The organism is Sporosarcina sp. NCCP-2331 (assembly GCF_023707945.1).
Taxonomy (GTDB): Bacteria; Bacillota; Bacilli; order Bacillales_A; family Planococcaceae; genus Sporosarcina; species Sporosarcina cascadiensis.
Genome location: NZ_BRCD01000006.1, coordinates 1 through 57,343, shown reverse-complemented (window position 1 = coordinate 57,343; position 57,343 = coordinate 1). Strand labels below are relative to the sequence as shown.

Genomic DNA, 57,343 nt, shown 5'->3' with positions numbered 1-57,343 from the left:
AATGAGCGTTTGATGGAGGGGGATGATCACTTGGCCCGGTGTTATGATCACGCGCAGGGGGGCTATGAGCGGACATCAGGTGAGTATGATCACACGTGCAGATGTAATGATAACGCCGGGGAGTTCAATGATCATCCGGCAAAAAAGTACAGAGTCAGCCCGGGAATCATGGCTTCCCGGGCTTTTGCGCACGCTCTTAATTGCCAAACACCGCGTAAACTTGTTATGGTTTAGAAGCGTATACTGTAGATAAAACCTCATATAAATGCAGGAGTGATGGAATGGAAAAACGGTCCGTAATACTGGAGGATTTATTCGAAACGAAATCGGTGACGAGTCCTGTGCTCGCCCCGAACAATAAGGAAGCCGTGTTCATCGTGACGGAAGTGAATAAGGAATATAATGACTATCGTTCCGCAATCCACCATATCGATTTGCAGACGAATGACGTGACGCAGTGGACATTCGGCAAGCAGCAAGTGAGTGCGCCGAAATGGTCTGCGGACGGCAAGATGCTCGCGTTTCTTTCCGATCGTACGGAGAAAAATCAGCTGTACGTCATGCAGGCCGCGGGCGGGGAAGCGAGGCAGCTGACTGATTGCAAAAATGGCGTCGATTCATTCGAATGGTCGCCTTGCGGACAGAAAATCTGGTTCAGCGGCCGCGTGAAGACGGGCGAGACATTTGCTTCAACAGGAGAAGAAAAAGGCGAACTGCCGCAGCCTGTCCGTGTGACGAAAATGAACTATAAAACAGACGGCACGGGTCTTTTGCCGCAAGAAGAGTTTTCGCAGATTGGCTTCATTGATATCGCAACGAACAGTGTGTCGAATTTCACCACGGCGCCATTTGACCATTCATTAGAAGCGGTGTCACATGACGGCAGACAGCTAGTGATCAGCGTCAACCGGAATGAAAATGCTGATTATGATTTCAGTTTGCCGCTGCTGATCGTGGATATGGAAAGCAGGGAAGAGACGCTGCTAGTCGACGAGCAAGGTTTTTTCGGCGATGTCCATTTCTCAAAAGATGACCGGTATATTGCGTACGTCGGCAGCGATCTGACATATAAAAACTTTACACAGCCGGATGTCTTCATTTATGACCAATCAAACGGCAGCACGATGAACTTGACGGCGGGAATCGATGCACCGGTCGGGGATCATGCGGCAGCCGACCATTTGCAGCTGGCATCTGCGCCGGGTGTGGTCTGGACCGATGACGAGCAGCTTTATTTCCAGTTATCTGTCATGGGGGATGTGCGGTTATACGCGGCAACTCTGGACGGGGCCATGTACCCGGCGACGGGCGAAGACGAGCATGTGCATGGTTATGACGTGGCGGCGAACGGTGAATTCGCGCTGATTACGGTCAGCACGGCGATGAATCCGGGTGAATTGTATAAACAGACCATTGCGACGGGTGAACGGCAAGTGCTGACTTCATTCAATGAAAATTGGCTGAAAAAAGTACAGCCTGTTGAGCCGCAAGCGATGCAGTTTACGAATAAGGGCGAGGACGTGCATGGATGGCTGCTGAAACCGGCAGACTATGAGGAAGGCAAACAATATCCGCTGATCCTCGAAATCCACGGCGGTCCGCATGTGATGTTCGGCCATACGTATTATCATGAACTGCAGGTGCTCGCCGGCAGCGGTTACGGCGTACTGTACATGAATCCCCGCGGCAGCCACGGCTACAGCCAGGCTCATGTCGACGGCGTGCGCGGCGACTATGGCGGCGGTGATTATGAGGATTTGATGGCTGGCGTGGACGCAGTCCTTGCGAATGAAACGTGGATCGATGGAACTCGGCTCGGCGTGGCGGGCGGCAGTTACGGCGGCTTCATGACGAACTGGATTGTCGGTCGCACAAATCGCTTTAAAGCAGCGGTCACTCAGCGGTCCATCAGCAACTGGATCAGCTTTTTCGGCGTGTCGGACATCGGTTATTTTTTCACGGACTGGCAGCTCGATGCAGATATGAACGATCCCGAAAAGTTATGGAAACATTCGCCGCTGAAATATGCGGGGAATATCGAAACGCCTTTATTGATTCTTCATTCGGAAAAGGATTTCCGCTGTCCGATCGAGCAGGCGGAGCAGTTGTATATCACACTGAAAAGTTTAGGCAAAGAGACGGAATTCGTCCGTTTTCCTGAATCCGACCATAATTTGTCAAGGACCGGCAAACCGAATTTACGTGTTGCCAGACTAGAAGAAATTATTGGGTGGTTCGAACGTTATCTTTGAGGTAAGATGAAAGAGTAAAAAAACCTGTCGAAACGCATGGACGTTCTGCAGGTCAAAATATAAGAAAAATACTTGAGAAGAGGTTCTGCATGATGGAAGAGGAATTGTTGTACCGTATTGAAAAGGATTTTATTGGAGAAAAGAAAGTGCCGCAAAACGCTTATTATGGAATTCAGACACTGCGCGCTGCTGAAAACTTTCCGATTACCGGCTACCGCATCAACAGCGATTTGATCCGTGCGATTTCAATCGTGAAAAAATCAGCCGCACAGGCCAACCGCGATATCGGCCAGCTGGATGGAAATCTCGCCGAAGCGATTATCCAGGCGTCCGAAGAAGTGATGAACGGCGGGCTGCGTGATCAGTTTCTAGTCGATCCGATTCAAGGCGGTGCAGGTACATCCGTCAATATGAATGCAAATGAAGTCATCGCAAACCGGGCGCTTGAAATTCTCGGCCACGCGAAAGGTTCTTACGACATTATCAGTCCCAACTCGCACGTCAATATGGCGCAGTCGACAAACGATGCGTTCCCGACAGCAATCCACATCGCGACACTCGTCAAAGTGGATAAACTGATCGGTGTGATGGAATCACTCCATAAGACGTTCCTGAAAAAATCAATCGAATTCCAGTCCGTTTTGAAAATGGGGCGCACACATTTGCAGGACGCGGTTCCGATCCGTCTCGGTCAGGAATTCGAAGCCTATGCAATGGTGCTTCGCCGCGATATCGAACGCATCCGTGTGTCGCGCGTCTACTTATACGAAATCAATATGGGTGCAACAGCCGTCGGTACTGGTTTGAACGCGGACCCGCTGTACATTGAAAAAGTGGCGGAATACTTATCCGAAAACAGCGGATTCGAATTAAAATCGTCCACTCACTTAGTCGATGCAACGCAAAATACCGACTCTTACGTACAAGTATCGGCTGCACTCCGCGGCACGATGCTGAACCAGTCCAAAATCTGTAATGACCTGCGTCTGATGGCGTCAGGCCCGCGCACCGGTTTATCAGAGATTTCATTGCCGGCAAGACAGCCCGGATCTTCCATTATGCCGGGTAAAGTGAATCCGGTTATGGCCGAAGTCATGAACCAGGTCGCGTTCCAAGTAGTCGGAAACGATACGACGATCGCGCTTGCTTCAGAAGCCGGCCAGTTCGAATTAAACGTCATGGAACCGGTGCTGGTGTTTAATTTGCTGCAGTCATTGAAGATCATGACGAATGTATTTGAAGTGTTCCGCGATTATTGCCTGGACGGAATTAAGGCGAATGTGGAGCATTTGGAAGAGTATGTGGAGAAGAGCATCGGGGTCATCACGGCGATCAATCCGCACGTCGGCTATGAAGTGGCGTCGCAGATTGCGAAAGAAGCGCTGCTGACAAATAAGTCGATCCGCGAGCTGTGTATTGAGAGAAAAGTACTGACGGAAGAAGAGCTGGATCTGATCCTGCATCCGTTCGAAATGACGAAGCCTGGAATTTCAGGTAAAGATTTACTAAAGAAAAAGATTATTTTGTCGAAATAATAAGTAGTGCAAAGAATGTTGCTTCGGCGCCGGGGGATTGCCTTACGCCGCCGTTGCGCCTGCACTGTTCGATTGGCTTAGGCCAGACCCGCAAGAATAGCGTCACATTAACTTCCCATGCAGGTAACGGGGGAAGTCTGCTAAGGGGTAGAGAATATGAAAGTGCAAAACGTGATGGAGATTGTGGTTCAGGAAGTGCTGAAGGAGTATAAATCTCAGCTGAATATGTCGTGCACATGCGATCACTGCATGAGCGACGTGCTGGCGATGACGCTCAATAAACTGCCTGCCCAATACATCGTCGACGAAGCAAACAGTGCCTACATACGAGCCGTTCACCAAGCCGACCGCCAAGGTGCCACGGCGATTATGACAAAAGTGGCATGGGCTGCCGGTGTCGTGGGCGCAAACCCGCGGTGTGATAACATGAAAAAACCTTCCAATCAGTAATTGGAAGGTTTTTTCTATGCTTACTTTAAAAGAGAGAGTACATCCTGCAAATTGCTGTTCACTGTCTTAATCAGCAGCTGATCGCCTTTCTGCCGGATATCCTGCTGAACGAAATTCATCATTTCTTCCGCCATATCGGTATCCGCCAGCAATGAAAGCGACTTCGTTAAGTTGCCTTCAAACACTAACGCATTTGTCAGATGGTGTTCAATCGCTTCCATCTCGGACCCAACTTTCGTCAAATGACCAGTAATCGTACCGATCGCTTTGTCGATAGTCGAAATCAGTTTTTCAGCATCTTCGCGTGTCGAAATTGAAGTACCGTCAAGGCCGAGCTTTTTCGTGCTGATATCAATATTGCCGATTGTCATCTGCTGCCCCGGATTCGCACCGACCTGCAGAATCAACGCTTTGTCTTCGCCAAGAATCTTCTTCGTATTGAACTCGAGTTTGCCGGCTGTGTCGTTGATGGCTTCCTTGATCTGCTCCAATTCGAGACTGCTCGCTTCGCGGTCTGAATCAGTCAGTGTGCCGTTTGCTGCCGACACGGCCATTTCACGCGCACGCTGCAGCAGGTTCGTGACATTATTCAATCCTTCATTCGAAGCTTCGAGCACGGATAGTCCGTCCTGCATATTGCGCTGCGCCTGGGAAAGTCCCCGGATCTGAGCACGCATCGTCTCGGAAATAGCGAGACCGGAAGCATTTTGACTTCCCTTTGCCACTTTCGATCCACTGCCGAGTTTCAGCAGCGTCTTTTCAATGTCCGTCGCATTCCTTTGCGCACGATTCGTCGAAAACGCAATATTTTCAGAGCTGTGTATTCGCATCCCTTCACCCACTTTAGCTTTTTCTTTTAGTGCATCACGCTTTATATCGGTCTGATTTCTTCAAAATCAATTGAAACGTCCGATAATAAAAGAAAAACATTTGGAGTGAGCCGCATGTACGTAAAACGTGCGATCGAAGTCTATCAGAATACCGCAAGCACGACGACGCCGACCATCGACTTGATCGTCCAGCTGCTCAATGAAATGGGCAGTCTGCTGGCAGACATCCAGACGGCGACAGAACAGGTCGCAAATCCCGACGTCGCAGAGCCGCTGAAAAAGCTGCAGTACGTGCTGTTCGAACTGATGGGAGTAGTGGATCACCGCAGCGAAGAAGGCAAGCGGCTGCTGCTGAATTACGTCGTGATCAATCAAAGCCTGGTCGCTGTGCAATTACATAAGCAGTTTGAGCTGCTGCCGGACATCCGCCGGCAGATCGATCAGCTGGAAGACGCCTGGAGCGAAGCCAGCCACAATCAGCGCAATAAACGATATTCAAATTCATTTTAAGCTGTCCGGCGCGGGTGCCGGGCGGTTTTTTTTGCGTGCAGGATTCTGCAGGCGCGCATAACCGGTTTGCAGCCGAGCCAAACGTTGCCGTCCCCGAGCGAAAGTGATGTGTAACCGCACCAAACGCTTGAGTGCGCGCGCCAAAAACCAGTTACAACGCACCAATCTCGCGGCTTGGCGCACCAAACCCACTCGCTGCCGCACCAAACGCTTAAGTCAACGAACCAAACCGCCTCCGTACCGCACGAAAAACGGCGTCAGCCGCACCATTCAGTCTCTCCGGAAGCATGGCAGAAGGTGCAATCCAGATAGCTTGTCAAGAGCAGGCGGAGAGTGCAGGTTGTGATGTAAAGGGGTATGGTTCGCCGAATAGGGTGCTGGTTTTTCAGCATGCATGCGTGAGGTGCGTGGCGCGCGCCAAAAACCAGTTACAACGCACCAATCTCGCGGCTTGGCGCACCAAACCCACTCGCTGCCGCACCAAACGCTTAAGTCAACGAACCAAACCGCCTCCGTACCGCACGAAAAACGGCGTCAGCCGCACCATTCAGTCTTTTAGTAGCCGTGCCAAAACTACTGTCCACGCGCAAAAACGATTCGCTGCCGCACCAATCCCGCATTAGATGATCCTTCAATCCCAGCCAACGCTGATTGACCCGATCGGCGTGATCATACCGTAGCGCCGGATGATCATTCAGCCCCCCGCGCATGATCATACACTCACGCCGACCGCTCATACCGCCGCCTTCAGCACCCATAGAGTTGTCACCAAACCTAACGCCCCTTAAACACCGGCTTGCGCTTCTCCGCAAACGCATTCAGCGCCTCCATCCGGTCCTCCGTCGGCAAGGTCATTTCATATGCTTTGCGCTCGATCGCGAGCCCCGTCTGCAGATCCACATTCATTCCCTGTTTAATCGCGAATTTCGCCTGCTGCAGCGCAATCGGTCCGTTCGCGAGCAGTGAAGCGACAAATGCATCTGCGACTTCTTCCAATAAATCAGCCGGCGCGCGCTGTGTCAGCAGGCCATATGCAAATGCTTCTTCCGCATCCAGACGCCGGGCTGTCATAATCAGCTCGAGCGCCTTCGCTTCGCCGATTAATCGCGGCAACCGCTGCGTGCCGCCTGCTCCCGGAATGATCGCAAGCCCCGTCTCCGTCAAGCCCATCACTGCTTCATTGGCAGCGATCCGGAAATCACAGGCCAGCGCCAGTTCCATTCCGCCGCCGAATGCAAAGCCGTTGATCAACGAAATGGTCGGCTGAGGCAGCTGGTCGATCATCGTAAAGACATCGCCGATTTTATTCAGATTCCGGCGTACTTGCGTTTCTGTCAGCAGTTTGCGTTCCTTCAAATCGGCCCCGACGCTGAACGCCCGGTCTCCACTGCCTGTTATCACAACTGCACGGATATCCGGATCAATCCGAATCCCCTCCACCACCTGCCCGAGCTCCATCAGCAAATTAAAGTTGAAAGCATTCATCGCTTCCGGCCGGTTGAGTGTTATATACGCGACCGAATTTCTTTGTTCGTACTGGATGTCCTGCATAATCAAAACCCCTTTCAAAAATAATTCGTCTATTTACACGATAGCATGACAGGGAGCGGCCTGTATATTTAATATTCACAGATGCCAATTGTGGCGATTTCAGGTAGAATAGGGGACAGGAGTTGATCATGTTGAAAACAGTGATTGTGACAGACAGCACGGCCTATGTGCCGGATGATATAAAAGAAGAGCTTGGCATCCACACCATCCCCCTATTGGTGACGATTGACGGCAAGGCATTCAAAGAAGACGTGGATCTGACGACGGGTGCGTTCTACGATCTTGTGCGCGGCAAAGGTCCGCTTCCGAAAACTTCCCAGCCGGCGATCGGCGACTTTGAAGCACTGTACGAAAAACTGTCGAAAGACTACGACGCAGTCATTTCCATTCATCTATCGAGCGGCATCAGCGGCACGTATATGGGCGCGGTGCAGGCCGGGGAAATGGTCGGCGATATCGAAGTGCTGCCGTTTGATTCGGAAATTTCGGCGTATCCGCAGGGGTTTTACGTCGTCCGTGCAGCCCAGCTGGCAAATGAAGGCAGACACCCCCATGAAATTATCGAAGAGCTTCATCAAATGAAGAAGACATTGAAAGCGTATTTCATGGTGGACGACCTGTCTCACCTGCAGCGCGGCGGACGGCTTTCAGGCGCGCAGGCACTTGTCGGCGGGCTATTGCAAGTAAAGCCGATCCTGCATTTTGAAGATAAAGTCATCGTGCCGTTCGAGAAAATCCGCACATCAAAGAAAGCTATGAAACGCATTGCCGATCTGCTGGCGGAAGACGCGAAAGACCAGCTGCTAGACGCGGCGGTCATCCATGCGAACCGTTATGAAGAAGCAGTCGAATGGAAAGAAATCTTGGAGAAAAAACATCCGAACGTCGATTTCACCGTGAGCCATTTCGGTCCGGTCATCGGCACCCATCTCGGCGAAGGGGCGATGGGACTCGGCTGGGTGAAACGGCGCGGAACCTGAGGAGGAACCGTATGGCCGCTAACGAAGAAATTCGGCAATTTCTGGCGGGCCGCATCTGGCTGCGCCAGTTACTGCCGTTTCCGCAAGAGGCAATTGACGAAGCAATACAGCAACAATCCATACAGCAAATAAAAGGGATCAAAGTGAAAACGACATGGCACGGCAAGCACTATACATGCAACCGCTGTCTCAATGAAAATCAGGCGAGATTCACCGTATTCCAGTGCGCGCAGTGTGAAGCGCCATGTGCCTATTGCCGACATTGCCTGAACATGGGGCGTGTGTCCTGCTGTTCGGAATTGGTGATCTGGACAGGAGACGCACCGCTGTTTCCGGCAGAACACCGGATGAACTGGCAGGGCAATCTGACGCCTGCGCAGCAGAAAGCGACAGGTGAACTGCTGGAAAGTACGAAGCAGGGAGTGTCGCATCTGCTGTATGCCGTGTGCGGCTCGGGCAAGACGGAAATGCTGTTCCAGCCGATTCACTATTTATTGAAGGAAGGCAGGCGCGTCTGTCTGGCGGCGCCGAGAGTGGATGTCATCTTGGAACTGCTGCCGAGATTGCAGGCGGCTTTTCCGGATACCGTGGTCGAAGCGCTGTATGGCGGTGCGGAAGTGGAGCGGTTTGACGCACAGCTCATTCTCGCGACGACGCATCAGCTGTACCGCTTTCACGAAGCATTTGACGCCGTGTTTGTAGACGAAGCGGACGCGTTTCCCTATACCGCAGAAGAAACCTTGCAGCAGGCAGTGAGGAAAGCGGCGAAACCAAATGCGCCGATTCATTTCGTCACGGCGACGCCATCTGCTCAGCTGCTTGCGATGAATAAAAAGCAAGGTAATATTTCGCTGCTGGCCCGGCGCTATCATGGACAGCCGCTGCCCGTGCCCCGCCATGAAGCGCTATGGAATTACGACAAGCAGCTAAAAAAGAAGCGTATTCCGAAGAAACTGCTCGACTGGACGCAAAACTGTCTGAATAACGGCCAGCCGTTCCTCATCTTCTTTCATCAGATAGAACTGATGGAGCTGGCGGAGCCGCTGTTTCAGCAGCTGGACGGGAAGATCTGCGCCGTCCACGCAGAGCATGCAGACCGCAAAGAGCGTGTGCAACTGCTGCGAAAGAAAGAGATTCCGGGCTTGCTGACCACCACGATTCTCGAGCGCGGCATCACGATTCCGAATGTGCAGGTGGCGGTCGTCGGCGCCGAGCAGACCATTTTCAATAAAGGCGCACTCATCCAGATCGGCGGCAGAGTCGGACGGTCTGTGCCCCATACGTCGGGTGACTTCGTGCTGTTCCATCAAGGCATCACGAGTGCAATGGACGAAGCGAAACGGGAAATCCGAAAGCTCAACAAAACAGAGGTGACGCTATGAACGGCTGCCTGATCTGCGATAAACCGCTTGCCGACCAGCTGACGTGGCAGCAGCTGCTCGGCATCGCGAAAACGACAGCCGTCTGCCTGCTCTGCCGGAATTCATTCGAACGGATCGACAGCCGGGCGGAAACCGAGTGGCTCGATTCTGTTCATTCGCTGTATGCATATAATGAACAGGCGAGGGAGTTCCTGCATCAATTCAAATTTCTGCAGGACATTGCGCTCGCTGCGGTGTTTGCGGATGATCTCCGGCTTGTGCTGAATGATTCGAAAAAGACTGTCGTGCCGATTCCGATGCATGCGCTGAATAAACGAAAGCGAACGTTCGCGCAAGTCGATGCATTACTCGATGCGGCAGGAGTGAAGTACGAGAACTTGCTGCAGAAAACTACGGAATCCGTCATGGGTGAAAAATCCCGCGATGAACGTCTGGCGATGACTGAATTATTTGCGGTGACTGCCGATATACCCAATAAGGAAGCCATCGTGCTCGTCGATGATATTTTCACGACGGGCACCACGCTGCAGCATGCCGCGCGGACACTGAAGCTGGCGGGCGCGGCACGCGTAGAAGCGGTGACTTTATTCAGACCTACAGGAAAGAAGTGATCAGATATGGCAGAACTAAAAAATTGCCCGAGCTGCGGCGGATTTTTCAATTACACGGGAATCCGCGAAGTGTGCGCGAATTGCGCGGTAAGTGAAGAAAAGATGTACGAAACCGTCTACCGGTTCCTGCGCAAACGGGAAAATCGCGCAGCGAATATTGATCGCATCGTCGAGGCAACAGGCGTGACGGAAAGCCTGCTGCATAAATGGGTGCGCAAAGGCAGACTGCAGCCGGCGCTGTTCCCGAATCTCGGCTATCCGTGCGATAAATGCGGCGCGCTGACGAACAGCGGCAAGCTGTGTGCGAAGTGTACAGATGAGATTAAAAAAGATCTGAATACGATTGAAGCTGCACAAGAACTGCGCGATGCGATGGCAGAACAAGAGCGGGCAACCTACCACGCGCAAAAAGACCGTAAATGAAGAAAAACAGCGAGCAGTTCGTACTGCACGCTGTTTTTCGTACCAAAGCCCCTAAATATTATCGGAAATCTGCCGAAATAAAGAATAAAGCTAAATAAAAGTGCAAAAACGAAAGGAGCGACACCTATGAAACTGGATGGAATTCAAAACACACAGTCGGTTAATCCATACCGCAATCAGCAAATGAAAGTCAATCAGGCGAAACAAACACAGGAAATGAAGACTGACAAACTGGAGATTTCATCAGAAGCGAAAAAGCTGTCCGCTGCTTCACCGGTTGAAACGGCACGCCAGCAGCGCGTACAGGAACTGAAAGCGCAAGTGCAGTCCGGCGACTATCAAGTGGACGCGGATAAACTTGCTTCCAGCATGCTGTCTTATTTCAATAAGCTGTAGGAGAAAGTAGGAAACCACATGTCCATCGAACCAATTTTGACAATGCTCAATCATCTCGAACAACTGCATACGAGCCTGCTTCGTCTGTCCAACGACAAGACGGCACTGCTGAGAAGCGGCGACATCGACGGAATTGATCAGCTGTTGAAGGAGGAGCAGGCGCATCTTGCCGCCATCGTGCAAATGGACCAAAACCGCGTAAAAGCCGTGAAGCAGTACCTGACTGAACAAGGAAGTCCAGTCCCTGCTGAACCGACGATGACGCAACTGATCGAACTGGCGGACGAACCGGACAAACAACCGTTGGCAGAGGCGAAGGACCGTCTCCTGCATGCGATTCATGCGTTGAAACAGCAAAACGAACTCAATCAGAAAATGACATACCAATCGCTTCAATTCGTGAATCTATCGCTGGACATGATCCGTCCGCGTCCGGAATCCGTCAACTATTCAAAAAACGAAGTACAAGGGCAGTCGCAGCAAGGAGCCAAACCAAAGCTCTCCTCCTTCGACTCCCAAGCTTAAGGAGGACACAACATGCGCTCAACATTCATGGGTTTAGAAACAAGCAAACGCGGATTGTACACCCAGCAATCCGCCCTTTATACGACAGGACATAATATTAGTAATGCGAATACTCTCGGATACTCAAGACAGCGGGTTAATATGCAGGCTACTTCTGGATTTCCGGGAGTTGGATTGAATGCCGGGACTATGCCTGGGTTTTTAGGGACTGGTGTGGAGGCTGGGTCTATTCAGCGGATACGCGATTCCTTCATCGATAAACAATATCGCAATGAATCCAACCAGCTCGGCTACTGGGAAAACCGCACGAAAAACATTTCCCAGATGGAAGATGTGCTGGCTGAGCCTTCTAAATATGGACTGCAGGGCTCGCTTAGTGAGTTTTGGGCGGCATTGCAGACATTGGCGAACAGCCCGGAGAACGGCGGTGCACGCGCGGTGGTGGTGGAGCGCGGTGTGGCGGTTGCTGACTCTTTCAAGTATATCGATAAATCATTAAAAGAAATTCAAGATAATATTGGGCAGGAAATTGGCGTTTCTGTAAAAGACATTAACTCCATCATGGACCAAATTGCAGGACTGAATAAGCAAATTGCCGAAGTGGAGCCAAATGGCTATTTGCCGAATGATCTTTACGATGCAAGAGATGCGTTAGTGGATGAATTGTCTACTTACTTGCCAATTGAAGTTAAGAACGTTCCCACTGGTGGTAAAGCACTTGCTATAGCAGAGGGTACACTTACAGTGAAGATTAAAACCAAGAATGGTGAAATAACTGTCATTGAAGGTAAGGATTATGCCAAGATGTCGGTGGTGGGTGGCGATGGAGAAGGAAAACCTGCAAGCCCCTCCGATATGGAATCATTTACATTTGCTGTGGAAGGAAATGCGAGTGGTGGACCATTAACAGTTGGAAATATGCAGGAATCAGGTAAGTTGAGATCACTTGTAGAATCTTTTGGATATCCGGATGAAAACGGTAATGTTAAGGGGCTATATCCTGATATGTTGAAGAAGCTGGATGATATGGCAAAGGCATTTGTTGAAGAATTTAACAAAATTCACAAAACAGGTGAACCACTTTCCGGCACTAAAGTGAATGATTTCTTTCAAGGGAATAGTGCATCGACCATTGAAGTGAATGCAGAGATTCAAAAGGATCCAAATAAATTTAATGCTTCATCTGCAGCGGGTGAAGCGGGGAACGGCGAAATAGCATTACAACTTTCGAAATTTCAATTTAATAAAATTGAGATTGGCGGTATTAAAGATACAACCATCCAATCATTTTATTCCGGTGTAATTGGAGAACTTGGTGTAGAAGGGCAGCAAGCCGTGAAGATGACAAAGAACTCCATGACGCTACTTGGTGCAGTATCGAGCCGCCGTGACTCGGTAAGTTCCGTCTCGCTGGACGAAGAAATGACTGATATGATCCGATTCCAGCAAGCATACAATGCTTCCGCCCGTATGGTTACTGTGATGGACGAAACACTAGATAAAATCATCAATGGCATGGGCGTTGTTGGAAGATAAATTTAAGGAGGTACCATCATAATGCGTGTTACACAATCAATGCTATCTAATAATATGCTGCGAAATTTATCGAATAGTTATAATAATATGGGCAAACTGCAAGAGCAGATTAATACAGGAAAAAGAGTGAATCGGCCATCAGATGATCCTGTTTCTGTAATGAAGAGTCTTGGTTATGGCATGACAGTAGATAAAGTAGGGCAATACCAGAAGAACTTAGGAGAAGTAAATAACTGGCTCGACAGCACTGATGATGCCTTAGACGGCGTGGGTGATGTCTTACAGCGTGCGAAGGAACTTGCGACCAATGCGTCAAATACTGGTTCGATGACAAAAGAAGACCGAGACAAAATAAAAATTGAGCTCGACCAGATGCAGCAGCAACTACATGACCTGGCGAACACTAAAGTTGGAGATAAATATATTTTTAGCGGAACAAATACAGACACACCGCTCTATGCTGAAGGCGCTTATTCAAGTGCATCTGGTATCAATTCGGAAGTTAATATTGAAGTTTTCGATGGAGTTAGTCTTCGTGTGAATACTAAAGCTTTAGAATCCTTTTCAGAAATTGATAAAATATTTAATGACATAAAAAAGAAAGTAGATAACTCGGAGGATTATGACGACACGGTAGAGTTTGGACCAATAATTTCTCGTATTGAGAAAGAGTTCGATAAAGTACTAACAAATAGAGCTGATGTTGGTGCTCGTTCTAACCGCGCAGAACTCATGAAAAACCGTCTAGAAATGCAAGAAGGAGCAGCAAAAAAACAGCGCTCTGAAAACGAAGACGTAGACTACGAAGTGGCAATCACCGAACTGATCACTTCCGAATCCATCCACCGTGCTGCCCTCTCCGTAGGCGCACGTATCATCCAGCCGTCGCTCGTCGACTTCTTACGATAACAAAATAATTCGTATTCAGGGTGCCTGGTATGGACACCATTCGCACGAACTTGCGAATTGTGGCTATACCAGGCATCCGTTTTTAAAGGAGTGAACCCAATGAACATCCCACAACTGCAAATCCAGACCACACCGGCAAAACTGGGCTTGCAAATCGACAAGCCCATTCAGGAAATTGAGCAGCCGAAAGCCACCCAGAGCATCGAACAGCCCGCAGCCATCCTGGAAATGTCAACGACACGCCCGCAACTGTCACTCGATACGACTGAAAACCGTGCTGACATTGACCTGAAAAGTACCTTACGCCGCAGTGCAGATAATGCGCAATACGGCATGCAGAAAGTCCAAGAAGGAGCAGTCCGCCGTGCATCAGAGGGACAGCAACTAATGAAAATAGAAAATGGTGCCAGCATCGCAGACGTCGTCAAACAAAACACCGACCGTCCGCAAGCTGACATCAACGTCCGCTTCGTAGGCGACCGCACCAAACTGCAAATGAGTTTCAGCGAAGGCTCACTCAACATCAACGCCACACCGCAAAAAGCTAACATCGACGTCCAAATCAACAAACCAGTCCACAATTACACGCAAGGGAAATTAACGGGCGTCATGGAGCAGTACAACTCCATCCAGATCGACTGGAAAATGTAGTATACCAAACACCAAGGGTCCTGGTATCCCGAAAAAAGGAGCAAACCTAATGCAAATCCAAACTAAATTCCACGGCAACATCCAAATCGAACCAACTGAAACCTGGCACTTCCCAAAAGGCCTCCCGGGATTTGAAGAAGAAACCGAATTCACCTTACTGCCAATTGAAGGCAACAACGCTTTCCAAGTGCTCCAATCAACCAATCAAGCCAATACAGCATTCATCGTAGCAAATCCATACACACTGACAGACAACTACTCATTCGAAATCGATGAACCAACTATCAACTCGCTCGAAATTACTAAACCGGAAGATGTTATGGTGCTCGGCATCCTGTCCATGAAGCAGCCATTCGACCAATCAACCATTAACCTTCAAGCGCCGCTCGTTTTCCAGCTGCACAACAAGAAAGCAAAACAAATGATCCTCAACGACAACCGTTTCGAAGTCAGACACCAAATCGGCAAAGGAGGAAACTAACATGCTCGTCCTATCCCGCAAACCAAACGACACTATCCAAATCGCAGATAATATTGAGATCCGCATACTCGAAATTAAAGGTGACACCGTGCGGATCGGCATCGAAGCACCAAAATCCGTTGACATCCTAAGGGGCGAGCTAGTCATGTCCGTCAGAGAAACCAACACCGAATCCATCACACTCGACGCAAATCTATTCTCCCAGCTCGTCAATAAAGACTAATATAAACCATACCTCAAACGCCAGGGTGCCAGGCTCCCGACACCATTCGCATGCCCTTAGCGAATGGTGACGGGACCTGGCAACCCGGTATAAAAAAAGAAATACTCCCCCATCCAACCTACTATTAAACAATCCAAACCAATAAAACCAAACCAAACCCAACGACCTTCGGTCATCAAGTCAGATATCAATAATTATCTTACCCACCAACCAAGCGCCACATTGCATACACATTTAAAACAATTTAAAAATAAATTCTAGTAAACACTAAACACTCTATCCACACATCCGATATTAGTAATGTAAGCGGGAGATAGAGACCGGCCGGATCCATCAACCGCCCAAAAAATCGGGTCACAAGGACGTGCACCCAACAAACAATCAAGGAGGAAACTAAAATGATTATCAATCACAATATCGCAGCACTTAACACACACCGCCAATTGGGAGCGAACAATGCACAAGCTTCTAAAAACTTAGAAAAACTATCTTCTGGTCTACAAATTAACCGTGCAGGAGACGATGCAGCTGGTCTTGCAATCTCTGAAAAAATGCGTGGACAAATCCGCGGTTTAGATATGGCAGCTAAAAACTCTCAAGATGGGATTTCTTTAATCCAAACAGCTGAAGGTGCATTGAACGAAACACATGATATCCTTCAACGTATGCGTGAACTTGCAACACAAGCAGCAAATGATACAAATACATCAACAGACCGCGGTGAAATTCAAAAGGAGATTAATTCTTTAACATCTGAAATTAACCGTATTGGTAACACTACTGAGTTCAACACTCAAAAATTATTGAACGGTGAGAAAGATACTACCGTTACTGCGAATGCAGGTGTCACTAATGTAGGTGTTGGTGCCGTAACAGGCACAGCAATTACAGTTGATGGTGTTAATTTAACTGGCTTAACTCTTACAGGTTCCGGTGCAGAAAAAGCTACTGCAATAAAGACTGCGATTTCTGGTAATGGTGAACTGAGTGCTAAATACGACGTCACGACTACAGGAAGTGGTGCGGATGCACAAGTTGTATTGACTCAGAAAACTGGGCAAGAGAGTTCCACAGTCGCAACTGTTAACGCTACGGGTCTGGGTACTGTTACTACAACTGCAGGGAATTCAGCTGGTGAAGGGTTGCAATTCCAAATAGGAGCTAACGAAAATCAGAGTTTAACTTTAGAAATCGCTGATATGCGTGCTTCAGCTTTAGGTATTACAGGAACGGCAGGCGATGCAGGATTTACTGCTGCTGATTCAGTGACGAATGGAACAGATGCTGCAAATACAGAAGCTGCTCTTGATGTTTCGACACATGCAAACGCGGCTGCAGCAGTTACAAAAATTCAGGAAGCAATTGATAAAGTTTCCGCAGAACGTTCTAAATTAGGTGCAAACCAAAACCGCTTAGAACACACAATCAACAACCTCGGAACTTCTTCCGAAAACCTAACAGCTGCGGAATCACGTATCCGCGACGTGGATTATGTTTTATCAGCTGCGTAAGCAACTGAGACAAACACAGTCGTCCTGACTGGTAACGGTCAGAGAGTACGACCGGGTGAATTGCTGGAAACCCCTGAAACTGTCCTTGCCACAACGTAACTGGAAACGGTAAGCGTGAAGGCTCGAAAAAAGAACAGATTGGGCAATCAGCAGCCAAGCTCCTGTCTCGAAAGAGTGGAGAAGGTTCAACGACTAGGATAGACCATCTAACGCGCTCAGCCATGATGATGAAATCCGTAGGAAACACAAGAATGAGTAACTTGCGAATCCGAAGTGCCCGGCCCCTACCCAGAGTGGAGGGTGAAGATATAGTCTAGTCATTAGTGAAAGCTAATGTTCGCACGATGGCGAAAGAGATGATGGACTTCACGAAGAACAACATCTTAACTCAAGCAGCACAAGCAATGTTGGCTCAAGCACAACAGTCATCGCAGGGAGTTTTACAACTTCTTCGATAATGTTGTACGGGCGTCTTATCTGGCAACGGATAAGATCATCACTGGGTGAATTGCTGGAACCTCCTGAGAGCTCTTCTGCCACAGCGGAACTGGAAACGGTAAACGCGAAGGCCTGAAAAAGAAGAGATTGGACAATCAGCAGCGAAGCCCCTGTCGGGAAACCGTGGGGAACGTTCAACGACTAGGATATACCGTCTAAGGCAGTAGCTATGGCGATGAAATCCGTAGGGTGTTACTAAGTAACATTCGAAGTGCCCAGCCCCTTATTGTATGAGGGTGAAGATATAGTCTATTCCATGATCGAAAGACATGGCGGCAAAGCAAGCCAACCAACAACCACAAGGCGTACTTCAATTGCTACGTTAATATGGTTAAACAGACACGATCCGATAACTCGGATCGTGTCTTTTCAAATTTATTGAAGTCATTATTTAAAAGAAAGATATGGGAGCGTGGGGATTCCCTGTCTATCATGCTTTACAAACACCCCTTTCTCCTCAGTTCTTTCAGTTTGTAAACAACCGACCAATAAGACCTGCCTAATTCATCAGCAATCATTTGGTCAGAAAATTTCGCGTTTTTTAATACGGTCATTCGCTCGATCTCCTCCTTCGTATAAGTCTTAAAGCGTTCAGACGAACTGACGACAATTCTGATATCCCGCCCGAATTTCTCTTGCAATGACTCATACTTCAATGAAATATTTTCCTCCAAATCGGTTTTGTATCTCATACAGTTAATTTCTTTCACATACGGACCAATCATATTAAACAGGTGTCGTACTTCCTGTTCCTTGTTCAGCTTCAATAAACTTTTATGACCATCCGGATGACCCGACAATACAAAGCTGGTTCCAAATGTTTCGTTCAAATGATCCGCCAGCACCTGATTCTCCTGCTGCGTGAAGTTCAAGGTATACAGCATAATACTCGGCATGCAGTAGACCGTATGATTACGTGCGTTATAGCGGAAAGAAACTGACAGGCTGCCGTCGTCCAGATAAAGTGCAGCGAAGAATACAGGATGTGTACAACGGGCAAGGAATGTTTTGTCCAATGTCTTACGCCCGAATGGGTATAGAAGTTCGCGCAACTGCTTGAAATACGGATGACTCGCTGAACGCAGATAATTCCCGTTAATGGTAAAGGAAAGATCACGCAGCTGTGATAGTTTCCATTCACGATACCCCCGCTGGCCTTCCCCGAAATGTTCTTGATAATAACAGTTCACACTCCGCGCTGCGCCATTGCTTATAAAACCGTCTCCCAGCAGACTGCCGAACAGGAGCTGCTCCTGATAGTCCGAAGGCTCAAAGGGAGCGATGCTGTCTTCAAACCACTTCCCCCTGTCTGTTACAAGTTGTCGTTTCAACTCTTCCTTGTACAAATCACATTTTTTTATATGATATTTTTTTGCTATGGTGCGAACTTGGCTGATAGTGAGATTGACAGCGTCAGCTACAATACTTGTAGGAGTGTTGGGAAAATGCTGTTTGATATAGGAAATAGTTTCATCACATGGCATAGTAAAAATCCTCCTTTTCAAATTAAAAACCGACTATGAAGGAACGTATGTTTCTATTATAACATGACCTTAACAATTCACGTAATGATCCCTGTATATTGCGGAATCACTTGTTCCAACCTGATAACTTCTCATGACGTCTTCTATGCTCTGCCTTCAAAATACTGTTTCTCAGCCGATATAAACTATATGAATATGTTACACTTTACATAAAACTATTAACTGGAGGCGTTCTCCGTGGAACTGATTTTTCAACAGCAGAAGATCACTCTCGACAATGCAACTGCTGATCATATTATTAAACAAATTAACAACTTACTGGCGAAGGATTATTATTTGAGTCATTTTATCGCAGACGGGATAGAAGTATATGAAAATCATGAAAGTTATCTGAATGAACATGCTAGGGAAATTGAAGAGCTGGAAATCATTGCGAAGACAGTGAAGGGATTTGTAAATGATTTGCTTCTTTCTGCTGAAGAATATACACAGCGCGCAATCCCGGAGCTGGCTCCGCTTGCAGAAGCTTTCTATGACAATCCACAACCTGAAACATGGACCACACTTGATCAGCTGCTTGGCGGTCTTCAATGGATCAATGAAATGCTGATGACTATCGGAAAAAGCATGGCTGTGCCGTCGAATTGGCAAGGATATCTCGCTGTTTCTGATAAAATGCAGGAAGATATTCAAAGTTTGGCCGAAGCCATAGAGAATGAAGACAATGTATTGATTGGAGACATCATTCAATATGAACTGCTGCCGAACTTTGAAGAATTAGAAAAAGAAATACAGTTGACTATGGATAATGAGGGTTTGCGCCATGATCTTAATTGACAATCGTAATGTTTTGCGTTTAAAAGACCGGGAACTATTGCAGCGCCTTTCTAAGTGGGATGACCAGCCAGCGAGCGGGACGGTATTCTCTGAACCAGCAAAAACAGGAGCACTCACATTAAAAATACTGTATGATGGCAAGCCTCTCTATCTGCAAAGTAAATATGACCCGCAGAAAGAAGCAGAGCGGTTTGCCGGGAAATATGATGGGGAAGTCATTAAACATGTGCTCTTTGCGGGTATCGGCACTGGCGCGCATATCCAAGCGTTTATGGAGAAGCACCCTGATGCGAAATTTTCTATATATGAACCAAATGAAGAAGTACTGCATATGTATTTATCGAACTTTTGTCTAGACAACCTGCCCATTCGGCAGTTAGAAAAGATTTTCACTGGAATTGAAGAAGAAACCGTAATGGCAGAGGTCCAGCAAATTCTGGCAGCGTCTAATAATGTCTTAAAAATTATTACACTACCAGTCTATGAAAAGATCTATGGGGAGCAACTTCAAATCATCTTTCAAAAAGCACTTGAATCTGTGAAAGACAGACATAGCGCTCTCGCGACAAATATCGCTTTTCAAAAGCGATGGACCATTAACTCTATAAAAAACTTCCCGACGGTCTTACAAACGCCGAATATCTTGCATGATATTGATCGAAGTGCTTTCGAAGGGAAACCTGCAATCATTGTTGCTGCCGGACCTTCGCTGAATGAGGAGTTTGAGAATCTGAGGCATATTAAGGAACATGGTCTGGCTTATATCTTTTCGGTTGGATCGGCGATTAATGCATTGATTGAGCAGGGGATTTATCCGGATGCTGCTTGTACGTATGACCCGCAAGATATTAACTATCGGGTGATACAAGTTATTAAAGATAAAGATTTAAAAGATATCCCTCTCATATTTGGAAGTAGTGTCGGTTTTGAAACGCTGGAAAATTACCCTGGTGAGTTATTACATATGATTGTTAGCCAAGATACGGTGTCATCGGCTTTTATAGACTTTCCAGAGGAGATGCAGTTGAACTTCGTAAATGACGCTCCGTCTATTGCGGTTGTCACCTTCCAAGTGCTTGCGAAGCTTGGTGTCAGCCACATCATGTTGGTGGGGCAAAACCTTGCCTATATTGCTAATCAACATTACGCTAAAGGCATTGACTATGGTACAGGCAGCCAAACAGTAAGTGAAGAAAAGTTGAGTTCGGCGCTGTCAATAAAAGATGTATATGGTAATGATGTAAAAACAACAGACGATTTTAATCGAATGCGTCAGCAATTAGAGATGTATATTTCAAGTCATCCACAAGTTAAAGTGTGGAATACAACAAAAGGCGGAGCAGCGATTCAAGATGCAGAGTTTAGAGCGCTTGAAGACATCATTCAAGACGATTTAAATAAACCCGTATTTCAAAAAGGATGGACCCGGCCTGTTCACGGCTACCGTACGGACCATCTAGAGAAGAAGCTGCAAGAAATGAATCGTCAATGTGAAATCCTGGGAGCAGTACTTAATAGAATTTTTGACGTCTTAAAATCCATCCATCAAGAAGTTTGTTTAAAGAAAACAAATCAATTAGAAAAAAAATATAATCAGTTGGATACTGAGATTGATGTAATGAAGAATAATAACTTTTATAAGACGTTCGTTGAGCCGATGGTCCGTGTCCAACAAGAGTTCCTTAATCAAAATATTAAGCATGTTAGGCATGAAAATCAAGCCTTGAGAAAGGGCGGGATCATTGTAGCAGAGTTTTCTAACTTTATTACAGAATGTGCGCAAAATTATAATTTTGCACATCAGCTCTACAGAGAAATGAAAAGTGAAATTGAATCTATCATAAATTGAAAGTAGTGGTTCCATGGTACAAGGCAAAACAATATTAGTTACAGGCGGTACCGGTTCTTTCGGTAAGAAGTTCATTAGAAAAGTGTTAACACAAGGCGTGAAAAAGGTTATTGTCTTCAGCAGAGATGAGTTAAAGCAATATGAAATGAAACAGGAGTTTACTGATTCCCGGCTTCGTTTTTTTATAGGTGATATACGTGATAAAGATCGGCTTTATCGTGCATTCGACGGAGTAGATATCGTCATTCACGCCGCTGCAATGAAACATGTAGATGCCTGTGAATACAATCCATTCGAAGCTGTGAAGACGAATATACATGGAGCACAAAATGTCATTGAAGCAGCAATTGACCGCGGAGTCGAGAAGGTCATCGCACTTAGCACAGATAAAGCAGCAAGTCCTGTGAATTTATATGGCGCAACTAAACTTGCTTCGGATAAATTATTTGTTGCGGCGAACTCATATGTAGGAGAAAAACATACTATGTTCTCTGTGGTTCGCTACGGCAATGTAGCAGGCAGCCGGGGAAGCGTGGTACCTTTCTTCAAGAAGATAAAAAGTACAGGGAAGATACCTATCACTGATCCTCGCATGACAAGGTTCTGGATTACCTTGGAACAAGGGGTTCAGTTCGTATTAGATAATTTAGAACGGATGCAGGGTGGCGAAATCTTTGTTCCGAAGATACCGAGTATGAGGGTTACAGATTTAGCAGAAGCCATTGCGCCTGAGTGTGAGATAGAAATCGTTGGAATTCGTCCAGGTGAAAAATTGCATGAGGCAATGATTATGGAAGATGATGCGCGACATACGAGAGAGTATGATACGTATTACGTGATCCAGCCGGAATTTTCTTGGTGGACGGACGAGGAGAGACAAAATTCTAAAGAGCTTTCAGATCAGTTTAAATATACGAGTGATACAAATAATGACTGGTTGACTATTGAGGAACTTCGACAGTTTTCAGAAGAAATATAAAGGAGACGTTAAAAATGAAAATTGTAGCTATCATTCAGGCTCGTATGACCTCGACTCGACTACCCGGAAAGGTATTAAAAAAGGTCTTAGGAAAGACGCTTTTAGAGTTTCAGCTTGAGCGTGTAGCAAGGAGTAAATATATTAATGAAATAGTGGTAGCGACCACTATTAATAATACTGACGATACTATTGTAGACCTATGTACTCAACTCAAAGTTCCGATATATCGTGGATCAGAGGAAGATGTATTATCTCGTTACTATGAAGCAGCTATTCAGTCAGAAGCAAATATCGTTGTAAGGTTGACTTCTGATTGCCCTTTAATCGATCCCGGAATAGTAGACCAAGTTATAGAACTTTATTTGAGTAATCCAAGTAAAGACTATGCTTCAAACACTTTGATTAGAACATACCCTTTAGGAATGGATACAGAAGTATTTAACTTCCATGTATTAGAAGAGGCGTTTAACAAAGCAACACTGCAAAGGGATAGGGAGCATGTTACTTCATATATTTATAGAGAGAATAAAGAGTTTCAATTGATTAATCTTTCACTAAACAGAAATATAAGTTTTAACCGATGGACAGTTGACACAAAAGAAGATTACCTATTGATAAAAGAGATTCTGGAGAGAATTTATCCTGAAAATCCATACTTCTCTATGGATGATATAATAAACTTAATAAATAAGTATCCTGAACTATCAGAAATCAATAAGGGAATTAGACAAAAAAAGATATAGACTTTAATAGGAGTTGAATAGGAATGGCAGAATATCGTACTGAACAGGAAAGTTTTTGGGCTGAAAAATTTGGTGCAGAATATATTAAAAGAAATCAAGAATACATCAATAATATTCCTTTTTTTTCAAATATTTTAATGAAGACATCTAAGGTAGAATCAATTATTGAGTTTGGATCTAATATAGGAATGAATTTGAAAGCAATTAGAAAGTTACTTCCTAATGTTAGTCTTTCAGCAATAGAAATAAACAGCGAAGCAGTTAAGCAATTAAGTGAATTAGATGAAGTTGAAATTTATAATGAGTCAATTTTAGATTTTCAAGTTGATTATTGTCGTGACCTAGTATTAATTAAAGGAGTTCTAATTCATATAAATCCTCTTTATCTTAATGATGTATATGAACTGTTATATAAGACATCCAATAAGTATATATGTATAGCAGAATATTATAATCCTACTCCAATAGAAATAGACTATAGAGGACATAAGGGAAAGTTATTTAAAAGAGATTTTGCAGGTGAAATACTTGATAAATATAGCGATTTAGAGTTAATTGATTATGGCTTTGTTTATCACAGAGATAACAATTTTCCGCTAGACGACGTTACTTGGTTCTTATTAAGAAAGAAGGCATACTAGACTATATGAAAATAATGATACGTACAGATGCTTCTATTGAAATAGGAACTGGCCACGTAATGCGATGTTTAACTCTCGCTAAGCAACTACAACGTCACGGAGCAGAAGTGACGTTTATTTGTCGTAACTTGGTTGGAAATAGCATTGCTTACCTAAAATCGCAGAATGTCGGGGTTCTTTCATTACCTGAAATGAAGGATTCCACCAGTGATATAGAATGGATATCGGAAAATTGGAAGCAAGATGCTAAAGATACAGCTTCATTATTGAAACAATCGGGTTGTAAGGTCGATGTATTGGTAGTGGATCATTATTCATTAGACGAGAAATGGGAAAGGGAATTTGACCAATTGGTCAGCTCTATTTTTGTGATTGATGATTTAGCAAATCGTCCACATAAGTGTAATTACCTTCTTGATCAAAACTATTACCATAATATGCAGGAACGTTATATTGGTTTAGTACCAGACGAATGCGTCCTTTTATTAGGACCGGATTATGTGCTTTTGCGTGATGAATTTATTGAAGCGGCTAAAAGACCGAGAATTCGCTCTGGGAAAGTGGAGAATTTATTGATTTTCTTTGGCGGAACGGATCCGACAGGCGAAACAATCAAGGCATTAGAGGCAGTCCAGGAATCCGAACAGCAGTTTAAAAATATTGATGTCGTAGTTGGGGCATCTAATCCTCATAAAGAAATAGTCGAAGAATTATGTAAAGCGACTCCAAACGCTCAGTATCTCTGCCAAGTAAATAATATGGCAGAGTTAATGATGAAAGCAGATTTGGCTATAGGTGCTGGTGGATCGACAATATGGGAAAGATGTATTCTATTATTGCCGTCAATTATCTTAGTAACGGCGGAGAATCAAAAAGAGGTTACTAAAGCAGTAGCTGAACAAGGTTCAATTTTTTATTTAGGAGAATTTATAGAAGTAGGAAGAAAAGATATTAGCGATAGTTTAAAATATGTTAATAAAAATACCGAATTCTTTAAAAAGAGTATTGAAAACTGTGAAAAACTAATAAGTATTAGGTCAGTAACGGGGCAACCTATCTGTAAAAGGTTGATAATATAATAGGTAGGAGTGATTAGGAATTATGGAAACTGAGATGAGTATAAATGCCAGACTTTTTGCAACTTACTTAAATAGCAATGATTTTTGCAGTGAAAACCTTAATGGATATTATTCATAATGAAAATAGCTATCCTATCCGATATCCATGCCAATTTACCTGCTTTAGAAGCAGTACTAAATCATGCTCAAGATTTAGAAATTGATTATTATTGTATTTTAGGAGATTTAGTTGGATACTATCTTAATCCCAAAGAAGTTGTTGAGAGAATTATGTCTTTGCCTAATTCAACAACTATACAAGGTAATCATGAACGATTACTTATAAACGCGGTTAATAAAGAAGTTTCCTTAAAGGAATTGAATGATAAATTTGGAGAGGGACATTCATTGGCAATAAAATGTTTATCTCAGGAACAACTCAAATGGTTATCTGAATTGCCAGTAGAAAAGGATCTTTTATTTGATAACCTCTTAATTAAACTTTGCCATGGTGCACCAAGTCAGCCTGACTATTATTTATATCCTACAGTTAATAAAAGTAAGTTAGAAGAGTTTTTATCTGAAGAATATGACTACATTTTTACAGGACACAGTCACTATCCATTTATTACTGCTCGTAATAATACCTTGTTAATAAATGTAGGCTCTGTCGGTATGAGTAAAGATGTGGGTGGCATTGCATCTTGGGGAATGATTGATACTTCTAATAAAGTATATGTTCCTTATCGCACTCCTTTTAATGTAGATAAAGTAAAACTCTTAATAACTGAAACTAAAAACACAAATGGAAAGTATTTAATAAATATACTAAACCGTAGAAGATATGATAGGGAAGGAGATCTAATTAATGGAGCCGATTAACATTTTAGTAACAGGAGCAGCTGGTGATATAGGCAGGGGAATGTCAAAAATCTTAAAAGAAATTTCTTGGGTTAATCAAATCTATGGTATGGACATAAATGAACAATTTCCTGCAAACTATTTTTTTAATGGATTCATTAAAGGTCCAAAAATTACAGAAAAAAGTTATCTTTCTTTCTTAGAAGGTACGATAGAAGAGTTCAACATTAATATGGTTATCCCGGCATCCGAAATAGAAATTAGGTACTTTATGGATAATAAAATTAATAGGATCAATAATATTCCAATTTTGATGGCTAGTTCTGATGTGATGGAAATTGGCTTTGATAAATTAGAAACAGCGAAGTTCTTAAAAGATAATGATATGCCATTTCCTGAAACAACAAAAGTAAAAAACAATTCCAATGTTAAACTTCCATGCATTATCAAGAGTAGAGATGGATCAGGTAGTAAAACGGTAGAACTAGTTACGGAGAATAATTATGAATATTACAAAGAAAACTTTGAAGAATGGATATTTCAGGAGCTAATCTTGCCTGAGGAAGAGGAATATACTTGTGGACTTTTCAAAAGTAAATTGGGAAGTATTCAAAAAATAATTTTCAAACGAGTACTTCATGGAGATAGAACAGGCTATGCTGAAGTCGTAAGAGATACCAAAATAGAAAATTTGCTAGATGACTTTTGCAGTAAATTAAGCTTCCAAGGCAGTATTAACATTCAATTAAGAATGTCTAATAAAGAAATTCCTGTCATCTTTGAAATAAATCCAAGGTTTTCAAGTACATTAGTTTTCAGGCATTTACTGGGTTTTAAGGATTTAGAATGGTCGATAAAAGATAAAATAAATTGTCTGGAAGATATAGAGTTTGATATCGATAAAATAGCAAATAAAAAAATTTTTCGCTCTGATTGTGAGATAATATATTATTAATGGATGTGTTAGGTCAATGAAAGTTGTAATTGCCTTTGATAAATCATTTTATAGAGATACCTTTTTGAAATTGAAAGAAATATATCTGGATTTTGAGTTCTATTATTTTGAAAATAATTCAATGCTCAATTTGCCACTACTTGAGAGTATAAATCCTAAATTCATTTTTTTTCCACATTGGTCAACTATTATACCTAAAGAAATATATGAAAACTTTAATTGTATTATTTTTCACATGACAGATCTTCCCTATGGTCGTGGGGGAAGTCCTTTACAAAACTTGATAGCAAGGGGCATTTATGAAACTAAAATATCGGCTATTAAGTGTGTGGAGACATTGGATGCAGGACCGATATATACAAAAGTACCTTTTTCATTACACGGTAATGCCGAGGAAATATATTTGCGTGCAGCTGAAAAAATACAAGGGATGATAGAATATATTTTAAACAATGAGCCTGAACCTATTGAGCAGTCTGGACAAATTATTGAATTTAAAAGGCGTAATCCTTTAGAGAGTGATCTATCAGGATTATCAAGCTTACATGCTGTGTTTGATTATATTCGAATGCTAGATGCTGATGGCTATCCTAAAGCATTTATTGAGGTGGGAGACTTCAGATATGAATTTACACGTGCATCAAGAAAAGCAAATGAAGTTATAGCGGATGTAAAAATTAAACTGAAGAGGACAGAAGAGATATGAAAACAATTTTAGTGATTGCTGCTCATCCTGATGATGAAGTGCTCGGTTGTGGCGGGACAATGGCCAAGCATTCATTAGAAGGAGATCGTGTTTATACTGCAATACTTGCTGAAGGCTTAACAAGCAGAAATAAGAAAAGAGACAGGGAACACTATAGTAATGAGTTTAGTATTTTACATAAGGCTGCTCAGAAGGCGAATGATATTCTGGGAGTCTTGAAATTAGAATTATTGGATTTCCCGGATAACCGGATGGACTCGGTAGACCGATTGGATATTATAAAAGTTATTGAAGAGTTAATTAACAAAGTTAAGCCTGATATTATTTATACACATCATATTGGGGACGTAAATATTGATCACCGCAGAATTCATGAGGCTGTAATGACAGCAGTAAGACCTATTCCAGGTAATCATTGTGTTGAAGAGTTACTATTTTTCGAAACTGCCTCAAGCACAGAGTGGATAACTGCCGGAACAGCACCTGCTTTTACCCCTAACTGGTATGTAAATATTGAAAAGACTTTATCATTGAAGCTAAAAGCACTTGAAGCATATGAAACTGAGATGAGAAATTGGCCACACGCTCGATCAATAATTGCTCTGGATCATCTGGCTAAATGGAGAGGGGCAAATATTGGGGTTGAAGCGGCTGAAGCATTCATGCTTGGCAGGAAAATAACTAGGTAATTGAGGTGTTAATCGAATGCAGGAAATACAGATAGGAAGTATAATGATTGGGCGAGAATCTGAACCATTTATAATAGCTGAAATGTCAGGAAATCACAATCATTCTTTAGAACGCGCACTCCAAATAGTTGAAGCAGCAGCAAAATCGGGTGCTGATGCGCTGAAAATCCAAACATACACTGCTGACACCATGACGCTAAATATTGAAAATCCTGACTTTCAAATTGATGATGAAAAAAGTCTTTGGAATGGTAATAATCTTTATCAGTTGTATCAACAGGCTTATACTCCATGGGAATGGCATAAACCAATATTTGATCGTGCTCGTGAACTGGGAATGATAGCTTTCAGTACGCCTTTTGATGAGACAGCTGTCGATTTTTTGGAAGAACTCAATGTTCCTCTTTATAAAGTAGCTTCATTTGAAAACAATGATATACCTCTGATCAAAAAAATTGCGGCAACAGGGAAGCCGATGATTATTTCTACCGGCATGGCAACTGTAGCTGAATTGGATGAAGCTGTACGGGCAGCTAAAGAAGCAGGCTGCAAAGATTTAATTTTACTTAAATGTACAAGTACTTATCCAGCGACTGCTGAAAATACAAATATATTGACGATACCACATATGCGAGAATTGTTTAATGTTCAAGTAGGTTTATCTGATCACACTATGGGCACTGGAGTAGCGGTTGCCAGCGTGGCACTTGGCGCTACTGTCATAGAGAAGCATTTCACGTTGTCCAGAGCAGACGGCGGTGTGGATTCGGCATTCTCGATGGAGCCTGATGAAATGGCAATGCTGGTTGATGAAACGGAACGTGCTTGGCAGGCGATGGGACAAGTCACGTATGGAGCGACAGAAGCGGAAACAGAATCATTGAAGTTTAGGCGCTCTATCTATGTTTCAAAAGATATTAAAGCTGGAGAACAGCTTGATAAGGAGAACATCAGAGTGATACGTCCGGGATATGGCCTATCCCCTAAGCATTATAACAAGTTAATTGGGTTGAAAGTTCCACGAGACATAGCTGCAGGCACACCAGTGAGTTGGGAGTTGTTAAATTGATATGAAGAGACTTGAAGACTTTTTATCATATGGAAAGCAATCTATTGATGAAGAAGACATTGAAGCGGTCGTAAGCACTTTACGATCGCCTTTTTTAACACAAGGTCCTAAGGTTGAGGAGTTTGAGAAGAAGTTAGCTGACTATGTAGGTGCAAAATATGCCGTTGCTTTTTCTAATGGAACAGCGGCCTTACATGGGGCTTGTTATGCAGCAGGAATACGCGAAGGCGATGAAGTGATTACCACACCTATTACATTTGCAGCCACATCTAATGCTGTCCTTTATTGTGGCGGCACACCTGTCTTTGCAGATATAGATGTAGCTACATACAATATTGATCCGGAAGAAATCAAGAAAAAGATTACGACAAAAACAAAGGCAATTATACCGGTTGATTTCACAGGTCAGCCTGTAGATCTTGATGCAATCATGTCGATTGCGAAAGAACATAATCTCCTTGTTATAGAGGATGGGGCTCATTCACTGGGAGCTTACTATAAAGGACGGAAAGTCGGTTCCCAAGCAGATATGACTATGTTCAGTTTCCATCCCGTTAAACCTATCACAACAGGAGAGGGTGGGATAATTACAACTGATTCCAAACAATATTACGAGAAACTAAAGCTATTCCGCAGCCATGGTATCCAGAAGACTCCTTATTCACTGGAACAAGGTGACTGGTACTATGAAATGACAGATCTTGGTTTTAACTATCGAATGAATGATATACAAGCTTCTTTAGGAATATCGCAATTGAATAAGCTAGACGACTTTGTAGAACGGCGCAAAGAAATTGCAGCGTTATACAATGAGAAACTGGCTGATATACCTGGCATTATCTTGCCGAAACAGCTTGAGGAAACTGAATCAGGATGGCATTTGTATATGATCCAGCTGGACGGGCGTTTGGTGAAAAAGTCTAGACGGGAAGTTTTTGAAGAGATGCGTGCGCTAAATATTGGCGTGCATGTGCACTATATTCCGGTTTATTGGCACCCTTATTATCGGGAGTTGGGGTATGAGAGAGGTATTTGTCCGGTTACGGAGAGATGGTATGAGCGGGCGTTGACGTTGCCTATTTTTCCTGGAATGAACGAAAAAGACGTCAATGACGTTGTTGGAGCATTGAAGAGTGTGTTAGGATTATCAGATTAATATTTTGTCACACGTATCTTGATTAACTAACTATATAAGTAGTATTAAATTTTTTACATCATAAGGAAGTTATGTTCTATCTACTTAGTTGATTGGATTGCAAGCTGACTGAGGGGATCAGTCCGACAGGAGACAACAACTTAGGAGAGCGAAGCGACCAAATTGACTCACCGCGAACCCTCTAGAAAGCGTCCGCTTGGAACGGAAATCAACGGTACAAAGTACTTAAAAATGACTCTGTCATATATTAAATCGTCTGGTGGTTGAAAACATGGCTTTATTGTCTCATAAAACAGATGCCCAAGAAATAGAGTTAATTATAACCGGAAACGCAATGAAAAACTTTCATAAAGTTTTGAGAAAAAACTTAAAAATTGAAAGTATGTCCTATAGCTTTGAAACTGAACTGGTATCAAGAGATAGGCAAGGTTATGTTGAAGAACGGCAATGTGCTTGTACGGTTCCAGACTTTACTCTTCAAAAGGTAAGTAAGGTAATCTTCTATACAGAAAATATTGCAAACTATATAAATAATTCTTTCACGAAAATATACAATAGGAAGGTTTTTGATAAAATCATTCCGGTTGTAATAGCGTATTTGCTGGCACATGAAACAGTTCATGTTTTTCAGGTGCAAGTGGGGAGACTAACAAGAGATATACATGAAGGTGAAAAAAAGCTCTCTTATAAAGAGAGACCAACTGAAATTGAGGCAGACAACAGGGCTTTAGAAATTATGAAAAACTGTGATATATTTACATTGAAAATTTGTAATTTAGTAAAGGAAAGAAAATGCGCAGATAGCAAAGACGTTGATGAGCTAATGAAGTCTTTTAAAGAAGAATGATAAAGCAATATATCAAAAAAGTACTAAAGGCTCAAAAAATTCACTGATTAAAATCATATGTCTACTTCAAAAAAATAAGTCACCAACTGGCTAACGGATAATCCGGTCTGCTGCCGGATTAAAGCCAATACACTACGATGGGATTCAGTGATTGCAATTTGATAAGCAGCAGTCTTCTTTTCTGGACAAAACAAGATGCCCAGTTTATCCGTTTTTTCATTAATCTCCGCTAACAGTTTGGAAGTTTTAATAAAAGCAGGCAAGTATACTGTAGTCCTCTTGGCAATCGGCCGAAGAGGCAATTCAACTGCCACTTTCCTGCCCATTGCGGCGTGCAGCCAGGGAGAAACGAGTTTTAAGAAGTAGATAATCTGAAATTGGTCATATAAAATCAGACGGTTCTGTCCGTCGGTTGTGAATTGCAGTCTGAATTTATGAAAAAGCAGGGCAATCAGCTGCCGGTTTTCCTCTCCAGAGAAACTCTCTGTTGATAAGATGATTTTTGTCATTTTTCCGTTGGTGATTTTTAGATGCCCGTCATCCTGTTATCACCAGGACAGAGCTTCATTGTTTAAGAATTCATTCAGAAAATCGGATGGGACCACTTTTTTGCTGGAAGGATACCAGATGCGAGAGAGTTCAGTAATCTGTTCATGGGTCCTTGACTGTACGGTATAACACTCCGAAAACCCATTCGCTAGACGCGGATCGATGACCTTCTTATAGGCAGGCGGCGACAGAGGCAGAAAATCTTTCAGCTGCTCATAGCCATTCTCCGACCAGCCAAGATCCTCAAATTCAAGTACCAGGTCCCCAAACAATTAAAAATACCTATCTTCTTCAAAACAAAAAGTCGCCAACTGGCTAACAGATCATCCGGTTTTTTGCCGGTTCGTAGCTAAAATTTCACAAAGGGCTTAAGAGAGATCACCATTTGATAAGCGGCAGTATCGACAGCGGCTGAAGAAATTTGCTTAAACTCTAAAATGGATAATTGGCAAATTGTTTTCTACCCATACGAAGCAAATTAGTTTGCTTTCCAACATTTCATTAATTTCTGCTGTTGGTTTAGAAATCTTAATAGAAGCAGGAAAATTGCTAGTTGTTCGTTTTGCGATTAGCCGCAACGGCAATTCAACTGCGGCTTTTCTATGCATAGCATCCTGCAGATAGGGAGAAACTAGTTTTAAATAGTAGAAGATCTGGAATGTTTATGACTGTTAATGACAAGCTTTTAATCGAAGGTACCAGGTCCCCAAACAATCTTTTGAGAACATTTATTTGTAAAAAAATTCAAAATCCCGCCGATATAATCAGTAAGAATCTACCTTTATAAAAAAGCGAGGAACAAGCCCATGAGAATCAACCACAACCTACAGTCACTGCGGGCTTTAAACAACCAAACAAAAATACTCAAGAAAAATGATACCTATTCAGCCAAAATCAGTTCCGGAATGGCTATCAATAAAGCCGCGGATGATGCAGCCGGTCTTTCGATCAGCGAAGGAATGCGGGCACAAATCCGTGGACTTGTGCAGGCTGATCGGAATATTCAGGACGCGGAGTCGCTGCTGCAGACCGCAGAAGGAGTGCTCGGCGGTACAAGTGAACTTTTGCAGCGGATGCGTGAACTGACAATCCAGGCACAGAATGATACATTGACGCAGGACGACCGGATGATGATCCAGAGTGAATTTCGACAGCTGCAGCTGGCTGTGGACGGGTCACCGGAAGAGGCGACTTGGAGCGGGATGTCGGTTGTCGACATGCATGAGCCGGTATTCAGCCAGATTGAAGGGAATCGCCACTTTCCAGGCGGGGTCCGGATTATTGAAGGATATAATGATGATTTGGAAATTACGATAGACGGTGTATTGAAAACATTGAAGATTGCAGAAGGGACATATGAACCGGTCGAAGTGCTGGTGGATTATTTGGATGATGTGATGATGGAACTTGATCCGAATATTATCATCCATTTGACGGAAGATCGGACGCTTTCGATTCAGGCGGAGAACCATGCCTCCATTGATCAGATTTCAGGCGGTGCTTCTTCGCTGTTCTATGAATATGAACTGGGCCGGCCTCCAGGTATGATTGTCGGTGTGACGAAGTATCAAGGCGGGGAAGTGAAAAGTATTCCGGGGGTCAGTGATGAGTTGACACTGTATGTAGGAAGTGACCGCCAGTATACGATTACATTTCCTCCGGGAACGTACTCCAGGCAGGAAGCCATAGATGAAATCAACCGGCAGCTCGTTGCCAAAGGCGAAAATGATGCGAAAGCAGAGGCATACGGCGAAGAGAGGATAGCTCTTGTCTCGAATAAATACGTCATCACCGGATTAGGCGGCAATATGATCGAAATCGATAACATTACCTCCATTCTGTACGATAACCGGAAAAAAGGTTCAATTACAAAAACACAGGCTGCTGTCAGCGGGTATAAGGATTTGACTGCCGGAGTGCAAATCGAAAAAGGTGTTAACGACCGTCTTACATTCTATAGTTCAAGTACCAGGTCCCCAAACAATTAAGAATTATAGAGTGATGGGAAGATGATGATGTTGAGAATTAACCATAATTTATCGGCGCTTAATACATATCGAAATCAGCAAATGAATACCTCGAAAATTTCCAAGTCGAATGAAAAACTGTCATCGGGACTACGAATCGGCAAAGCGGCTGATGATTCGGCCGGCCTGGCGATATCAGAGAAAATGCGGGGGCAAATCAGAGGTTTGGAGAAGGCAAAGCAGAATATTACAGATGGTCTGTCGTTAGTTCAGACTGCGGATTCTGCATTAGGAAATATTAATGATCCTTTACTGGTCCGGCTGCGTGAGCTTGCTGTTCAGGCAGCAAACGATACATTAACCGCCCAAGACAGAGAAAAAATTCAAATGGAAGTGGAAGAGCTTCTCAGCGGGATCGATCAGATTGCCAATCATACGGAGTTTAATACAATTCCCTTGCTGAACAGGACTAATGAGTTATCCGGTGCTGAAGAGGTCTCCATCATTAACGGTTCTGAAAAACAGCTTACTTCAACAACAGACTATAAGCGAAGGTACCAGGTCCCCACACAATTCAAACACAATTCACTAATCAAAATCACAAGTTTCTTGAAAACAATAAGTCACCAACTGACTAACAGATAATCCGGTCTGCTGCCGGATCATAGCTAAAACTTCGCGATGAACTTCAGAGATAACAATTTGATAAGCAGCAGTCTCAACAGCAACTCCTGAGACTTGCTGAAATATATTAAAAATAGTTAGTTGGCAAACGGTCTTCTTTTCAGCACAAAGTAAGGTGTTCAGCTTATCCAACTTTTCATTAATCTCCGCTGTTGGTTTAGAAATCTTGATGGAAGCAGGCAAATACACGGTTGTTCTCTTGGCAATCGGCCGCAGAGGCATTTCAACTGCTGCTTTTCTGTCCATTGCGTCATGCATCCAGGGGGAAGTGAGCTGCAGAAAGTAGATAATTTGAAGTTGGTCATATAAAATCAAGCGGTTTTGGCCATCGGTTGTGAATTGCAGTCTGAATTTATGAAAAAGCAGGGCAATCAGCTGCCGGTTTTCTTCTGCAGAAAAACTATCCGTTGATAAGATGATTTTTGTCATTTTCCCGTTGGTTACTTTTAAATGCCCATCGTCTTGATACCACCAGGACAGTGCTTCTTCGTTTAAGAATTCATTCAGAAAATCGAATGGGACTACTTTTTTGCCGGAAGGATACCAGGTGTGATAGAGATCGGTAATCCAGTCATGGGTCCTTGACTGTACTGTATAACACTCCGAAAAACCTCTCGACAGACGCGGATCGATGACTTTCTTATACGCAGGCGGCGACAGTGGCAGAAAGTCATTCAGCTGCTCATAGCAATACGCCGACCAGCCAAAATCCTCAGCCCGGTGAATAAACTGAAACCTCGGTTTTCGATTCGCCTGTTTGGTGATACAGCCATCCCCCAGAAGCTTCCCACACATACGGGAATAATATGCTTTGTTTTCTTCCACAGTTACTCGCTCCCTTTGACAGAACGTCTATTCCTATTATCTTATCATATCTGGATGATTCCCTCTATACTATCCGGCAGTCAGTCTGGTAGATAATTGGTTTTATTTGCCGATATAAAAGATAAGATAAACAGCAGAGGAGGCGGCAGCCATGCATGAAGAACAGCGTAAAAATGAATTGGAAAACTTGAAACAGCAGCTAGAGCACGTAAAGCAGCAGGATCGTATACTTGCCGAGATTGAGATGAGGCTGCATAAGATGAAGAGGATTGCGGAGTACGCGGCGGGACACAGGCTGTCACGTGAAGAGAGCGTTGTGCTGAACAGACAGGTGGAGGAGCATCAGGCGGCGATTTGGTCATTGGAGGGGTATTTGGATTGATTCCGGTTACTAAAAAGTTTTAAGCCCCTCGCCATAGTATTCAAGCACTTGAATATAAGCAGATAATCAATTAGGTGACTGCATGTCTAAAGATCCCCAACTTAGCTGAATTGTCTGAAATAAGAATTAGGGGGTGAATCGTTCACCTGTAAAGCGATTGTTTACATGCAGGTTAGGACCTGCCGAGTCAATAGCGATGGTTTTAGTTCCCCACACTTCAAATACGCTTCACTGCCCAAAACCATTATTTGATTATTGCATACGAATTGAGCCACCTCTGCGGAGTTTTGAGCCACGCAGTGCGGACGATAGAGCCAGTGAATGCGGATATGAGAGTCACCCTGCTAATTAAATGACCTTCTGTATAATGAAAATTGCATGCGTACAGGCATGACAATTTGATTATACAGGAGGTTTTTTTATGGTTAATTGTCGTAAAATCCTCGAACTGTATTTCGACGGAATCAGTCAGCGCACGATTAGTTCAAGCACTGGTCATTCTCGAAATACGGTTTCCGATGTCGTTCGCCGGGCTAAGCAACACGGCTTGGAAAGTTTGAACGACACGACGACCAACCGATGGTTGGAGGAGCTTCTATTTCCCGAAAAGCAGGCAAGTGAAAAGGGGTACTTCCCTGTCGAGTGGGAGAAAGTGCATAAAGAGCTACAAAAAAAGAATGTCACACTGGCTTTATTACATCATGAATATGCGGTGGAGGCGCGTGAAGGTGGAAAAATCCCTTACGCTTATCGGACGTTCTGCGAACAGTATGGAAAATACGCGAAGAAATACAAATTGACTATGCCTATTCGAAGAAAGCCAGGCGAAATCATGGAAGTGGATTGGGCGGGTTCTACCCTGCATGTAACCGATCGCTATACAGGAGAACAAATTCCCGCCTATGTCTTTATTGCGACCTTGCCTTACAGCCAATTCAGCTATGTTGAGGCATTTTTGGACATGAAGTCACCTAATTGGTTGTCTGCCCACATACGAGCGTATGAATATTTTGGTGGGGTTCCTGAGACTCTGGTGCCTGACAATCTGAAAACAGGCGTAATTAAAGCTCATCGAGTAGAGCCTCTTCTCAATGAAGCCTATCGAGAAATGGCAGATTACTATCGGACAATTATTGTGCCCAGTCGTGTTCGGAAACCAAAAGATAAAGCCAGTGTAGAAGGAACTGTTGGATTCATCTCACGCCAAATTATTGCCTCTTTACGAAACTGTCAATGTTTTCATTTAGACGATTTGAATCAACGAATCCACAAAAAATTGGAAGAAATCAACGAAATCGATTTCCAAAAACGTCCGGGGTCACGGAAAAAGGTATTTGAGGAAGAGGAGAAATCTCACCTTCAGCCACTTGCTCCAACCCGTTACAAACTCGCGGAATGGAAAACAGCGAAAGTTCAACTGAACTACCACATCCAAGTTGACCGCATGTATTATTCCGTTCCGTATGAATATGTCCGTGAACAGGTCGATGTGCGACTATCCGCGGCTCTACTTGAAGTGTACTTTAAGGAAGTGCGAATTGCATCTCACAAAAGGCTACGTGAGGAAGTGGGCCAGTTCTCGACGAACCCAGATCATATGCCCGATCATCATCGATCCTATCTAGAGCACACTCCAGAGAATAATCAAAAATGGGCAGAGTCCGTCGGACCTTCTATGGGTCGGTTGGTTGCCCATATCTTAAAGCAAAACCCAGAAAAGAAAGCACTTACGATTCTAAGTTCGTTACGAAATTTATCAACCAAGCATACAAATGATGTGCTGGAGACTGCAACCCAAACATTATTGGAAGTCTCTACTAATCCGACCATACCTGTGTTAAAAGGGATTTTAGACAGGAGAAATACGAAAAATTCAAAAAGCAACGAAGCAGTCATTCGCCATGAAAATCACGGCTTTACCCGTGGTGCTAAATACTTTGGAGGGGAAAGAATATGATGAACCAAGAAACGCTACGTAAATTAACCGAAATGAAAATGGTGGCTATGGCAGAACTATACCACCAACAAAGCGAGAACAAAGACTATCAAGCAATGGATTTTGATGATCGTTTCAACCTCCTAGTTGACTATGAATACGATCGTCGAAAATCCAACCGATTAGAACGATTGATTAAACAAGCTACCTTTGAAAATCCAACAGCAGCCGTTGAAGATATTGAATATCATCCAGATCGCAAGCTGGACAAAAACCTCATCTTAGAGTTGGCTACTGGGAACTATCTACAGAACCACCACAACATTATTTTAATGGGTGCATCAGGGAACGGAAAAACATGGATAGCCAATGCATTTGGCATTCACGCCTGTCGTCAGTTTTATAAAGTGAAGTATATTCGCTTACCAGAATTACTGGATGAATTAGCTGTAGCGAAATATGAAGCCGATGGCAGCTTCCGCAAACTTATTCAAAAATATAAGAAGTTCGATCTCTTGATTCTAGATGAATGGTTACTGACAGAGCTTTCAGAAGAGCATGCCCTTCATGTTTTAGAAATCATTGAATCAAGATTAAAGCGCACATCCACAATATTCTGTTCCCAGTTCTCACCCGAAGGGTGGCACTCAAAGTTAGGACAGGCACAGATAGCAGACGCAATTCTCGACCGCATCGTGCATGATTCCTATAAAGTCCTAGTTGATGGAGAAGTTTCTATGAGAGAACGTCATGGTTTAGGGGGGAGGGTATGATTCCAGAGGAAGTAGAAAATCGTATCGCTATTTATTTTCTGTATAGTTATTTGCCTACTGAAATTATGGAGAAAGTGGAAGGTGGTTTACTAACTCGTTGCCTGGAGGTCGAAGATGATGAACAACTAGATATGGATGAATTGGTTTTATGGGCTATCCACGTGATAGACGATGAACTAGATCCTTCATAATTATGATAACAACCGTAAACAGCCCTAGAAACCGATGTTTCTAGGGTCGTTTCTACCGCTTCGCCTAATTGATGGCTCTCGACTCCGCCTTTACTGGCTCTATTAACCGCATTCAGTGGCTCAAAACTCCGCACTAGTGGCTCAGTCTGTCCGCAATACTCACATTATTTTTACTTTTTTGTTTAGCTTGCATGCAGCCATACGATTTACAACACAAAGGTTGCTGATGTTAAATGGGAAATCAATTAGCTGTGTTAATTTCCATTCGTATCTCCAAATTTCTTTCCCGATTTCCTGATAATATTATTTACTAAGCTCTGTAAAAAATAAATGGCAACAGTAAAATTTATCCTCTTCTATCCAATATAATACCTACCAAGCTATATAAATAAAGAAATAGTAAACGCTTACTAGGGAACATACGCAGGAAGAAGGCAGACAATGATTATCAAGAATGGCACGTTTGGTTATCAGAGAAACATGAATCAGGCCAATGAGCGTTTAGAGAAAGCAATGGGAAAACTGTCGAGCGGGAAACGTATTACATCTGCTGCGGTTGATGCGTCAGGGCTGGCGATCAGTGAAAAGCTGCGCGCGCTTCAGCGGGGACCACAGCAGGCACTCCGCAATGTGCAGGATGCGCAGTCTCTTGTGCAAACAGCGGATGCCGCGATGCAAGAGTTAACAGATGTTGTCCAGAGGATCAGGGAGTTGACGATACAGTCGATGAACGGCACGAACACAGATGTACAGCCGGATCCCGATTCAGCAGATACGCTTATTATTCAGAATGAGATTGATGAGCTGAAGAGGAATTTACGAGATATTGTACATAATACGGAGTTCAATACGCATAAAGTGCTGACGAATACAGTGCCCGGGGAGTATGTATACGCGGACCGCAACGTGTCGGTTGATCGTTCTGCCAGCACAGTCACTTCTTCGGCAAATGCAGTGACTGGTGGGAATACAGTGAGTACGGAACCAACTGTATATACGAGGCACGAACCTGTGTCGTCATTATCTCAAAACGTCAATGAAACGTTTTTATCTTATCCGCCGGACAGCGTGAAAATGACGACGGTGATGGATCATAAGCCACAATGGTCGACGGACGGCAATACGATTGTTTTTCAATCAACGAGAGATGGTAAGCTATACAGCGTGGCTGCAGACGGCAGTTCGGATCCTGTGGAAGCAGATCCACAGCAGGCGACAGCGGCGTCTCGTAAGGTGGCGGGTGATTACCGTCTGGAAGTGGTCAATTCACAACTGCAACTTCAAAAACGTACGGCTGGCAATTGGGCGATGGAGCGCACGTATGGGAACTTTAACTTATCAGACGGCCTTCAGGGTTATAACTTTGCGCCAGGTGTAGATCAGCAAGGGAATCTGTCGTTTGCTTTTTCTGATACAGACGGTAATATTTCGAAAGTGGTAATCAACACTCAAAATGGCAGCGTTAGTTCACCCGTTACGATTATCCCGAATACGGATAAGCTGAATCTTCCGCCGCTCCGCAATACCATCACTTTGGAAAGTACGCCGGATCTGTATAGGATGAATGAAGCCGATGCTTCACTAGTAGTGCATAAAGTGACAGACAGTGGTCCGCAGAAGCTTACATATTGGGATGGCGCGGGCGAGGAGCCGGAAACGGGATATTACACAGTGAATGGCAATCAAATAACATTTCATAAGGGTGCGATCATTGGGTTTGATCCTGACAGTGAGGACGATGCGCAAGATTACTATACGATTGAGCATGTAACGGGCAACGGCTCGGCTTTCCATTCAGAAACCATACCTTCGCAAGCTCAACTGTATAATGTTCATGGTGAGCCGGGTCCGATGTCTCTAAGAATCACAGTTGGTGGCAGCACGGTTGCCAAAGAGCAGTTTTTATCCGAACGTCCCGCCGATCCAGAGAGTACAACCGGTGTATATATCGACAAGACGAACGGCAGAGTGGAGTTCTACGGCGAATTGCGGCCTGCCTATAATCAGACAGTCACAATCAATTATGTACCGGACAGTGATGCAGATCGGAGCGTGCAGACGCATGTCCTGCCAAGTGAAATTGACACATACAATTTGAATTCCAATGATCCCTCTCTACCGAAATCATTGAAAATCTATGTAGGAGGCAAGGAGATAGGCTATGATGCTTCGAAGACTGATGGCTATACTTACGACCACCTGACCCGCCGTATCAGTATTTACGGTAACAGCCGGCCTGATGTGTCTAAGGGAGAAAGTATTCGTTATGAATTTATTGAAGACCCAAGCAGCACGAGTAAAGAAGTGTACGGTATTCCGCTTGGCGCGACAAAGCCTGAAGTGTTCAATCTTGGAGATGCCAGCGCGCCGAATTCGATACGGGTTTTCCGCGGAAATGAAGAAATCAACTATTCGGCGACGGATGGCTTTCAGTACAATGCCATTACGAACACCATCGAGTTATTTGGAAATAGCCGGCCAAATGTTGGAGACAATTACAGTGTCCGTTTCGTGGCGGTTCCTGCCGATCCGGTGAAACACGATGATAAGCTTGAAATTCCGCTCGCAGGCACACCAGAATTGTATAATGCGGATAGTCCCGGCTTCCCGTCGACGTTAAAAGTAACAATTGGCGGTAGAACAATTGCCTATGATGAAACGAAGCAGAACGGCTACTTCTATAATAGGGATACTAACACAATTGAAGTGTATGGAAATAGCCGGCCGGACGCAAATGACTTCACATTGACCTCGCCGAGTATTTCCGTAACGTATGCGACAGAGACAGGATCGGTGAACCTCTACAATAATTCCTACGATATCCGTCTTGCTGCCGATGCTTCATCTTATGGAATCGAAGACGACGGTCATGTGAAAGGCTTGAAAGTATTCAAAAACATGCAAGAAATACCGCTTAGTGCTGAAAACGGCTATACGTATAATGCAGAAACAAAATTAGTTTCCCTGCATGGTAGCTATCGTCCTAGCGCAAATGACGCTGCGAATTCTATCAGAATTTATTCAGTACCGGAATCTGCCTTGACTCGAACAGTGCCGGCTGGTTCCACAGTCCATAAAGTATTCGTGGACGGAACGGAGATCCTGCCGGCAGAAGATGAACATGGAGATGGATATGTAATTGAAGAAGGAGCAGTGAGGCTGGTAGGGAATGCGAGACCAGACACAGTATTTGGGAAAATAAGTTACAAAATGGAGGTGCTCTACACCGAACCACTCAGCATGGAATTGCCTATAAATCCACTGCTTACAGATGATAATTCCTACTGTGACCACGAAACTGGAACTGCATTGCCGGATTCTGAAATAGTACCGGACTCGCAAGTCATTCGGCTGAATGGAGAGATTCTGTCCCGTGACCAATATAAAATAAGCGGGAACCGTGTGACATTAATTAATGACAAAGTTAACCTTACAGCTGGCAGCCACACGCTGAGCGCCGACTATCAGATACGTCAAGGTATTCAGTACGCGGACAACTCCTACACTTTTCAAGTTGGCGGAAATGCTGGCAATCAGCAGGTACTGAAAATTGCCTCATTCGATAACATGCTGGAGGATATGAGCGCCATCTGTGTCCGGACAGCAGAACACGCGGGAAAAGGTCTGGAAATCATCGACCGATCCATGAACTTCATACTTGGTGAGCTGGGCAACATTGGAGCTGCGGAAAACAGTTTAGAGCATATCTCGGCAAACTTAAGAGTCGGGGAAGAAAGCTTGACAGCTGCGTTGAGCAGGATAGAAGACGTAGATATGGCGAAGGAATTGATGAACAGTACGAAGCAGCAGATGTTGCTGCAAGTGGGACAGACTTTGGCTGGGCATGAGAAGCAGAGGGCTGGGAGTGTTTTGGAATTGTTGCGGTGATTTGTTTGTAATGTGTGGCAATACCAAATTAAGTTATTTGACCTACTACACAATCATTAGACGTCACTTTCCTTGTCGCACACAAGGAAAGCGTCTTGGAATTGTTTTAACTATTCGTGTAGGTGTCTTTAATTAAGGCACCAGGTCCCCAAACAATTCACTGGTTAATATCATAACTCCCTTCAAAACAATAAACCGTTAACTGACTAACAGATACCCCTGTCTGCTGACGAAGCAATCCCAAAACTTCGCGTGAGTATCAGAAATGAAAGTTTGGAATCATTTGGATTGATTATTTATCGGAAAAGACCGATATACAAATTAGGAAGGTTGGAAATGTGAATGAAAAATTACTATTACCAGTTTTTTAATCGAAGTAGCAAATACTTTGCCTAAATACTTTGTAAGGTATTCAGTAGTGATTATCTTTTAATTCTTAACTTGCTAGTTAGCAGAGTGTATAGGAATCTAAAGTGTTCTCAGATTACCGTATAGAATTTGTTTTTTTACTATTTATCTGTATAATAATGATGAAACATCGTTCCACAATGAGGAACTTGGGAGGTAAATAAATGAAGGAAACGGGAACTGTACAATCAGTAGATAGAGCATTGCTTATCTTGGAAAAACTTAAAGATACACCAAAAGGTCTGGGCGTTACTGAGCTGTCAACGGAGCTGCATGTATCGAAGAGTACTGCGCATCGGTTACTTACGTCATTGCTAAAAAAAGGGTTCGTACGGCAGAATTTAGAAAACCAAAAATACATGCTTGGCTTGAAGCTGATTGAATTCGGTCAGACGGTTACTGATCATCTGGATATCCGTAGCGCAGCATCAGGACATCTTCGGCGTCTTGCGGAGAAGGTAGGAGAGACGGCTCACCTAGTGATTAGGGAGCGGTCGGAAATTGTGTATATTGATAAAATTGAGAGCTCTGCCACAATCCGAATGTTTTCAAACATTGGAAAACGTGCGCCTATGCATTGCACTGGGGTTGGTAAGGCTATTCTTGCCTTTTTGCCCTATCAGGATATTGTTGCGATTGTGGAGGAAAAAGGATTAGAGAAATTCACATCAAAAACTATCATTGAGCTTGATGCACTGTTTGAACATTTAGAGATGATCCGAAACAGAGGTTACTCGATAGATGATGAAGAACATGAACTGGGTATTAAATGTGCGGCCGCTCCCATTTTAAATTATAAAGGTGAAGTGATTGCAGGCATAAGTGTAGCAGGTCCTATTATGAGAGTAAGCGAGGAAAAGCTGGGGGAAATGTCGAGAGAGGTACTTAAAACGTCGAAGGCAATTTCTATGGATTTAGGCGGAGCAATTTAAAAACATTAATTTTGAATTGACTTTCTTTTAAGTTTAGCCGTATAATCAATTTAAAGTAATTGAATGAAACGTCGTTCCCCAATAAGGAACGACTAAAAAATAATCATTTAATGAAACGATGTTCCGTGGTAAGGAACGAATAGGAGGGGTAGAATGAATTCAATTATAGATAGAATAACTAATGAAAAGATTGTAGCTATTATCCGAAGTCAGTCATCGGAAAAATTGGTGGAAACTGTCGAGAGTCTTTATAAAGGAGGGATCCGGACTGTCGAGATCACAATGAATACTCCTGGAGCCTTAAAAGGTATAGAGAATGTGAAAGCGCTTTATCCTGACTTGGTAATAGGGGCAGGTACGGTTCTGGATTCAGAAACAGCTGTAATGGCAATAAATGCAGGTGCGAATTTTCTATTAGCCCCTACGCTTTCCTTGAAAACTATTGAAGCTTCAAACCGTTACGATGTCCCTTTGATCCCCGGAGTCTTCACACCTACAGAAGCTCTAACGGCTTATGAGCATGGTGCCAAAATGGTTAAAATATTTCCTATTCGGAATTTAGGTCCGGGTTTTCTTAAAGATCTTAATGGTCCGTTGCCGTTCATTCAAACGATGGCGGTTGGCGGAATTTCTGTTGAAAATGCCAGAAGCTATCTAAATGCGGGGGCATCATCTCTGGGTATCGGCAGCTCACTTGTGGACAATGAATTGATACGGACAGGCAATTTTGAAGAAATTCAGCGGCGGGCTTCCAAATTTGCAGAGTTGGCGCGCGAAGTATAAACAACATGATGATTACAGAAATGCGGTGATGTAATGTATACAATCCTTATTGATTCGGGAACAACCAACTCACGGATCAGATTGATTGAAAGTGGCAATAACTTAATAAAAGATTTGGAAAAAGTTCGTATTGGTGTCCGGAACACAGCGATTGAGGGAACAAATGAAGGCTTGAAAAATCATTTGCACGAAGGTATCTCAAATCTGCTGGAAAGAAATAATTTACGTGTGTCTGATATTGAGTATATTGTGGCTTCAGGAATGATTACTTCCAAACTGGGTATTCTTGAGGTGCCCCATCTGATTGCTCCTGTTACAGCAGAAGACTTTGCAAAGAATTCCCAAGTTAAAATATTGCCCGAGTTTTTTAATATTCCTTGTATTTTTGTACCTGGAATGAGCAACTTTGCGGCAAATGCCACCGCTGCTATTGAGCAGATTAATCAATTCGATGTAATGCGCGGAGAAGAAGTGGAATCTGTTGGTTTATTAAATCAATTGGATTTATCCGGAAAAGGTATTTTGGTGCTGCCGGGCTCTCATACGAAGTTTGTGATGGTAGATCAAAATCGCACATTAACTTCCTGCTTATCTACATTAGCCGGCGAAACATTGATGGCAATTCAAAAAGAAACGATATTATCTGATTCGATTAGTCCCGAACTGGTTCAGTCAATTGATGAAAGTATGTTGCTGAAAGGTTTCAATGCAGCAGAAACGTATGGTCTTACCCGAAGTTTTTATCATATCAGACTACTAGAACTTTTCGCAGATTCATCAGACAATCAAAGAGCTAACTATTATGCGGGCGCAGTAATTCATGAAGACTTAAAATCTCTTTTGAGCCATGCCAGTCAAGATATTGAATGGGTAGTAGTTGGCGGCTCAGATCCGCTGAGAAGTTTATTTACCGTTCTGCTGAAACATGTAGGCAAAAGATGGAATGTAATAGAAGCAAGTGATTCGCAGGTCGAATATTCTTTGGTGCTAGGCGCACAGGAAGTTGCGAAGAGAATAGACCAAAATTTATTGAAGGAATCAAAAAATCATATATAATCAGGGAGGTAATTGTATGAAAAAGAGTATGAAGTATATTGGATTGTTTATTATTTCAGTATTAATGCTGGCAATCGCAGGATGTGGAAATGACAAATCGGACAATGCAGGCGGAGGATCGGATTCTGGCGATAAAACAGATTATCCAACAAAGTCCATCACGATGATTTCACCAACTTCAGCCGGTGGTGGCACAGACGCTACTGCACGAGCTTTAGCAGCTGACGTTGAAAAGCATTTAGGACAACCTGTCGGGGTAGTCAATAAACCAGGCGGCAGTGGTTCTGTCGGAATGACGGAAGGCGCCAATGCGAAACCGGACGGCTATACGGTGACTATGGTTATTGCAGAACTTTCTATGCTTGAACATATGGGTGTTTCTACATTGAACCAGGATCAGATGAAAGCCGTTGCCATGATCAACCTGGATCCTGCGGCACTTACAGTTCCTGCTGATGCACCTTATGATACGCTGGATGAATTCATTGATTATGCAAAAGAACATCCTGGTGAACTTCAGGTCGGCAACGCCGGAACAGGGTCTATCTGGCATGTAGCAGCTGAAAGCCTGGCTAAAAATGCGGATATCGAATTAAATCACGTGCCCTTTGAAGGAGCTGCACCTGCTGTAACAGCTTTGGTCGGTGGACATGTAGATGCGGTGACAGTCAGTCCAGCAGAAGTAAAAACTCAGTTGGATGCAGGAAACTTGAAAACACTTGCAATTATGTCTGATAAGAGATCAGATATTATTCCTGATGTTCCTACTTTCGCTGAAGAAGGCCATGAAACTGAAACAATTGCTACTTGGAGAGGAATCACTGTACCTAAAGATACACCGGATGAAATTGTTGAAACACTTCAGGATGCATTTTTAAAAGCAGCGGAAGAAGAAGACTTCAAAAAGTTTATGAGCAGCAATGGATTGGGGATTGAATTGAAGAAGGCGGATGAGTTTACAGCGTTTATGAATGAGAACTATGATTACTATAAAGAAATGTTTGCAGAGTTAGGTTTGAGTAATAAATAAAGATTGGGCTCCCCAATCTTTATTTTTTCACTACTTATATAGAAGTGAGGTGTGCGGCTATGAAGATTCCGCATATAGTGAGTGGGATTATTTCTATTTGTTTAGGCAGCTTGTTTTACTATTTGACTCTGGACTTTCCTGAGCCGAATGCGGCAGATACGGGAGCAGCGTTCCTCCCAAGGATCTATTGTGGATTATTAATTCTTTTTGGAGTTATCTTATTAATCCAAGGACTGCGTGATCGGACCAAGGAAACCGCGAAGGGCTTCCAAACAGTTAAATATGCATTAATTACGATGGTCATTGTACTTATGTATATATTGATCATTCCTTATATAGGTTTTTATATAGCTACAGTTTTCACTATTTTTGGATTGCTGTTTTTTTCTAAAGTGCGTAAGACAATTACGTTGGTAAGTGTTCCTATAGGGGCGGTTCTATTTATATTTCTAGTGTTTGAAAAACTATTGAAAGTTACGATTCCTTTGGGATCTTTATTCTCATAAAAGGCGGTGATTACATGAGTTTATTAATGGACGGTATAGTTAATATTCTTCAATGGGATGTTCTTCTCTTTTTAACTTTTGGCACTTTGCTAGGTATCATTATCGGGTCTCTCCCCGGTCTGACTTCGACTATGGGAGTCGCACTGATGCTGCCTTTGACATTCGGAATGGAAGCGGTTGCGGGGATTTTATTACTGATCGGAGTCTATTTCGGTTCGGTATACGGCGGTTCGCTGACTGCCATCCTGATCAATACTCCCGGTACACCAGCGTCAGCCGCTACGGTAATTGACGGATACCCGCTTACTCAAAGAGGGAAGGCGCAAAAAGCGCTTACAGTCTCCACGCTGTCGTGTGCGATTGGCGGTATCATTAGTGTTATTGTACTCATTTTTGTTGCACCGCAATTGGCTAGTTTCGCTTTAAAATTCAGTGCGCCTGAGTCCTTTGCTTTGGCGCTGTTTGGCTTGTCAATCGTATCGAGTATTGCGGGAGACTCACTTGTAAAAGGGTTGATGGCCGGTACATTGGGACTGCTGATTGCTTCAATCGGACTGGATCCTATTGGAGGCTTTCCGCGTTTTACATTCGGTATGTCGGAACTGTCTTCCGGTATTAATTTCATCCCCATCATGATCGGGTTATTTGCAGCATCAGAAGCTTTTAAATCAATGGAAGACATTTTCACTGAAAATAAAGTACAAGTGACTATCGATAAGGTTAAATTAAAGTGGTTGGAATTTAAAGGGCTAATCGGTACCATTTTACGTTCTTCCGGTATTGGTACATTTACTGGAATGATCCCCGGAGCAGGAGCAGATATTGCAGCTTTCGTCGCTTATAATGAAGCGAAACGTTTTGCAAAAAACAAAGACGAGTTTGGAAAAGGAGACCTGCGCGGTGTAGCAGCACCGGAAGCAGCGGGAAACAGTGTAACAGGCGGAGCAATGATCCCTTTATTAACTTTGGGAATTCCCGGTGACGCGGTTACCGCAGTTTTACTGGGAGCGCTTATGGTACAGGGGCTGCAGCCCGGCCCTATGTTATTTGAATCAAATGGCCCTGTTGTCTATACATTATTTGTCGGCATGCTGCTGGCAAATGTGCTGTTATTAGTTTTCGGGCTGCTTGGTATTCGCCTGTTCACTAAGGTACTGTTAATTCCTAAAACTATACTCACTCCGTTAATTCTCATGCTATGTGTAGTAGGCGCTTATTCTTTAGGTAATAATTACTTCGACGTAGTAATCATGTTTATTGCGGGGGTAGTGGGTTATTTCTTTAAACGTTTTGAGATTCCTGCATCACCTGTCATCCTGGGATTAATTTTAGGGCCGATGCTGGAGAGTAATTTCAGAAGAGCGTTGGTCATGTCACAGGGAGACCTGAGTATTTTTTATACGAGACCGATTACAGTTGTTCTCTTGATAATTGCAGTTATCACAATGTTTACTCCGTTATTTAAAAAGTTTTTTAAAAAATCATTAGGAGGAGTATAAATGAAAATTACCAGCTTTGAATTGTTTCAGGTGCCTCCCAGATGGTTATTCCTCAAGATCGAAACTGATGTAGGAATCGTCGGCTGGGGAGAACCTGTCGTGGAAGGCAGGGCACATACTGTGAAAGCATGTGTGGAAGAATTGATGGAATATTTAATAGGTAAGGACCCCATGAATATAGAAGATCATTGGAACAAATTATACCGTTCCGGCTTTTACAGAGGCGGTCCTATTTTAATGAGCGCCATATCAGGAATCGACCAGGCGCTGTGGGATATTAAAGGGAAGTTTTTTAATGCGCCGGTCTATCAGCTGATGGGAGGAGCATGCCGGGATTCTATTAAAGTATATTCCTGGATCGGTGGAGACCGTCCTTCAGATGTGGGAGTGGCAGCCAAATCTGTAGCGGATGCCGGCTTTACAGCTGTGAAGATGAATGGAACGGAAGAATTGCAGTATATTGACACATTCGAAAAAGTGGATCAAGTATTGGAAAGAGTAGCTGCAGTTAGGGAAGCAGCAGGGAAATATATAGGGATTGGTATTGATTTCCATGGACGGGTACATAAGCCGATGGCAAAAGTTCTTGCCAAAGAGCTGGAGCAGTTCCGGCCGATGTTCATCGAAGAACCAGTACTCACAGAGAATCTGGAAGCTCTTAAAGAAATCGCCCGCCATACTGCAATTCCAATTGCAACAGGGGAAAGAATGTATTCCAGATGGGATTTTAAAAATATTCTGCAGGACGGATATGTAGACATTATCCAGCCCGATTTGTCCCATGCTGGAGGGATTACAGAAGTAAAGAAAATTGCCGGTATGGCTGAAGCTTATGATGTGGCGCTTGCCCCTCATTGTCCGCTCGGGCCGATCGCTCTGGCAGCCTGCCTTCAAGTGGATGCAACATCCCATAATGCGGTTATTCAAGAACAAAGCCTGGGAATTCATTATAATAAAGGTAGTGACTTATTAGATTATATTACAGACAAATCTGTTTTTGACTATAAAGATGGATATGTTGCAATTCCTCAAGGACCTGGTCTGGGTATTGAAATCGATGAAGACTATGTAAGACAGCAGGCAAAGATCGGACATAACTGGAAGAATCCTGTGTGGAGACATAAAGACGGCAGTATAGCAGAGTGGTGACAGTTAAATAGGAGGAGGATATTCTATATGAAACCGAAAGTATTTATTGCGAAGCCCATTCCTAAAGAGGTAGAGGATTATATAGCAAAGCACTGCGAGTATAAAATTTGGAACGGGGAAGAATCGGTTCCTGAGAGTGAACTGCTGAAAGAAGTAGCAGACGTGGAAGGTCTTATGACTCCTAAAGGGGTAATTACGAAGGAGTTTTTAACACATGCGCCTAACTTGAAGGTTGTGAGTAATATTGCTGTCGGGTATGATGCGTTTGATACGGACGCCATGAAGGAAAGAGGAGTCATCGGCACACATACACCATACGTCCTTGATGATTCGGTCGCTGACTTGGTTTTGGGACTTATGCTTTCTGCTGGAAGAAGAATTGTGGAATTCGACCGCTATGTGAAAGAGGGGAAATGGGAAAAGACCTCGTTGGACGGTCCTGAATTTTATGGGAAAGATATTCATCACGCGACATTAGGAATAATCGGGCTGGGCCGTATAGGAGAAAAAATTATGAAACGGGCAAGCGCCGGATTCGACATGAACGTTTTGTATCATAACCGATCGCGTAAGCCTGAGATTGAAAACCAATATGGTGTCCTATATAGAGAGGATATGGATGATTTATTGAGGGAGTCTGATTATGTAGTCGTTATGCTGCCTCTAAATGAATCTACAACTCACATTATAGGTAAGCAGCAGTTTGAACTAATGAAAAATGATGCAATTTTCATTAATTGCTCAAGAGGTAAGGTAGTTGATGAGCAAGCGTTGATTTCCGCTTTGGAGAATCATGAAATATGTGCTGCCGGGCTTGATGTATTTGAAATAGAACCGGTAGAAAAAGATAATCCCCTGTTAAAGTTGAAAAATGTTGTCACATTGCCTCATATAGGATCCTGCACCCGTGATACTCGTTTCAATATGGCTATGAAAGCTGCGGAAAACATGGTAGCGGCCCTTACAAATCAAACCCCTCCAAACGTTGTGAGAGAACTGCAGGATTTAGTGTAATGAACTGAAGCTTTAGTGGTCTCATTTTGCTGGCGCCATTAAAGCTTGTATTTATAATTTGGCTGACACAATTACATATGTAGACGGTGCGATGGCATTCGTCCCGTATGTTGAGCAGGCTGGCGGAATACTGATAGATGTGCAGGCAGTGATACAATAGAAAAGTATCAAGCGGCCTTCCGTAATATTGGGCTCGAAGCCGGGAATGCAGTCTATACGATGTTCTACCAATCGCAAGGTGATCCGGCTCCATCGTATACGATCGGCGTGACGAATTTATCCGGTGGAGCTGTTATTGAGACAGGTAAAAATGACGTACTGAGTTTTAATGTGGATAAAATGGAGAAGAATATTACTCTGCCGGCCGGCGCTTATACGGCTGAGACATTGCTTGCTCAATTAAATCAGCAGCTGGATGCATAAAATGCGAATGTATCTGCGTCCTATTTTGAGGGACGCCTTAAATTAAGCAGCAAGGAAGTTGGACAAATTTCCATAGACGGATTCAGAGGGAATGCAAGAGACACGTTATTGTTCAAAATGGACTCTAGAACAGAAGATCCCAATTGGGCATTTCAAGTAGGTGCAAACAGCGGAGATCAGCTGTTCACAGACAAACCGAGGGTGTCTGCGAAGCTGCTTCGCGTGAATACGCTGATGGTGGATGATCCTGAAAGAGCCCTCAAAGCGTTGAAACGTTTGGATGCTGCACTGGCTAAAGTGACCAGTGAAAGATCCAGGATGGGAGCTGTTTCCAACCGACTGGGTCATTCTTTGAAGATCGCTCAGTCAACAGCGGAGAATTTGGTGCGGAGTGAGTCGAAAATCCGGGATGCAGATATCGCTAAAGAGATGATGGGGAAAGTGAAAAGCGATATCTTGATGCAGGCTAATCAGTTGGTATTGGCCAAAGCGAATGCTAATCCGCAGGGGATATTGGAATTGTTGAAGTGACTGTCTCTGTTTATCGCAGATCTTAAAAATTTTATTTGGTTTACTACGGCTTTAAAGTACCTGTATAAGAAACAATAACGTTTGTTTAAACATTCATGAAAACCGAAACAAACGTGAATAAATGAACTTTCACGTTTGTTTTATGTACAAGCACTTCTTACACCTTTTACAAACTATCACAAAGCCTTTTCAATTTAACATGGCAAGCAACTCATCAAACTCCACTAACCGATCTTTTTGGAATGCTTTGAAAAAATTTCTTGCTTTGGCTTGTGAAGTAATATCGTTTAAACAAACATATAAGTAAAAATCTAAAAGTGTGTTCTGTTCCAGTTTGAAATCCGGTTCTTGCTCTTTAAAGGTTGCCACGAATAATTGCTGATCATCAATCACTTCTTGAATGTCTAGGTCATTGCTGCAAATAATTCGGGCACTCAGAAGAAGTGCCGCAGCTATACAATGGATTTCTCCAAGATCACTTGTAGCTTTCAGTCGTCTGCCTTGCTGTTTCTTCTTCTCATCCAGTTCCCTGGATGCTTGCATGATTTGTTTTACGTACATTTCGTAGATTGTATAAAGTTCTTCTGAAAGAAAAGCTTCGTCATCGGGGTTAAACAAATGCCATCTACCTGAATCAATATACTTCTCCACTCTAGTTCTTACCGATGGATTCAACATTTTGTCCAATACTATCTGATGTATATGAATCTTCTCATATAAAAGATCGAGCCATTCAAAAACGTTTTCTTGTTTATAGGCATCTGCATAAAATAATATATTTGTGTCAATAAACACCTCACCCTTACGTTTCCTCATAATCTAAGCCCTCTTGTCTAAGTTCTTCGCTCATGGCAGAAGAAAAAATGGCCAACTTATTGCTGGCTGTTAATGGGTCCAGACCCTTCGCAACATGTTGAAGAACTTGTCTTTCGTACGCGGTGAATCGGATATCATGAACCGGGTAATCTAAAGGAGAAAAGGGAAGATGATATTTCTCTCTTAATTTAACCCAACTTTCTTCAGTATGTGTAATTTTGATTTGCTCGCCTATTTCTTCTATGCGTCTTTCTACTGTCTTATAGGGAGCAGAAGCTAAATCGCTGATGAAAAGAATGGCTTGTTCCTCATTCCAATGTTCTTTAAACTTTCTCCAAAGGGAAGTCAGCAGTGGTTTTGGCAGCATAATGCATGCGGCGAACCGATCTGCTGCACGTTCGTGATTGAAATCTTCATGCTGAATCTTGCTCGCATCTGATAGGTGCCATAGTTCATGTGCGGCAGTGAAATAACGGATCCGCAGAGGTTGCGACGTGTTCAAAACGACAAATTCCTCTCCTGATTGATGAGTCACAGCGGCGCTAAAAAATTTCGGATCAAGAATAGAACGGTAAATGATATGGGCATTTTCCGCGACAATTCGTTCAATTTGAGAACCTAAAAATATATCATAGCCAAACGTATCATCCAAGAATCTTGAGGCAAATGCTTCCGCGGTTATTTCAGCTTGCTTAGCGAGATTCATTCAGTCCACCTGCTTCATGGCCATATAATCTTCAATAGCAAAAAGAACGGAGTCGAAATCACGCTTTGATGTACGCGTGGTCAGATTTCCGCGAAATACTACTTCCAACGGGCTGTGTTGCACAGCTTGCTCTGCCAATAAATCTTCTACGCTTACCTGCAAAACTCCTGCGATTGCCACTAAACGTTCCGGTTTCATTACGCGGGTTCCTGATAGCATATGGCCTATTAGTGATTTACTAATGCCCGTTGCATCACTTACATCTTGATAGGAAATACCTTTCTCCTTTAAAAGAGTTTTAATCCGGGTTAGGACAAGTTCGTTAGTATTCATTACCAGTGCCCTCCTTTGTCTACAACTCATTATACAGTGATTTGTAGACGTCTACAAACTGTATTGTAGTATATGTGGAAAAAGGCTTCTTATCTGTGTAGTTGTACGAAGAAAAGAGCGATGAGTTGAATACTATCTATTTGAGATTTTGGCGTGCCTGTGCGTGAAACAAACGTATTTGCTTACACATTCACAAAAGTTCAAACAAACGTGAATAAGTGAACTTTCACGTTTGTTTTGTGTACAGGTATATTTCTTAGAAATAAAGCGAAGGCGCCAGGACCCCATACAAGGTACAAACACAATTGAACCTACAAAAAACTGTAATTAAAAACTACATATTGATAGCATACATGCTACTATAAAGGGAATACTATAATGAAGAGGAAATCAATATGACTAAACTTCCGTTATATAAAGTTATCTCTGTTGGAAATGTACAGAAATTCGAAGATTTATTGCTTAAAGAAGCAGAACAAGAAAAAAGAGTAGGAAAACCAGGACCGTGGTTAAAAGCTTTGACAACCTACGCAAGACAACATGAAGTTATCAGTCAGGAACCTCACCCTGATTACACAATTCCACCGGGTGAACAAGTGTTCAAAATTATTGAGAAGAATAGTGGGCGGTCGGATTTATACAGATGGGGTTTTCAAGGAGGCGCTACTGGCAACCATCGCATTATATACGCTATTCATAACTTTTCACAAGTGATTTTGCTTCATTACTTTAATAAAGACTATAATGGAGCAATAAAGTCTGCTGACATTGTGCCCGCTGAAAAATGTTATGAAGAGTATTGTGCCACAGATCCAAGTTTATACTAAGGAGGTTTTATTCATGGATGACTTTTATAAAAGATTTTCTGACGTGGTTGGAGAAGATCATGCTATAAAGACGAGGAAAGAAGGACAGATAGCAGTACAGTTGAGAAGGGAAAGGAAAAAAAGAAACCTTTCACAACAGGAATTAGCGGATTTAGCCAGATTACCCAAATCAACAATCGGAAGAATTGAGGCGGGTTTGACAAGTCCGAAAACAGATACATTAGCTCAGTTAGCAAAAACCTTAAACACGTCTTTTACTATTGGTAAAGCGAGTGAAGATGATAAAAACTTATACATTAAATCATAAATTGAAAACGTTTTGGAAATAGGACACCAGACCCTTGCACAATAAATTACTTGGAAATCTAAGTGAATTTATTGCATCAACAGACCGCAATCGAGGTGGATGGCCGCTCGCTTGTTGTGTAGACGGCAGCAAACACCTATTTTACATCTGCCGCGCTGCTGCTTTTGAGTGCGGCAGATAGTGTTTAACATAGAGAAAATTCGCGGAAAGGAATTCATTGTATATCATTTTCTTGTGAAAGTTTCAGAAGCTTTTCGTCGTGGGCAGCCAATTTGCTGAGGGTGAAGTTACTGGTTCTCTGGGTGTCTGACAAGTCTAAGCGGATACCGTCAACTTTTATTTCCAATCGATCAAAACGCTGATCCATTTGTTCAAAACGTCGATCCATTTGTTCAAATCGCTGATCGATTTGTTCGAAACGACGATCGATTTGTTCAAAACGAGAATCGAACTTCTGTTCCATTTCTTCTAACTTCTGATCTGTACGTTCACCGTGAAGCTGAATAGCATGTAAAATTTCTTTCAGGATTGTTTCTTGTTCCAATTTAATCACCTCCCTTAATTAGAATAGTACTAGCAATGGTCTGGAAAAACAAGTCTCGTGTTGAGTGCCAATGCATGGAACAATCGTGTTAGTTTCGAATGCTTGTCACCATACAAATTATCACGATTGACGGCTCTATTTACTCCTAATCTTTAGGGCTGATGTAAAAGGAGGATGTAAGTTTTCTTGCTTTCTCCATGTGTAGTTCACAATAATATTGGTAATCATTACGAAAGGTACCAGGTCTACACACAATTAGTCAGTCACAATCATGTTTGTTTAAACATTCAAGAAAGTTCAAACAAACATGAAAAATCAAACTTTCACGTTTGTTTTTTGCACAGGCACCTTTGATTAAAGGAATACATAATGAAAAAGTGATTCACCTATGGTAAGTTGGAATTAATTACGCATAGGGGTGAGCCGATGAATCTGGAAAACTTTGAGCAGCATATCAATGAGACGATTTTAGACAGAGGGCATGGATACTATATGGAAGATCTGGCTGAGCAGACGGATTGCATTGATGGTGAATATCGATTTCAGGTCTCCGGAAGCGACGTGTATGAAGTGATCGTCACGCTGGATGCGGCCGGTGAGATACTTTCTTCGTACTGTGATTGCCCGTATACATATGGACCGGTCTGTAAACATGAAGCAGCGGTGTATTTTGAACTGGCCGATCTGTTGGACAGCGCTGTTCCGAATAAAGATAAGCAGGAAGCGCTGGCAGACGTGCTGGATCAATTATCGAAAAATCAGCTGATCGAATTGATTGAGGATCTCGCCCGTCAAGATGACCATGTGAAGAACCGTATTTTAGTCAAATATTCAAAATTGGATGCTGCGCAGGAACGTCAGCGTTTTGCTGAGTGGATTCATTTGATTGTGCATAGGAATCAAGGGCGCAGAGGATTTATTGAGTACGGAGAGACGAGTCGGTTTGTCAGGGAACTGGATGAATGTCTGGTGGAAGTGGGGGAGTGTGCGGATGAAGTTTTGGCGCTCGATCTGGCTTTTCTGCTGCTGAATGAAGCGGTGAATGCATTTCAGTACGCGGATGATTCAGACGGAGATATCGGTATGCTGGCTGATGAAGTGGCGGAGTTGATTGAGAAAATTGTGGTAGAAGCATTGGAGACGGGTTCGGCGCAGCGTCAGATGCTGTTTGATAAACTCTTGTTGCAATGCGATCATCCCGTGTATAAAGATTGGGAGGAGTACCGGGCTGATTTGCTGAGAATCGGTATTCATTTTACGGATGACAGGGAGTACAGGGAAGCGCTGCAGAATAAGATTCGTGCCTTAATTGAGAAGACGGGTCCTGACCGTTCTTTGCGTTATTATTATGAAGGATTGCACAGGCTGTTGTATGAAATCATTGAACGGAATGGCAGTGCGAAAGAGGTGGTACAGTTTTTAGAGGAGTATCACTATATTTCATCGTTCAGGGAACTGTTGCTTGAGAAATATCTGGAAAATAAAGAATACCGCCGCGCTATTCAGCTGGCTTCGGCAGGTGAGCAGGCCGATCAGGAATTTGCAGGACTAGTGACGAAATGGAAGAAGTTCCGCTATGCTGGTTATAAGGGGCTTTCTCTGCGGGAGGAACAAGCTGTTTTGGCGAAGGAATTATTCCTAGACGGTGATTTTGATTTCTATCAGGAATTAAAGATGCTGTCTGCTGATCCAAAGCAGTCTTACGAACAATTAAAGCAAGAGTTGAAAGCAAAGGGAAACTGGAGATCGAAGGGTTTGTACAGGCAGCTGATTGAAGAAGAACATGACACGGCTGAACTGTTGGAATTTGTGAGGGAGAATCCGGAGGCAGTCGAAACCTATGCGAAGGATTTGATCGAGCTACATGAGAATGAAATTTTGAAGATTTATAAGGAGTACATACACGGGATTGCGAACCGTTCATCGAATCGCAAAGGCTATCAGCATGTGTGCGGAATTATATGGCGTTATGGCAAGCTTGCGGGAAAACAGATGGAGCTGGCAGTTGTGGATGAGCTGAGAAACAGATTTGCGAGGAAACCGGCGTTTATGGATGAATTGGGGAAGTTTTTGTAAAGTGCCTGTGCACGAAACAATCATGTTTATTTAAACATTCATGAAAGTTCAAACAAACGTGAATAAGTAAACTTTCACGT

Annotated in this window: 60 protein-coding genes; 50 read left to right on the top strand and 10 right to left on the bottom strand. The window is 43.4% G+C overall.

What is annotated here, in order from left to right; all coding sequences use genetic code 11:
- Positions 1-281 precede the first annotated feature (281 nt).
- The 3 genes from NCCP2331_RS05080 to NCCP2331_RS05070 all read left to right on the top strand — a co-directional run bounded on the left by NCCP2331_RS05080 (position 282) and on the right by NCCP2331_RS05070 (position 4,237).
- Positions 282-2,252 carry a S9 family peptidase gene (locus NCCP2331_RS05080; protein WP_251669024.1) on the top strand — a complete coding sequence of 657 codons (1,971 nt, stop codon included), beginning with the start codon at positions 282-284 and terminating at the stop codon, positions 2,250-2,252.
- 89 nt (positions 2,253-2,341) lie between these two features.
- Positions 2,342-3,787 (top strand): aspartate ammonia-lyase, encoded by a 1,446-nt coding sequence (aspA, locus tag NCCP2331_RS05075; RefSeq protein ID WP_153722673.1) that lies wholly within the window; start codon positions 2,342-2,344, stop codon positions 3,785-3,787.
- A gap of 156 nt (positions 3,788-3,943) precedes the next feature.
- Positions 3,944-4,237, top strand: coding sequence for a late competence development ComFB family protein (locus NCCP2331_RS05070; protein WP_153722672.1), 294 nt, complete (start codon positions 3,944-3,946; stop codon positions 4,235-4,237).
- A gap of 20 nt (positions 4,238-4,257) precedes the next feature.
- Here NCCP2331_RS05070 and NCCP2331_RS05065 read toward each other — a convergent pair whose 3' ends face one another.
- Positions 4,258-5,067: a flagellin gene (locus NCCP2331_RS05065; protein ID WP_251669022.1), complete on the bottom strand. Its 810-nt coding sequence runs from the start codon at positions 5,065-5,067 to the stop codon at positions 4,258-4,260.
- Between the two features lie 114 nt (positions 5,068-5,181).
- Between NCCP2331_RS05065 and NCCP2331_RS05060 the strand changes: the two genes are divergently transcribed.
- Complete coding sequence (locus NCCP2331_RS05060; RefSeq protein ID WP_251669020.1) at positions 5,182-5,577, top strand: flagellar protein FliS; 396 nt, start codon at positions 5,182-5,184, stop codon at positions 5,575-5,577.
- Between the two features lie 774 nt (positions 5,578-6,351).
- Here the strand turns inward: NCCP2331_RS05060 and NCCP2331_RS05055 are convergent.
- Positions 6,352-7,128, bottom strand: coding sequence for an enoyl-CoA hydratase-related protein (locus NCCP2331_RS05055; protein ID WP_251669018.1), 777 nt, complete (start codon positions 7,126-7,128; stop codon positions 6,352-6,354).
- Between the two features lie 131 nt (positions 7,129-7,259).
- Between NCCP2331_RS05055 and NCCP2331_RS05050 the strand changes: the two genes are divergently transcribed.
- From NCCP2331_RS05050 to NCCP2331_RS04990, 13 genes are all read left to right on the top strand, one after another.
- The gene (locus NCCP2331_RS05050; RefSeq protein ID WP_153722710.1) at positions 7,260-8,108 is read left to right on the top strand and encodes a DegV family protein; all 849 of its coding nucleotides are present in this window, start codon (positions 7,260-7,262) and stop codon (positions 8,106-8,108) included.
- 11 nt (positions 8,109-8,119) lie between these two features.
- A complete protein-coding gene (locus NCCP2331_RS05045) occupies positions 8,120-9,490 on the top strand; it encodes an ATP-dependent helicase ComFA (RefSeq protein ID WP_251669016.1) in 1,371 nt (456 codons plus the stop codon).
- Positions 9,487-10,101: a ComF family protein gene (locus tag NCCP2331_RS05040; RefSeq protein WP_251669013.1), complete on the top strand. Its 615-nt coding sequence runs from the start codon at positions 9,487-9,489 to the stop codon at positions 10,099-10,101. Before NCCP2331_RS05045 ends, NCCP2331_RS05040 begins: the two co-directional genes overlap by 4 nt.
- A 6-nt stretch (positions 10,102-10,107) precedes the next feature.
- The gene (locus tag NCCP2331_RS05035) at positions 10,108-10,524 is read left to right on the top strand and encodes a TIGR03826 family flagellar region protein (RefSeq protein WP_251669012.1); all 417 of its coding nucleotides are present in this window, start codon (positions 10,108-10,110) and stop codon (positions 10,522-10,524) included.
- Between the two features lie 126 nt (positions 10,525-10,650).
- Entirely contained in the window at positions 10,651-10,920 is a 270-nt protein-coding gene (gene flgM, locus NCCP2331_RS05030; RefSeq protein WP_153722666.1) for a flagellar biosynthesis anti-sigma factor FlgM, read from the top strand.
- An 18-nt stretch (positions 10,921-10,938) separates the two neighbouring features.
- The gene (locus NCCP2331_RS05025) at positions 10,939-11,445 is read left to right on the top strand and encodes a flagellar protein FlgN (RefSeq protein WP_251669010.1); all 507 of its coding nucleotides are present in this window, start codon (positions 10,939-10,941) and stop codon (positions 11,443-11,445) included.
- 12 nt (positions 11,446-11,457) lie between these two features.
- Entirely contained in the window at positions 11,458-12,981 is a 1,524-nt protein-coding gene (gene flgK / locus NCCP2331_RS05020) for a flagellar hook-associated protein FlgK (protein WP_251669009.1), read from the top strand.
- 21 nt (positions 12,982-13,002) lie between these two features.
- Positions 13,003-13,890, top strand: coding sequence for a flagellar hook-associated protein FlgL (gene flgL, locus NCCP2331_RS05015; RefSeq protein ID WP_251669008.1), 888 nt, complete (start codon positions 13,003-13,005; stop codon positions 13,888-13,890).
- A 99-nt stretch (positions 13,891-13,989) separates the two neighbouring features.
- Entirely contained in the window at positions 13,990-14,541 is a 552-nt protein-coding gene (locus tag NCCP2331_RS05010) for a DUF6470 family protein (RefSeq protein WP_251669007.1), read from the top strand.
- Between the two features lie 49 nt (positions 14,542-14,590).
- Positions 14,591-15,022: a flagellar assembly protein FliW gene (gene fliW / locus NCCP2331_RS05005; RefSeq protein ID WP_251669006.1), complete on the top strand. Its 432-nt coding sequence runs from the start codon at positions 14,591-14,593 to the stop codon at positions 15,020-15,022.
- A 1-nt stretch (position 15,023) separates the two neighbouring features.
- Positions 15,024-15,245, top strand: coding sequence for a carbon storage regulator CsrA (gene csrA, locus NCCP2331_RS05000; protein WP_251669005.1), 222 nt, complete (start codon positions 15,024-15,026; stop codon positions 15,243-15,245).
- A gap of 398 nt (positions 15,246-15,643) precedes the next feature.
- A complete protein-coding gene (locus NCCP2331_RS04995; RefSeq protein WP_251669004.1) occupies positions 15,644-16,756 on the top strand; it encodes a flagellin N-terminal helical domain-containing protein in 1,113 nt (370 codons plus the stop codon).
- A gap of 344 nt (positions 16,757-17,100) precedes the next feature.
- Positions 17,101-17,214, top strand: a complete 114-nt coding sequence (locus NCCP2331_RS04990) for a flagellin (protein WP_376776798.1) — start codon at positions 17,101-17,103, stop codon at positions 17,212-17,214.
- A 477-nt stretch (positions 17,215-17,691) separates the two neighbouring features.
- On the opposite strand, the gene NCCP2331_RS04985 is transcribed toward NCCP2331_RS04990, so the two are convergent.
- Complete coding sequence (locus NCCP2331_RS04985) at positions 17,692-18,738, bottom strand: hypothetical protein (protein ID WP_251669003.1); 1,047 nt, start codon at positions 18,736-18,738, stop codon at positions 17,692-17,694.
- A gap of 237 nt (positions 18,739-18,975) precedes the next feature.
- Here NCCP2331_RS04985 and NCCP2331_RS04980 point away from each other — a divergent pair, with 237 nt between their 5' ends.
- The 13 genes from NCCP2331_RS04980 to NCCP2331_RS04920 all read left to right on the top strand — a co-directional run bounded on the left by NCCP2331_RS04980 (position 18,976) and on the right by NCCP2331_RS04920 (position 31,128).
- Entirely contained in the window at positions 18,976-19,575 is a 600-nt protein-coding gene (locus NCCP2331_RS04980) for a DUF8042 domain-containing protein (RefSeq protein ID WP_251669001.1), read from the top strand.
- Positions 19,562-21,424: a motility associated factor glycosyltransferase family protein gene (locus NCCP2331_RS04975; protein ID WP_251668999.1), complete on the top strand. Its 1,863-nt coding sequence runs from the start codon at positions 19,562-19,564 to the stop codon at positions 21,422-21,424. Before NCCP2331_RS04980 ends, NCCP2331_RS04975 begins: the two co-directional genes overlap by 14 nt.
- 13 nt (positions 21,425-21,437) lie before the next feature.
- Positions 21,438-22,403 (top strand): UDP-N-acetylglucosamine 4,6-dehydratase (inverting), encoded by a 966-nt coding sequence (pseB, locus tag NCCP2331_RS04970; RefSeq protein ID WP_251668997.1) that lies wholly within the window; start codon positions 21,438-21,440, stop codon positions 22,401-22,403.
- A 14-nt stretch (positions 22,404-22,417) separates the two neighbouring features.
- Positions 22,418-23,146, top strand: coding sequence for a glycosyltransferase family protein (locus tag NCCP2331_RS04965; protein WP_251668989.1), 729 nt, complete (start codon positions 22,418-22,420; stop codon positions 23,144-23,146).
- Between the two features lie 23 nt (positions 23,147-23,169).
- Entirely contained in the window at positions 23,170-23,787 is a 618-nt protein-coding gene (locus tag NCCP2331_RS04960; RefSeq protein ID WP_251668987.1) for a pseudaminic acid biosynthesis-associated methylase, read from the top strand.
- On the top strand, positions 23,757-24,866 hold the full coding sequence (gene pseG / locus NCCP2331_RS04955; protein ID WP_251668985.1) for a UDP-2,4-diacetamido-2,4,6-trideoxy-beta-L-altropyranose hydrolase: 1,110 nt from the start codon (positions 23,757-23,759) through the stop codon (positions 24,864-24,866). The genes NCCP2331_RS04960 and pseG overlap by 31 nt, the downstream gene beginning before the upstream one ends.
- A 117-nt stretch (positions 24,867-24,983) precedes the next feature.
- On the top strand, positions 24,984-25,727 hold the full coding sequence (locus NCCP2331_RS04950; RefSeq protein ID WP_251668983.1) for a metallophosphoesterase family protein: 744 nt from the start codon (positions 24,984-24,986) through the stop codon (positions 25,725-25,727).
- Positions 25,714-26,661: an ATP-grasp domain-containing protein gene (locus NCCP2331_RS04945; protein WP_251668981.1), complete on the top strand. Its 948-nt coding sequence runs from the start codon at positions 25,714-25,716 to the stop codon at positions 26,659-26,661. The genes NCCP2331_RS04950 and NCCP2331_RS04945 overlap by 14 nt, the downstream gene beginning before the upstream one ends.
- Before the next feature lie 16 nt (positions 26,662-26,677).
- A complete protein-coding gene (locus NCCP2331_RS04940; RefSeq protein ID WP_251668980.1) occupies positions 26,678-27,367 on the top strand; it encodes a formyl transferase in 690 nt (229 codons plus the stop codon).
- A complete protein-coding gene (locus tag NCCP2331_RS04935; RefSeq protein WP_251668978.1) occupies positions 27,364-28,056 on the top strand; it encodes a PIG-L deacetylase family protein in 693 nt (230 codons plus the stop codon). The genes NCCP2331_RS04940 and NCCP2331_RS04935 overlap by 4 nt, the downstream gene beginning before the upstream one ends.
- A 16-nt stretch (positions 28,057-28,072) precedes the next feature.
- Positions 28,073-29,125, top strand: a complete 1,053-nt coding sequence (pseI, locus tag NCCP2331_RS04930; RefSeq protein ID WP_251668976.1) for a pseudaminic acid synthase — start codon at positions 28,073-28,075, stop codon at positions 29,123-29,125.
- Between the two features lies 1 nt (position 29,126).
- The gene (gene pseC / locus NCCP2331_RS04925; RefSeq protein ID WP_251668974.1) at positions 29,127-30,281 is read left to right on the top strand and encodes a UDP-4-amino-4,6-dideoxy-N-acetyl-beta-L-altrosamine transaminase; all 1,155 of its coding nucleotides are present in this window, start codon (positions 29,127-29,129) and stop codon (positions 30,279-30,281) included.
- A 271-nt stretch (positions 30,282-30,552) separates the two neighbouring features.
- Positions 30,553-31,128: a hypothetical protein gene (locus tag NCCP2331_RS04920; RefSeq protein WP_251668973.1), complete on the top strand. Its 576-nt coding sequence runs from the start codon at positions 30,553-30,555 to the stop codon at positions 31,126-31,128.
- A 53-nt stretch (positions 31,129-31,181) separates the two neighbouring features.
- Here NCCP2331_RS04920 and NCCP2331_RS04915 read toward each other — a convergent pair whose 3' ends face one another.
- Together NCCP2331_RS04915 and NCCP2331_RS04910 are read right to left on the bottom strand one after the other, a co-directional pair.
- The gene (locus NCCP2331_RS04915) at positions 31,182-31,637 is read right to left on the bottom strand and encodes a hypothetical protein (RefSeq protein ID WP_251668972.1); all 456 of its coding nucleotides are present in this window, start codon (positions 31,635-31,637) and stop codon (positions 31,182-31,184) included.
- A gap of 39 nt (positions 31,638-31,676) precedes the next feature.
- Entirely contained in the window at positions 31,677-31,949 is a 273-nt protein-coding gene (locus NCCP2331_RS04910) for a hypothetical protein (protein ID WP_251668971.1), read from the bottom strand.
- 534 nt (positions 31,950-32,483) lie between these two features.
- On the opposite strand from NCCP2331_RS04910, the gene NCCP2331_RS04905 reads away from it, so the two are divergent.
- Entirely contained in the window at positions 32,484-33,665 is a 1,182-nt protein-coding gene (locus NCCP2331_RS04905) for a flagellin (RefSeq protein WP_251668970.1), read from the top strand.
- A gap of 21 nt (positions 33,666-33,686) precedes the next feature.
- Entirely contained in the window at positions 33,687-34,289 is a 603-nt protein-coding gene (locus tag NCCP2331_RS04900; protein WP_309296359.1) for a flagellin, read from the top strand.
- Here NCCP2331_RS04900 and NCCP2331_RS04895 read toward each other — a convergent pair.
- A complete protein-coding gene (locus tag NCCP2331_RS04895) occupies positions 34,233-35,153 on the bottom strand; it encodes an endonuclease (RefSeq protein WP_251668969.1) in 921 nt (306 codons plus the stop codon). The genes NCCP2331_RS04900 and NCCP2331_RS04895 overlap by 57 nt on opposite strands.
- 151 nt (positions 35,154-35,304) lie before the next feature.
- Here NCCP2331_RS04895 and NCCP2331_RS04890 point away from each other — a divergent pair, with 151 nt between their 5' ends.
- The 15 genes from NCCP2331_RS04890 (at position 35,305) to NCCP2331_RS04820 (ending at position 51,654) form a co-directional block, all read left to right on the top strand.
- Positions 35,305-35,535 carry a hypothetical protein gene (locus NCCP2331_RS04890; RefSeq protein ID WP_251668968.1) on the top strand — a complete coding sequence of 77 codons (231 nt, stop codon included), beginning with the start codon at positions 35,305-35,307 and terminating at the stop codon, positions 35,533-35,535.
- Positions 35,536-35,956: 421 nt separating this feature from the next.
- Entirely contained in the window at positions 35,957-37,492 is a 1,536-nt protein-coding gene (gene istA / locus NCCP2331_RS04885) for an IS21 family transposase (protein ID WP_251668967.1), read from the top strand.
- Positions 37,489-38,244: an IS21-like element helper ATPase IstB gene (gene istB, locus NCCP2331_RS04880; RefSeq protein WP_251668966.1), complete on the top strand. Its 756-nt coding sequence runs from the start codon at positions 37,489-37,491 to the stop codon at positions 38,242-38,244. Before istA ends, istB begins: the two co-directional genes overlap by 4 nt.
- Positions 38,241-38,435 carry a hypothetical protein gene (locus NCCP2331_RS04875; RefSeq protein WP_251668964.1) on the top strand — a complete coding sequence of 65 codons (195 nt, stop codon included), beginning with the start codon at positions 38,241-38,243 and terminating at the stop codon, positions 38,433-38,435. Before istB ends, NCCP2331_RS04875 begins: the two co-directional genes overlap by 4 nt.
- Positions 38,436-38,876: 441 nt before the next feature.
- Entirely contained in the window at positions 38,877-42,323 is a 3,447-nt protein-coding gene (locus tag NCCP2331_RS04870) for a flagellin N-terminal helical domain-containing protein (RefSeq protein ID WP_251668963.1), read from the top strand.
- Positions 42,324-42,895: 572 nt separating this feature from the next.
- Entirely contained in the window at positions 42,896-43,663 is a 768-nt protein-coding gene (locus NCCP2331_RS04865; protein WP_251668961.1) for an IclR family transcriptional regulator, read from the top strand.
- 153 nt (positions 43,664-43,816) lie between these two features.
- The gene (locus NCCP2331_RS04860) at positions 43,817-44,446 is read left to right on the top strand and encodes a bifunctional 4-hydroxy-2-oxoglutarate aldolase/2-dehydro-3-deoxy-phosphogluconate aldolase (RefSeq protein ID WP_251668958.1); all 630 of its coding nucleotides are present in this window, start codon (positions 43,817-43,819) and stop codon (positions 44,444-44,446) included.
- Positions 44,447-44,479: 33 nt separating this feature from the next.
- The gene (locus NCCP2331_RS04855; protein WP_251668956.1) at positions 44,480-45,502 is read left to right on the top strand and encodes a 2-dehydro-3-deoxygalactonokinase; all 1,023 of its coding nucleotides are present in this window, start codon (positions 44,480-44,482) and stop codon (positions 45,500-45,502) included.
- A 16-nt stretch (positions 45,503-45,518) separates the two neighbouring features.
- Positions 45,519-46,532, top strand: coding sequence for a tripartite tricarboxylate transporter substrate binding protein (locus NCCP2331_RS04850; RefSeq protein ID WP_251668954.1), 1,014 nt, complete (start codon positions 45,519-45,521; stop codon positions 46,530-46,532).
- Positions 46,533-46,591: 59 nt separating this feature from the next.
- On the top strand, positions 46,592-47,038 hold the full coding sequence (locus NCCP2331_RS04845; RefSeq protein ID WP_251668952.1) for a tripartite tricarboxylate transporter TctB family protein: 447 nt from the start codon (positions 46,592-46,594) through the stop codon (positions 47,036-47,038).
- A 14-nt stretch (positions 47,039-47,052) separates the two neighbouring features.
- Positions 47,053-48,537 carry a tripartite tricarboxylate transporter permease gene (locus tag NCCP2331_RS04840; RefSeq protein ID WP_251668950.1) on the top strand — a complete coding sequence of 495 codons (1,485 nt, stop codon included), beginning with the start codon at positions 47,053-47,055 and terminating at the stop codon, positions 48,535-48,537.
- A complete protein-coding gene (gene dgoD / locus NCCP2331_RS04835; RefSeq protein WP_251668948.1) occupies positions 48,538-49,686 on the top strand; it encodes a galactonate dehydratase in 1,149 nt (382 codons plus the stop codon).
- Positions 49,687-49,713: 27 nt separating this feature from the next.
- On the top strand, positions 49,714-50,700 hold the full coding sequence (locus NCCP2331_RS04830; RefSeq protein ID WP_251668945.1) for a 2-hydroxyacid dehydrogenase: 987 nt from the start codon (positions 49,714-49,716) through the stop codon (positions 50,698-50,700).
- Positions 50,701-50,919: 219 nt separating this feature from the next.
- Positions 50,920-51,123: a hypothetical protein gene (locus NCCP2331_RS04825; protein ID WP_251668944.1), complete on the top strand. Its 204-nt coding sequence runs from the start codon at positions 50,920-50,922 to the stop codon at positions 51,121-51,123.
- A 117-nt stretch (positions 51,124-51,240) separates the two neighbouring features.
- The gene (locus NCCP2331_RS04820) at positions 51,241-51,654 is read left to right on the top strand and encodes a flagellin (RefSeq protein WP_251669096.1); all 414 of its coding nucleotides are present in this window, start codon (positions 51,241-51,243) and stop codon (positions 51,652-51,654) included.
- 189 nt (positions 51,655-51,843) lie between these two features.
- On the opposite strand, the gene NCCP2331_RS04815 is transcribed toward NCCP2331_RS04820, so the two are convergent.
- The 3 genes from NCCP2331_RS04815 to NCCP2331_RS04805 are packed head-to-tail and all read right to left on the bottom strand — an operon-like array spanning position 51,844 to position 53,509.
- Positions 51,844-52,470, bottom strand: coding sequence for a type II toxin-antitoxin system VapC family toxin (locus NCCP2331_RS04815; protein WP_251668942.1), 627 nt, complete (start codon positions 52,468-52,470; stop codon positions 51,844-51,846).
- Positions 52,457-53,176, bottom strand: coding sequence for an ImmA/IrrE family metallo-endopeptidase (locus NCCP2331_RS04810; protein WP_251668940.1), 720 nt, complete (start codon positions 53,174-53,176; stop codon positions 52,457-52,459). The genes NCCP2331_RS04815 and NCCP2331_RS04810 overlap by 14 nt, the downstream gene beginning before the upstream one ends.
- Positions 53,177-53,509 carry a helix-turn-helix domain-containing protein gene (locus NCCP2331_RS04805; RefSeq protein ID WP_251668938.1) on the bottom strand — a complete coding sequence of 111 codons (333 nt, stop codon included), beginning with the start codon at positions 53,507-53,509 and terminating at the stop codon, positions 53,177-53,179. It abuts the gene before it with no gap.
- A gap of 395 nt (positions 53,510-53,904) precedes the next feature.
- Between NCCP2331_RS04805 and NCCP2331_RS04800 the strand changes: the two genes are divergently transcribed.
- Positions 53,905-54,336, top strand: coding sequence for a hypothetical protein (locus tag NCCP2331_RS04800; protein WP_251668936.1), 432 nt, complete (start codon positions 53,905-53,907; stop codon positions 54,334-54,336).
- Positions 54,337-54,349: 13 nt separating this feature from the next.
- Entirely contained in the window at positions 54,350-54,643 is a 294-nt protein-coding gene (locus NCCP2331_RS04795) for a helix-turn-helix domain-containing protein (protein WP_153722630.1), read from the top strand.
- Positions 54,644-54,857: 214 nt separating this feature from the next.
- Here the strand turns inward: NCCP2331_RS04795 and NCCP2331_RS04790 are convergent, their stop codons facing one another.
- Positions 54,858-55,187: a hypothetical protein gene (locus NCCP2331_RS04790; protein ID WP_251668934.1), complete on the bottom strand. Its 330-nt coding sequence runs from the start codon at positions 55,185-55,187 to the stop codon at positions 54,858-54,860.
- Between the two features lie 426 nt (positions 55,188-55,613).
- Here NCCP2331_RS04790 and NCCP2331_RS04785 point away from each other — a divergent pair, with 426 nt between their 5' ends.
- Positions 55,614-57,263, top strand: a complete 1,650-nt coding sequence (locus NCCP2331_RS04785) for an SWIM zinc finger family protein (protein WP_251668932.1) — start codon at positions 55,614-55,616, stop codon at positions 57,261-57,263.
- Positions 57,264-57,343: the final 80 nt, after the last annotated feature.

Excerpts from the sequence above, each read along its gene's own strand:
- NCCP2331_RS05080 (WP_251669024.1), top strand. The coding sequence starts at position 282 with ATGGAAAAACGGTCCGTAATACTGGAGGATTTATTCGAAACGAAATCG.
- aspA (WP_153722673.1), top strand. The coding sequence starts at position 2,342 with ATGATGGAAGAGGAATTGTTGTACCGTATTGAAAAGGATTTTATTGGA.
- NCCP2331_RS05070 (WP_153722672.1), top strand. The coding sequence starts at position 3,944 with ATGAAAGTGCAAAACGTGATGGAGATTGTGGTTCAGGAAGTGCTGAAG.
- NCCP2331_RS05065 (WP_251669022.1), bottom strand. The coding sequence starts at position 5,067 with ATGCGAATACACAGCTCTGAAAATATTGCGTTTTCGACGAATCGTGCG.
- NCCP2331_RS05060 (WP_251669020.1), top strand. The coding sequence starts at position 5,182 with ATGTACGTAAAACGTGCGATCGAAGTCTATCAGAATACCGCAAGCACG.
- NCCP2331_RS05055 (WP_251669018.1), bottom strand. The coding sequence starts at position 7,128 with ATGCAGGACATCCAGTACGAACAAAGAAATTCGGTCGCGTATATAACA.
- NCCP2331_RS05045 (WP_251669016.1), top strand. The coding sequence starts at position 8,120 with ATGGCCGCTAACGAAGAAATTCGGCAATTTCTGGCGGGCCGCATCTGG.
- NCCP2331_RS05040 (WP_251669013.1), top strand. The coding sequence starts at position 9,487 with ATGAACGGCTGCCTGATCTGCGATAAACCGCTTGCCGACCAGCTGACG.
- NCCP2331_RS05035 (WP_251669012.1), top strand. The coding sequence starts at position 10,108 with ATGGCAGAACTAAAAAATTGCCCGAGCTGCGGCGGATTTTTCAATTAC.
- flgM (WP_153722666.1), top strand. The coding sequence starts at position 10,651 with ATGAAACTGGATGGAATTCAAAACACACAGTCGGTTAATCCATACCGC.
- NCCP2331_RS05025 (WP_251669010.1), top strand. The coding sequence starts at position 10,939 with ATGTCCATCGAACCAATTTTGACAATGCTCAATCATCTCGAACAACTG.
- flgK (WP_251669009.1), top strand. The coding sequence starts at position 11,458 with ATGCGCTCAACATTCATGGGTTTAGAAACAAGCAAACGCGGATTGTAC.
- flgL (WP_251669008.1), top strand. The coding sequence starts at position 13,003 with ATGCGTGTTACACAATCAATGCTATCTAATAATATGCTGCGAAATTTA.
- NCCP2331_RS05010 (WP_251669007.1), top strand. The coding sequence starts at position 13,990 with ATGAACATCCCACAACTGCAAATCCAGACCACACCGGCAAAACTGGGC.
- fliW (WP_251669006.1), top strand. The coding sequence starts at position 14,591 with ATGCAAATCCAAACTAAATTCCACGGCAACATCCAAATCGAACCAACT.
- csrA (WP_251669005.1), top strand. The coding sequence starts at position 15,024 with ATGCTCGTCCTATCCCGCAAACCAAACGACACTATCCAAATCGCAGAT.
- NCCP2331_RS04995 (WP_251669004.1), top strand. The coding sequence starts at position 15,644 with ATGATTATCAATCACAATATCGCAGCACTTAACACACACCGCCAATTG.
- NCCP2331_RS04990 (WP_376776798.1), top strand. The coding sequence starts at position 17,101 with ATGGCGAAAGAGATGATGGACTTCACGAAGAACAACATCTTAACTCAA.
- NCCP2331_RS04985 (WP_251669003.1), bottom strand. The coding sequence starts at position 18,738 with ATGCCATGTGATGAAACTATTTCCTATATCAAACAGCATTTTCCCAAC.
- NCCP2331_RS04975 (WP_251668999.1), top strand. The coding sequence starts at position 19,562 with ATGATCTTAATTGACAATCGTAATGTTTTGCGTTTAAAAGACCGGGAA.
- pseB (WP_251668997.1), top strand. The coding sequence starts at position 21,438 with ATGGTACAAGGCAAAACAATATTAGTTACAGGCGGTACCGGTTCTTTC.
- NCCP2331_RS04965 (WP_251668989.1), top strand. The coding sequence starts at position 22,418 with ATGAAAATTGTAGCTATCATTCAGGCTCGTATGACCTCGACTCGACTA.
- NCCP2331_RS04960 (WP_251668987.1), top strand. The coding sequence starts at position 23,170 with ATGGCAGAATATCGTACTGAACAGGAAAGTTTTTGGGCTGAAAAATTT.
- NCCP2331_RS04950 (WP_251668983.1), top strand. The coding sequence starts at position 24,984 with ATGAAAATAGCTATCCTATCCGATATCCATGCCAATTTACCTGCTTTA.
- NCCP2331_RS04945 (WP_251668981.1), top strand. The coding sequence starts at position 25,714 with ATGGAGCCGATTAACATTTTAGTAACAGGAGCAGCTGGTGATATAGGC.
- NCCP2331_RS04940 (WP_251668980.1), top strand. The coding sequence starts at position 26,678 with ATGAAAGTTGTAATTGCCTTTGATAAATCATTTTATAGAGATACCTTT.
- NCCP2331_RS04935 (WP_251668978.1), top strand. The coding sequence starts at position 27,364 with ATGAAAACAATTTTAGTGATTGCTGCTCATCCTGATGATGAAGTGCTC.
- pseI (WP_251668976.1), top strand. The coding sequence starts at position 28,073 with ATGCAGGAAATACAGATAGGAAGTATAATGATTGGGCGAGAATCTGAA.
- pseC (WP_251668974.1), top strand. The coding sequence starts at position 29,127 with ATGAAGAGACTTGAAGACTTTTTATCATATGGAAAGCAATCTATTGAT.
- NCCP2331_RS04920 (WP_251668973.1), top strand. The coding sequence starts at position 30,553 with ATGGCTTTATTGTCTCATAAAACAGATGCCCAAGAAATAGAGTTAATT.
- NCCP2331_RS04915 (WP_251668972.1), bottom strand. The coding sequence starts at position 31,637 with ATGACAAAAATCATCTTATCAACAGAGAGTTTCTCTGGAGAGGAAAAC.
- NCCP2331_RS04905 (WP_251668970.1), top strand. The coding sequence starts at position 32,484 with ATGAGAATCAACCACAACCTACAGTCACTGCGGGCTTTAAACAACCAA.
- NCCP2331_RS04900 (WP_309296359.1), top strand. The coding sequence starts at position 33,687 with ATGATGATGTTGAGAATTAACCATAATTTATCGGCGCTTAATACATAT.
- NCCP2331_RS04890 (WP_251668968.1), top strand. The coding sequence starts at position 35,305 with ATGCATGAAGAACAGCGTAAAAATGAATTGGAAAACTTGAAACAGCAG.
- istA (WP_251668967.1), top strand. The coding sequence starts at position 35,957 with ATGGTTAATTGTCGTAAAATCCTCGAACTGTATTTCGACGGAATCAGT.
- istB (WP_251668966.1), top strand. The coding sequence starts at position 37,489 with ATGATGAACCAAGAAACGCTACGTAAATTAACCGAAATGAAAATGGTG.
- NCCP2331_RS04875 (WP_251668964.1), top strand. The coding sequence starts at position 38,241 with ATGATTCCAGAGGAAGTAGAAAATCGTATCGCTATTTATTTTCTGTAT.
- NCCP2331_RS04870 (WP_251668963.1), top strand. The coding sequence starts at position 38,877 with ATGATTATCAAGAATGGCACGTTTGGTTATCAGAGAAACATGAATCAG.
- NCCP2331_RS04865 (WP_251668961.1), top strand. The coding sequence starts at position 42,896 with ATGAAGGAAACGGGAACTGTACAATCAGTAGATAGAGCATTGCTTATC.
- NCCP2331_RS04860 (WP_251668958.1), top strand. The coding sequence starts at position 43,817 with ATGAATTCAATTATAGATAGAATAACTAATGAAAAGATTGTAGCTATT.
- NCCP2331_RS04855 (WP_251668956.1), top strand. The coding sequence starts at position 44,480 with ATGTATACAATCCTTATTGATTCGGGAACAACCAACTCACGGATCAGA.
- NCCP2331_RS04850 (WP_251668954.1), top strand. The coding sequence starts at position 45,519 with ATGAAAAAGAGTATGAAGTATATTGGATTGTTTATTATTTCAGTATTA.
- NCCP2331_RS04845 (WP_251668952.1), top strand. The coding sequence starts at position 46,592 with ATGAAGATTCCGCATATAGTGAGTGGGATTATTTCTATTTGTTTAGGC.
- NCCP2331_RS04840 (WP_251668950.1), top strand. The coding sequence starts at position 47,053 with ATGAGTTTATTAATGGACGGTATAGTTAATATTCTTCAATGGGATGTT.
- dgoD (WP_251668948.1), top strand. The coding sequence starts at position 48,538 with ATGAAAATTACCAGCTTTGAATTGTTTCAGGTGCCTCCCAGATGGTTA.
- NCCP2331_RS04830 (WP_251668945.1), top strand. The coding sequence starts at position 49,714 with ATGAAACCGAAAGTATTTATTGCGAAGCCCATTCCTAAAGAGGTAGAG.
- NCCP2331_RS04825 (WP_251668944.1), top strand. The coding sequence starts at position 50,920 with ATGTTCTACCAATCGCAAGGTGATCCGGCTCCATCGTATACGATCGGC.
- NCCP2331_RS04820 (WP_251669096.1), top strand. The coding sequence starts at position 51,241 with ATGGACTCTAGAACAGAAGATCCCAATTGGGCATTTCAAGTAGGTGCA.
- NCCP2331_RS04815 (WP_251668942.1), bottom strand. The coding sequence starts at position 52,470 with ATGAGGAAACGTAAGGGTGAGGTGTTTATTGACACAAATATATTATTT.
- NCCP2331_RS04810 (WP_251668940.1), bottom strand. The coding sequence starts at position 53,176 with ATGAATCTCGCTAAGCAAGCTGAAATAACCGCGGAAGCATTTGCCTCA.
- NCCP2331_RS04805 (WP_251668938.1), bottom strand. The coding sequence starts at position 53,509 with ATGAATACTAACGAACTTGTCCTAACCCGGATTAAAACTCTTTTAAAG.
- NCCP2331_RS04800 (WP_251668936.1), top strand. The coding sequence starts at position 53,905 with ATGACTAAACTTCCGTTATATAAAGTTATCTCTGTTGGAAATGTACAG.
- NCCP2331_RS04795 (WP_153722630.1), top strand. The coding sequence starts at position 54,350 with ATGGATGACTTTTATAAAAGATTTTCTGACGTGGTTGGAGAAGATCAT.
- NCCP2331_RS04785 (WP_251668932.1), top strand. The coding sequence starts at position 55,614 with ATGAATCTGGAAAACTTTGAGCAGCATATCAATGAGACGATTTTAGAC.